Annotated in this window: 30 protein-coding genes (2 of these 30 only partly in view); 16 read left to right on the top strand and 14 right to left on the bottom strand. The window is 61.4% G+C overall.

The genetic code is table 11. From position 1 onward, the window contains the following. From cofH to TL5118_RS09605, 7 genes are all read left to right on the top strand, one after another. On the top strand, nucleotides 1-803 hold the 3' portion of the coding sequence (gene cofH / locus TL5118_RS09635) for a 5-amino-6-(D-ribitylamino)uracil--L-tyrosine 4-hydroxyphenyl transferase CofH (RefSeq protein ID WP_058242859.1). 490 nt of this gene lie to the left of the window's left edge; 803 of the gene's 1293 nt are visible here — the last part of the coding sequence; the start codon falls outside the window, past its left edge; its stop codon occupies nucleotides 801-803. Further along, nucleotides 800-1765, top strand: a complete 966-nt coding sequence (gene cofD, locus TL5118_RS09630) for a 2-phospho-L-lactate transferase (protein WP_058242858.1) — start codon at nucleotides 800-802, stop codon at nucleotides 1763-1765. The genes cofH and cofD overlap by 4 nt, the downstream gene beginning before the upstream one ends. Next, the gene (cofC, locus tag TL5118_RS09625) at nucleotides 1762-2436 is read left to right on the top strand and encodes a 2-phospho-L-lactate guanylyltransferase (protein WP_058242857.1); all 675 of its coding nucleotides are present in this window, start codon (nucleotides 1762-1764) and stop codon (nucleotides 2434-2436) included. Before cofD ends, cofC begins: the two co-directional genes overlap by 4 nt. Next, nucleotides 2433-3206, top strand: a complete 774-nt coding sequence (gene cofE, locus TL5118_RS09620; RefSeq protein WP_058242856.1) for a coenzyme F420-0:L-glutamate ligase — start codon at nucleotides 2433-2435, stop codon at nucleotides 3204-3206. Before cofC ends, cofE begins: the two co-directional genes overlap by 4 nt. Continuing rightward, nucleotides 3203-3871 carry an NADPH-dependent F420 reductase gene (gene npdG, locus TL5118_RS09615; RefSeq protein WP_058242855.1) on the top strand — a complete coding sequence of 223 codons (669 nt, stop codon included), beginning with the start codon at nucleotides 3203-3205 and terminating at the stop codon, nucleotides 3869-3871. The genes cofE and npdG overlap by 4 nt, the downstream gene beginning before the upstream one ends. 21 nt (nucleotides 3872-3892) lie before the next feature. Next, nucleotides 3893-4909: a TIGR03842 family LLM class F420-dependent oxidoreductase gene (locus tag TL5118_RS09610; protein ID WP_058242854.1), complete on the top strand. Its 1017-nt coding sequence runs from the start codon at nucleotides 3893-3895 to the stop codon at nucleotides 4907-4909. 180 nt (nucleotides 4910-5089) lie between these two features. Next, complete coding sequence (locus TL5118_RS09605; RefSeq protein ID WP_058242853.1) at nucleotides 5090-5713, top strand: TetR family transcriptional regulator C-terminal domain-containing protein; 624 nt, start codon at nucleotides 5090-5092, stop codon at nucleotides 5711-5713. Between the two features lie 52 nt (nucleotides 5714-5765). Here the strand turns inward: TL5118_RS09605 and TL5118_RS09600 are convergent, their stop codons facing one another. From TL5118_RS09600 to TL5118_RS09580, 5 genes are all read right to left on the bottom strand, one after another. Beyond that, nucleotides 5766-7577, bottom strand: coding sequence for an ABC transporter ATP-binding protein (locus TL5118_RS09600; protein WP_058242852.1), 1812 nt, complete (start codon nucleotides 7575-7577; stop codon nucleotides 5766-5768). Nucleotide 7578: 1 nt separating this feature from the next. Then, nucleotides 7579-8508: an ABC transporter permease subunit gene (locus tag TL5118_RS09595; protein WP_058242851.1), complete on the bottom strand. Its 930-nt coding sequence runs from the start codon at nucleotides 8506-8508 to the stop codon at nucleotides 7579-7581. 10 nt (nucleotides 8509-8518) lie between these two features. Continuing rightward, on the bottom strand, nucleotides 8519-9442 hold the full coding sequence (gene oppB / locus TL5118_RS09590) for an oligopeptide ABC transporter permease OppB (protein WP_058242850.1): 924 nt from the start codon (nucleotides 9440-9442) through the stop codon (nucleotides 8519-8521). A gap of 67 nt (nucleotides 9443-9509) precedes the next feature. Then, entirely contained in the window at nucleotides 9510-11051 is a 1542-nt protein-coding gene (locus TL5118_RS09585) for a peptide ABC transporter substrate-binding protein (protein WP_242601763.1), read from the bottom strand. Nucleotides 11052-11604: 553 nt separating this feature from the next. Next, nucleotides 11605-12516: a LysR substrate-binding domain-containing protein gene (locus TL5118_RS09580; RefSeq protein ID WP_058242849.1), complete on the bottom strand. Its 912-nt coding sequence runs from the start codon at nucleotides 12514-12516 to the stop codon at nucleotides 11605-11607. Nucleotides 12517-12638: 122 nt separating this feature from the next. Between TL5118_RS09580 and TL5118_RS09575 the strand changes: the two genes are divergently transcribed. Together TL5118_RS09575 and TL5118_RS09570 are read left to right on the top strand one after the other, a co-directional pair. Further along, nucleotides 12639-13787, top strand: a complete 1149-nt coding sequence (locus TL5118_RS09575; protein WP_058242848.1) for a TauD/TfdA family dioxygenase — start codon at nucleotides 12639-12641, stop codon at nucleotides 13785-13787. After that, nucleotides 13784-14539, top strand: coding sequence for a class II aldolase/adducin family protein (locus TL5118_RS09570; protein WP_058242847.1), 756 nt, complete (start codon nucleotides 13784-13786; stop codon nucleotides 14537-14539). Before TL5118_RS09575 ends, TL5118_RS09570 begins: the two co-directional genes overlap by 4 nt. Before the next feature lie 63 nt (nucleotides 14540-14602). Here TL5118_RS09570 and TL5118_RS09565 read toward each other — a convergent pair whose 3' ends face one another. Then, the gene (locus tag TL5118_RS09565; RefSeq protein ID WP_165590040.1) at nucleotides 14603-15772 is read right to left on the bottom strand and encodes a BamA/TamA family outer membrane protein; all 1170 of its coding nucleotides are present in this window, start codon (nucleotides 15770-15772) and stop codon (nucleotides 14603-14605) included. 237 nt (nucleotides 15773-16009) lie between these two features. Here TL5118_RS09565 and TL5118_RS09560 point away from each other — a divergent pair, with 237 nt between their 5' ends. Then, complete coding sequence (locus TL5118_RS09560) at nucleotides 16010-16771, top strand: hypothetical protein (RefSeq protein ID WP_058242845.1); 762 nt, start codon at nucleotides 16010-16012, stop codon at nucleotides 16769-16771. 8 nt (nucleotides 16772-16779) lie between these two features. Here the strand turns inward: TL5118_RS09560 and TL5118_RS09555 are convergent, their stop codons facing one another. The 8 genes from TL5118_RS09555 to TL5118_RS09520 form a co-directional block, all read right to left on the bottom strand. Beyond that, the gene (locus TL5118_RS09555; protein WP_165590039.1) at nucleotides 16780-17514 is read right to left on the bottom strand and encodes an efflux RND transporter periplasmic adaptor subunit; all 735 of its coding nucleotides are present in this window, start codon (nucleotides 17512-17514) and stop codon (nucleotides 16780-16782) included. Nucleotides 17515-17538: 24 nt separating this feature from the next. Next, the gene (locus TL5118_RS09550; RefSeq protein WP_058242843.1) at nucleotides 17539-19464 is read right to left on the bottom strand and encodes a preprotein translocase subunit SecA; all 1926 of its coding nucleotides are present in this window, start codon (nucleotides 19462-19464) and stop codon (nucleotides 17539-17541) included. Further along, nucleotides 19461-21578: a hypothetical protein gene (locus TL5118_RS09545; RefSeq protein WP_058242842.1), complete on the bottom strand. Its 2118-nt coding sequence runs from the start codon at nucleotides 21576-21578 to the stop codon at nucleotides 19461-19463. Before TL5118_RS09545 ends, TL5118_RS09550 begins: the two co-directional genes overlap by 4 nt. Then, nucleotides 21575-23407, bottom strand: coding sequence for an RND family efflux transporter (locus TL5118_RS09540; RefSeq protein WP_058242841.1), 1833 nt, complete (start codon nucleotides 23405-23407; stop codon nucleotides 21575-21577). The genes TL5118_RS09545 and TL5118_RS09540 overlap by 4 nt, the downstream gene beginning before the upstream one ends. A gap of 5 nt (nucleotides 23408-23412) precedes the next feature. Further along, the gene (locus TL5118_RS09535; RefSeq protein WP_165590038.1) at nucleotides 23413-49269 is read right to left on the bottom strand and encodes an LEPR-XLL domain-containing protein; all 25857 of its coding nucleotides are present in this window, start codon (nucleotides 49267-49269) and stop codon (nucleotides 23413-23415) included. A gap of 33 nt (nucleotides 49270-49302) precedes the next feature. Further along, nucleotides 49303-50103, bottom strand: coding sequence for a SapC family protein (locus TL5118_RS09530; protein WP_058242839.1), 801 nt, complete (start codon nucleotides 50101-50103; stop codon nucleotides 49303-49305). 59 nt (nucleotides 50104-50162) lie between these two features. Next, the gene (locus tag TL5118_RS09525) at nucleotides 50163-51545 is read right to left on the bottom strand and encodes a TolC family protein (RefSeq protein WP_082626213.1); all 1383 of its coding nucleotides are present in this window, start codon (nucleotides 51543-51545) and stop codon (nucleotides 50163-50165) included. Nucleotides 51546-51863: 318 nt separating this feature from the next. Then, complete coding sequence (locus tag TL5118_RS09520) at nucleotides 51864-52304, bottom strand: hypothetical protein (protein ID WP_242601762.1); 441 nt, start codon at nucleotides 52302-52304, stop codon at nucleotides 51864-51866. Between the two features lie 205 nt (nucleotides 52305-52509). On the opposite strand from TL5118_RS09520, the gene TL5118_RS09515 reads away from it, so the two are divergent. From TL5118_RS09515 to TL5118_RS09490, 6 genes are all read left to right on the top strand, one after another. Beyond that, complete coding sequence (locus tag TL5118_RS09515) at nucleotides 52510-52896, top strand: Fur family transcriptional regulator (protein ID WP_058242838.1); 387 nt, start codon at nucleotides 52510-52512, stop codon at nucleotides 52894-52896. Nucleotides 52897-52920: 24 nt separating this feature from the next. After that, nucleotides 52921-53562, top strand: coding sequence for a zinc uptake protein ZrgA (gene zrgA / locus TL5118_RS09510; protein ID WP_058242837.1), 642 nt, complete (start codon nucleotides 52921-52923; stop codon nucleotides 53560-53562). Then, on the top strand, nucleotides 53562-54263 hold the full coding sequence (locus tag TL5118_RS09505) for an ABC transporter ATP-binding protein (protein WP_058242836.1): 702 nt from the start codon (nucleotides 53562-53564) through the stop codon (nucleotides 54261-54263). The genes zrgA and TL5118_RS09505 overlap by 1 nt, the downstream gene beginning before the upstream one ends. Beyond that, nucleotides 54260-55510 carry an ABC transporter permease gene (locus TL5118_RS09500; protein WP_058242835.1) on the top strand — a complete coding sequence of 417 codons (1251 nt, stop codon included), beginning with the start codon at nucleotides 54260-54262 and terminating at the stop codon, nucleotides 55508-55510. Before TL5118_RS09505 ends, TL5118_RS09500 begins: the two co-directional genes overlap by 4 nt. Continuing rightward, nucleotides 55507-56025, top strand: a complete 519-nt coding sequence (locus TL5118_RS09495) for a DUF3299 domain-containing protein (RefSeq protein ID WP_058242834.1) — start codon at nucleotides 55507-55509, stop codon at nucleotides 56023-56025. Before TL5118_RS09500 ends, TL5118_RS09495 begins: the two co-directional genes overlap by 4 nt. 219 nt (nucleotides 56026-56244) lie before the next feature. After that, nucleotides 56245-57671 carry the 5' portion of a tyrosinase family protein gene (locus TL5118_RS09490; protein ID WP_058242833.1) on the top strand. 310 nt of this gene lie beyond the right edge of the window, so the window shows 1427 of its 1737 coding nt (coding positions 1-1427); it begins with the start codon at nucleotides 56245-56247; its stop codon lies beyond the right edge, outside the window.

Here is a 57671-nt window from a genome sequence, read left to right as displayed (position 1 = left end):
AGATCTGGTATGGCGCGGCCCGGACCAAGATGTCCTATCACGACTTCCTACGTGATCTGAAAGAGGCCGGTCTGGACAGCATGCCCGGCACTGCGGCCGAGATTTTGGACACCGAAGTGCGCCTGCAGCTGACCAAAAACAAACTCAGCGCCGAAAAATGGGTGGAGATCATCCGCGCTGCGCATGAGGTCGGCATCCCGACCACCGCCACTATTATGTACGGCCATATCGACGGGCCTGAACATTGGGCGGCCCATATCGGCCTGCTGCGGGAGATCCAGAAAGACACCGGCGGTTTCACCGAATTGGTGCCGCTGTCCTTCGTGCACACGGAATCACCGCTCTGGGCGCAGAACCCCGACAAGGTGCGCCCCGGCCCCACCGCGCTGGAGGTCGACCTGATGCATGCGGTCTCACGCATCATGCTGCACGGTTGGATCGACAATATTCAGGTCAGCTGGACCAAGCTGGGCGCCAAACGGGCGCAGGAGATGCTGAACCGCGGCGTCAACGATCTGGGCGGCACCCTGATGAACGAAAGCATTTCACGTTCTGCCGGGTCAGACCACGGGCAGGAAATCACCGCCAAAGAATTGGTTCAGATGATCCGCTCCGCCGGTCGTGTGCCCGCGCGGCGCAACACGGTCTATGGCATCCGCGATGTCTATATCGATCACGATCCCGAAGACATCGCACCCTTGGTGGAACGCAAGGCGGATCAGAACCCCCTCGCCTTCCTTGAAATGTTCCCGGAGCCCGCTGTCGACACCACCGTCACCCCCCATGTGGAGGCCGCAGAATGAACACCCCGATGAAAGTGACCCTGCTGGCTGGTGGTGTGGGCGGTGCCAAAATGGCCGAAGGTCTGGCCGCCCTGCCCGACGTGGATCTCAGCATCATTGGCAATGTCGCGGATGATGATGCCTTTCACGGCCTCTGGGTGTCGCCCGATATTGACACGCTGACCTATAGCCTTGCCGATGTGATCGACCGCACCCAGGGCTGGGGGGTCGCAGACGAAGGCCACCGGGCGCTGCAAACCCTGTCAAAACTGGGGGCGGAGACCTGGATGACCCTGGGCGACCGTGATTTCGGTCTGCATATCCACCGCACCATGCGCCGCGCCAAAGGCGATCGCCCCAGCGATATCGCCCGTGATGTGGCCAACGCCTTTGGCGTCAAACCACAAATCCTGCTGCCCACTGACGATGTGGTGCAGACACGGGTGCGCACCGATGACGGCTGGTTGAGCTTTCAGGAATATTTCGTCCGCGAACGCTGTGCCCCTGAGGTGCGCGAACTGGCCGTTCACGGCCTGAGCGACGCGCGCCCCACGCCCGAGGCCTTGGAGGCCATCGCCGGTGCAGACCTGATTGTTGTGGCGCCGTCCAACCCGCTGGTATCCATCGCGCCGATCCTTGACGTGCCCGGTATCCGCGCCGCGGTGAGTGATGCAGCGGCGCTGAAGGTGGCGGTCAGCCCCTTCATCGGGGGCAAAGTGGTCAAAGGCCCGGCTGATAAAATGATGAAGGCGCTTGGCGAACGCCCCGATGCCCTGGGTGTGGCGCGCCGCTATGCCAGCATTATTGACGCCCTGATGATTGATCGGGTGGATGCACCGCTGGGGGCGGAGATCCGCGCCGAAGGCTTGGACATCCTCAGCTCGGCCACCCTGATGAAAAGCCGCGATGACAAGGCCCGCCTCGCCAGTGAAATCGTCGACTACGCCCGCGCCCAACAGCTTGAGACACGCATCGCCTCATGACCCAAACAACATTTCAATCCCGCCGCTTGGTGGTGATCCCGATGAAGGATCCCGCGCAGGCCAAAACCCGGCTGGCCGACAGTCTGGCACCAGAGGAACGCGCCGCGCTGGCCCGGACCCTGTTCCGCGCAACCGTGGAACGGGTGCAAACCGCCATTGCTGAACTGGCTGGGGACCCGGTGGAGGTCGAAATCGCCACAGTGACCAGCAGCCCCGAGATTGCGCGCATCGCCTCGGAACTGCAGATCCACCTGATCAACGAGGGCCGCTGCAACAGCCTGAACGCGGCGCTGACCCATGCGGGGGGCTGGGCCACGGCAAAGGGCTATGATGCGCTCTGCGTTTTGCCCGGCGATCTGGCTGATCCGACCCCTGCGGATCTGGCCCGGCTGCTGTGCCACCCGTTGCAGGACACGCGTACCACCGCGCAGGCGGTGCTGTGCCCGGCCAGTGATCTGGGCACCAACGCGCTGCTGACCCCGCTGCCCTGTCCCTTTGACTTTGCCTATGGGGTGAAATCGGTGATCGCCCATTCAAACGCGATTGAGGCGGCTGGCCTCACCCCCGTTATCCTGCCCTTGGCCAGTCTGCGCATCGACGTCGATCGTCAGAGCGACCTCAGCCATCTGAAATCCCCCAATCTTTACTGGGCCGGAGGCCTGCCACAATGAGCCTATCCGTTTCCCTGACCGCTGTGCCAGGCATTCCCGACGTGCAAAACGGTGACGACCTGGCGCGGATCCTTGGGGATGCGCTGGTCGCCGCAGATCTGACGCCGCAGGCCGGTGACATTCTGGTCATCGCGCAGAAAGTCTTTTCCAAGGCCGAAGGCTGTATCATCCCGCTCTCCACCGTTCAGCCCTCACTTGAGGCGCTGAAATACGCCGAAAAGCTGAACAAAGACGCCCGCAAGGTTGAGGTTGTGCTACGGGAAAGCAGCCGCGTTGTCCGATCGTTCAAGCGCCCCGATCAGAACGAAGGCACAATGATCTGTGAACACCGGCTTGGCTTCATCTCAGCCAATGCGGCGGTGGATGAATCCAACTTCGGCGAAGAAGACGCCGCGATGGTTCTGCCAAAGGACCCCGATGCCAGCTGCACCGTGCTGCGCGCCGCGCTCTCTGCCCGGTTTGGCATCGAAATTGGCGTTGTGATGACCGACACCTTTGGCCGCCCCTGGCGGCTGGGTCAGGTCAACGTGGCGATAGGCCTGTCCAAAGTGCCCGCCACCATCCGCGAACAGGGCAATGTAGATGCCTGGGGCCGCCCGCTGGCGGTCACGGAACCTGCGCTTTGTGACGAAATTGCCGCCGCCTCGGGCCTTGTGGTTCGCAAGGACGGCAAAACACCTGCGGTGCTGCTGCGCGGCCTTGACTGGCAACCGGAAAACAGCAGCGGAGCCGACATTCTACGTAAAAAACAGGAGGATATGTTCCGATGACCATTGCCATTCTTGGCGGCACCGGCCCACAGGGCCAGGGGCTTGCATTGCGTTTTGCCCGTGCAGGCGTACCCGTAGTTCTGGGCGGCCGTGACGGCGGCCGCGCTGCTGCCATTGCAGAAGAGCTGATGCAGAAACTGCCCGCAGGCAGCGCCGCAATCACCGGTCTGGACAACGAAGGCGCCACCGATGCTGCCGAGGAGATGGTGGTGCTTGCGGTGCCGTTTTCGGCCCATAACGCCACTTTGGAAGCGCTGAAATCGCGTCTGGTCGGCAAGATCCTGGTCGACATCGTGGTGCCGCTGAAAGAGGGCGATCCAAAAAAGGTCGACATGCCGCCAGAAGGCTCCGCCACTGAGGCCGCGCAGGCGATCCTGGGCGATGAGATCCCGGTCGTGGGCGCGCTGCACAATGTCTCGGCGGTCACGCTGAACAACCTGGACTGGGACATCAACTGCGACATCCTGATCTGCGGCAACTCACTGCCGGCCCGTAAGACCGTGATGGATCTGGTGCGTAAACTGGATGTCACCCCCTACAACGCCGGTGACGCCGAAGCGGCGCGCTGCATTGAGGCCATCACCCCCATTCTGATCCGTCAGAACATTTCCAAACAAGTGCCCTTCAGCCATGCGGGGATCCGCATCTGGGCACCCGACCACTGATTCCAACGAGGGAGAATAACAATGGAATTTGGCATTTGCTTCAAAGGCTTCGTCGAACCCGAGCGCGCCCGCGCGCTGGTGCGTCAGGCCGAAAACGCCGGCTTTACATACTGCTGGTTCTACGACAGCCACATCCTGTGGCGTGAAAGCTTCGTGGCGATGGCCATGTGCATGGAACACACGAAAACCATGCGTTTTGGCCCACTGGTCACCAACCCCAACTCGCGCGAATGGTCGGTTGCGGCCTCGCTCTTCGGCTCGCTGGCCAAACAGTCGGGCGGTCGCTTTGACATCGGCCTTGGCCGGGGTGACAGCGCCGTGCGCGTGATGGGCAAGAAACCTTCGACCATCAAACGCATGGAAGAGTTCACCCATGTCGTCAAAGACCTGATCCGCGGTGAAGAAGTACAATACGGCGAGTGCCCCGAGCCGGTGAAATTCCCCTGGGCCGAAGGCTATGAGCTGCCGGTCTGGATCGGTGCCTATGGCCCGAAAGCGCTGGCCTCGGCTGGCCGCGTTGGCGACGGGGTTGTGCTGCAGATCGCAGAGCCCGCAATCATCAAATGGCTGGCAGATCAGGCCAAAGCCGGTGGCGAAGCCGAAGGCCGTGACATGTCCAACTACCGTGTGATGGCAGCCGCTCCGGCGCACACCGGTCCGATCGAAGAAGGCATCGAGAAAACCAAGTGGTTCCCGGCGATGGTAGGCAACCACGTTGCTGATATCGTTGAGAAATACGGTGCTGACACCGATGAGGTTCCCTCCAGCCTGACCAGCTATATCGAGAACCGCAAAGGCTATGACTACTCCAAGCACGGCCAGAGCGATAACCCCTACCTCGACTTCATCACCGAAGACATCGTCAAGAGCTTCTGTGTGCTGGGCACCCCTGAGGAGCACATCACCAAGATCCGCGAACTGGAAGCCGCCGGCACCACCCAGTTCAACATCTACCTCGACAGCGGCGACGAAGAGAAAATCATCGCCGACTACGCCGAGACCGTTATCCCCGCCTTCCGCGGCGGGGCCTCTTCCTGATCCTCATCCCCGTAGGATCAGCCACTGGGGGGCGGGCGCTGCTCGCCCCCTTTTTCGCCACAAGGCTGCGCCGAGCTTCAAAATTCCCCCACACATGTCAATTTTCCGCAGGCGGGCGCTAGCCATGTCCGCTCTGGTGTGCAATAGGGGCTGAAACAGTGCAACCAAGTGGCGGGTTTGATGGCACGCAGGGCAGCGACGAAACCGATGACGCGTATTCAGCGTCAGAAAACCGAACAGATCCTGACCGCAGCCCTTGAGGTTTTTGCAATCCACGGATCCTCCGGCGCCTCGATCAACATCATCGCCAAAACCGCCGGGCTGACCACGCCCAACATCTTGTATTACTTCGAAAGCAAAGACGCGATCCGACAGGAACTGCTGTCACGCACGTTGCAGCTGTGGATGGCCCCGCTGAGCCTGGTCAACCCCAACGGGGAACCGATCGAAGAGATCTGTACCTACATCAAGCGCAAGCTGGAAATTTCGCAGAACTTTCCAAAGGACAGCAAGTTTTTCGCCAATGAAATCCTGTCCGGCTTGCCACACTCCCGGGATGAGCTGTTTGGCCCGCTGAAAGACCTCTACACCTCAAAGATCCTGCTGCTGGAGGATTGGATGGCCGACGGCAAGATCGCCAAGGTTGATCCCCATCATCTGCTGTTTTCGATCTGGGCCACCACCCAGCATTACGCCGATTTCGATGCCCAGATCGAGGAACTGGCCCCCGCCGCACCTGCAGATCGCTTTGCCGAGGCGGAGGCGTTTTTGATGCAGATGTATCGGAAATTGCTGGCGGTCTAAGCGCGGGCCACACGACCCGCGCACATCTTTTTTTGGCGCGGTGCAACAGGCTTTAACCCTGCCCGCCTGCCAGGATCTGCTCCAGCGGATCATGTTCCGCAACCCAATGGCCCGGCCCCACGGCGTTCAATTCGGGCACATAGGTCAGATCCCCTTTGGCCAGACGGCTGGGCAGGAACCGCAGCGCCGCCTTGGGATCCAGCGGGGACGGCAGTTCGCCGGGGATGGTGATCCGCTGGCGGTTCCGCTCTACCTCAGGGTCCGGGATCGGCACGGCCGAGATCAGCGCCTGCGTGTAGGGATGCAGTGGCGCGGAACAGATGGTTTCGCCATCCGCCAGCTCCACAATGCGGCCCAGATACAGCACCATGATCCGGTTCGAGATCGAGCGCACCACCGACAGATCATGGCTGATGAACATCATCGACATGCCAAATTCGGCCTGCAACTCCTTGAGGAGCGTCAGGATCTGCGCCTGAATGGACACATCCAAAGCCGATACCGCCTCATCACAGATCACCAGCCGGGGCCGGTTGATCATGGCACGGGCGATCCCCACCCGCTGGTTCTGCCCACCTGACAGCTCATGCGGATAGCGGTTGATCATCCGATGGTCGAGGCCGACCCGCTCCATCATTTCCTCAACCTTTTTGACCCGCTCCGGCCCGGTCAGTTGCGGCTGGAAGGTGCGCAGCGGCTCCTGGATGGAGGCCGAGATGGTCATGCGCGGATCAAGGCTGGCCAGCGGATCCTGAAACACGATCTGCAGATCCTTGCGGTGTTTGGTCAGCGCCCGTTTGTTCAGCCCGTTCAACGGCGCACCCAGCCAGGACACGCCACCGCCCGTGGGCGGGATCAGTTGCAGAACCGCGCGGGCCAAGGTAGATTTACCGCAGCCGGATTCCCCAACGATGCCAAGGGTTTCACCCTCCGCCAGTGTGAAGCTTACGCCGTTCACCGCCTTCAACGGGGTTGGTTTGGCAAACAGGCCACGGCTGGTTTTGATGTCAAACTCCACCCGCAGGTCATCCACGTCCAACAGGGTGTTCACCCGATCGCCCATGCCCTCAGGCGCATCCACCGCATCGATGCGCGGCATCGCTGACAGCAGTTTCTGGGTGTATTCGTGTTTGGGGTTGGCAAAGATCTGATCCACCGGCCCGCTTTCCACAAACGCCCCAAGGCGCATCACCTCAATCCGGTCACACATCCGCGCCACCACGCCCATGTCATGGGTGATCAGGGCAATTGCGGTGCCGTGGTTCAGCTGCAGATCATGCATCAGGTCCAGGATTTCCGCCTGCACCGTCACATCCAGCGCCGTTGTCGGTTCATCCGCGATCAACAGTTTCGGATCACACAGCATCGCCATCGCGATCATCACCCGCTGACGCATCCCGCCTGACAGTTCGTGGGGGTATTGTTTCAGTCGGCGCGCGGCCTCGGGGATCCGCACCCGGTTCAGCCAATCAAGGCAATGCTGCCGCGCGGCGGCGCCGCTCATGCCTTTGTGGACCTTCAGCACCTCCACCATCTGATCCCCGACCGTCAGATGGGGGGTCAGCGCGGTCAGCGAATCCTGAAAGATCATGCCGATCCGGTCCCCCCGGATCTGGTTCAGCTTGGCCGTCGGCAAGTTCAGGATTTCCTGCCCGTCAAACTGCACTGAACCCGTGGCCTGTCCATTTGGCGGCAACAGGCCCATCGCGGCCATGAAGCTTTGGCTTTTGCCAGACCCACTTTCGCCGACGATGCCCAGACACTCGCCCGCCTTGATTTCAAAGCTGACGCCTTTGACCGCCTGCACCACCCCATCGGGGGTGTCGAAACCGACCTTCAGGTCTTTAACAGAAAGCACAGTCATCTTAGCGGTCCTTCGGATCAAGCGCATCGCGCAGACCATCACCGATGAAGAACATGGTGATGATAATCGTCACATAGAAAAAGAGCGGGAACAGCAATTGCCAGATGGTGCCATAGGCCATGGTGCCCGCGCCCTCAGCGATCAGCGCCCCGAGTGAGGTGTTGGGTTCCGAGATACCCAAGCCCAGGAAGCTGATGAAGCTTTCGGCCAGGATCATATCCGGCACCAGCAGCGAGGCGTAAACAATCACAACCCCGGCCAGGTTCGGCAGGATGTGACGGGTCACGATCCCCGCGTCTGACACACCGCCTGCACGCGCTGCCTCAATAAACTCCCGGCGTTTCAGCGCCAGCGTCTGGCCCCGCACGATGCGGCTCATCGTCAGCCAGCTGACCGCCCCCAGCGCCAGAAACAGCGTAGTGAAGCTTTTGCCAGCGACAACAAGGATCAGGATGATCACCAGCGTGGTCGGGATCGCCAGCAGGATGTCAACAAAGCGCATCATCAGCCCGTCCAGCCGACCACCGAAATAGCCCGCGATGATGCCGTAAAACGTGCCCACAACCAGCGCCATACCGGCCCCGATCAGCCCCACCAGAAGGGAGGTCTGGGTTGCCTGAATGGTCCGCGAATAAAGGTCACGTCCCAGATCATCGACGCCAAAATAATGGCCACTGGAAATCGACGGCGCGCCAAGGCCCACCACATCCCCCATCGCGGTCCAGTCGATGGTTTCATGATCCCATACAGCAAAGAACGGTCCGATGATCACAAAGGCCACGATCAGCCCAAGGATCACGCAGCTGCCCATCGCCGCCTTGTTCTGGCGGAACCGCAGCCGCGCATCCGCCAAGAGCGAGCGCCCCTGCATCACCGCATTATCTGCAACCGCCTCAGCACGGTCGGTTTCTTTTTTGGAAAATCCTAGCATGTGACTGCCCTTAGTAACGGATCTTCGGGTCAAGCCAGGCGTAGGCCAGATCCGTAATCAGGTTCACAACAACGGTCAGCGCGCCATAGAGGATCGTCACCCCCAGGAGCACCGCATAATCCCGCGACAGGGCCGAGCCGACATAGGCCTGCCCCAGCCCCCCGGTCGAGAAGTAGATGTCCACAAAGACCGAACCGGTCAGCACATAGACAAACACCGGGCCCAGATAGCTAACCACCGGCATCAGGGTGGGTTTCAGCGCGTGCCGCCAGATGATGGCGCGGTTGGACAGGCCCTTGGCCTTGGCGGTGCGGATAAAGTTTGAGTTCAGCACCTCCAGCATCGAGGAGCGGGTGATCCGCGAAATGGACCCCATGTAGGAGGTCGAAAGCGCAATCACCGGCATCACCAGATACTGCCATTGCCCACCGTTCCAGCCCCCACCCGGCAACCATTCCAGCCACAGGGTAAAGGTCAGGATCAGGATCGGGCCCATGATAAAGTTCGGCAAAGCCTGCGCCGCAATGCCCAGGGAGACGGCGAAATAGTCGATCCAGCTGTTGTGTTTGATCGCCGCCGTCACCCCCAGCGCCACACCAATGGCCGAGGCCACGATGAAGCTGAGGAAACCGTAGGTCAGCGAAATCGGGAAGCCTTGCGCGATGATGTCATTGACGTCGCGATCCTTGAACTTGAACGAGGGGCCGAAATCGAAATGCACAAAGATGTTCACCAGATAATCCCAGAGCTGTTTCCACAGCGGCTGGTCCAGCCCGTAGCGTGCCTCAATATTGGCCATGACGGCCGGCGGCAGCGGCCGTTCCGAGGTGAAGGGCCCACCGGGGGCAAAGTGCATCATGTAGAAGCAGGCAACGACCAATAAGAAGATCGTTGGTATGGCGACCAACAGGCGCCGGATCGTGTAGGAGAGCATTTATCTCACTCGCATTAGCAATCCCGCCGCCCGGGGTACGGACGGCGGGATCAAGGGACAGGTCAGGTTACTCGGCGATCTTGTAGAGGTTCTTCGAGTACCAGTTCTGTTCGACGTTGTTGACGGGCCAGTTGCCCACGTCGCTGTCCATCATGTAGACGCCCGCATAGTGGTAGATCGGGATCACCGGCATTTCGGCGGCAATGATCTGTTCCACTTCGGTGTAATTGGCCGAGGCATCCTTGGCGGTTTTCGCCGCCGCCAGCAGTTCATCCACACGGGGGCTTACGAACTTGCCGTCGTTATAGCCCGAGTTGGAGTCCAGCAGGTCAAGGAAGGTCGAGGCTTCGTTGTAGTCGCCACACCAGGCGCCACGGGCCAGTTCAAAGTCCTGATTGCCACGGGTTTCAAGGAACACTTTCCATTCCATGTTGCCCAACTCAACTTCGACGCCCAGCTTCTGTTTCCACATCTGGCTCATCGCCACGGCGATCTTCTTGTGACCTTCCGAGGTGTTGTAGATCATGTTGAACTTCAGCGGGTTGCCTTTGTCATACCCGGCCTCTGCCAGCAGTTCGATCGCCATCGCATCCCGTTCGGCCTGGGTCATGGTGGCCATTTCGGTGGTCGGCGGGGTGAAGCCCGCGGTGGCGGTCGGTGCAAAGCTATAGGCCTGTGTCTGACCACCCGCCATCACGTTTTCAACGATGATCTTGCGGTCCACGGCCAGCGCCAGCGCCTTGCGCACACGCACGTCCTTGAACACTTCCGGCCCTGAGTCACTGAGGTTGAAGGTGTAGTAGTAGTTACACAGACGCGGGAAGCTGATCGCCTCACCCGGATGCTCTTTCTTCAGGCGCGGGAACTGGCCTGCGGGCACTTCGGTCCGGTCCAGCTCACCAGCCAGATAGCGGGTCAGGGCGACGTTTTCGTCGTTGATCACCAGCGCCACAACCTTGTCGACGATGGTGTTGTCGTTGTCCCAATACATCGCGTTGCGCTCACGGGTGGAGCGTTCCTGCGGCAGATGCTCGGTCAGCACATAGGCCCCGTTGGACACGATGTTGCCCGGTTTGGTCCACTCCGCGCCATGCGCCTCAATCACTTTCTGAGGGGCCGGGAAGGTGGTGGAATGGGTGGTCATCTGTGGGAAGTAGGGCAGCGGCGCCGACAGGGTCACCTCAAAGGTGTGATCGTCCAGCGCCTTAACACCCAGCTGATCCGGGGCAGTTTCACCCGCAATGATCGCCGCAGCATTCTGGATCGACATCAGCTCAATGAACCACTGATAGGGCGAGGCCAGCGCCGGATCGGCAGCACGGCGCCAGGCAAAGACGAAATCATGCGCAGTCACAGTGTCGCCGTTGGACCACTTCGCCTCAGGGCGCAGGGTGAAGGTGTAGACGGTGTTGTCGTCGTTTGAGGTGTAGCCGGTGGCCACACCGGGCACCAGATTGCCGTCTTCGTCCTGGTTCATCAGACCTTCAAACAGGTCACGCACAATCTCTGCACCGGACACATCTTCAACAACCTGCGGATCAACCGAGCTGTGTTCGTCCAAAATACGGTAGGTAAAGGTCTGGTCATCGGCCAGCGCCTCGCCGGTCACCGGAGGGTGCCCGCAGCGAAAGCCGTGGTCGACAACATCGTGCCCGCCAGCAGCCCGGCCACCAGGGTGGATTTGGTCATTTTCATTTGAATTTCTCCCATTGATCGACCCCGTTTAACTCCTCAAAAGGCAGGGTCTTATTTTGTGTGGGTACAATTGAAAGCGTCTTCCAAAGGGTGAGTCAAAGAAGATTTCAACCACCTATGCGCGGTAATCCCCGTAGTTTCACGGCAGCGACATCGCCGCCCCGCCCCCGCCGCGCGACGGGGCGGACATGATGCAAAAAGCGCATGGGCTATTTGGGTTTTGAACAATCCCATAGCTTTCCGAGGTTTAGCCCCACTACAATTTCATAAATCGAACGGACTGAGGGGCTTACCCCTGCTGGCTTTGATCAAGAGGTCAAAGAAATTCGCCCTGATTTCGCGGAAAATCCTGTCGCAAATCGGCACAAAATTAATTTTGCTCTGCCCTCGCGTCAGGGCCGGATCAACGCCGAAATGCGGGCAAATCAGCCCCAGTTTCGCGCAGGACAGGGGCGAATCTGATTCTCTTAAGGCACTTCGCTCGCCTCGGCAGCGGCCTGTGCCAAGACCCAGGTTTGAAACGCCTCTACCGGCCCACGCCCCGCTGCTGCGGGGCGGATACACAGGTGATAGCCGGTGCCCAGATCCAACGCCCCACCCGGCCAGCGCGCCACGCTGCCATCACGTTCCAAATCCCCGGTGATCGACCGCCAGCCCCACATCAGCCCACGGCCATCCTGCATCGCCTGAACCGCCTGCACATAGTTGTCAAACACCTGCCCCCGGGCCTTGGGCGCGGCCAACCCCTGTTTCTGCAGATAGTCAGACCATGTGGCCCAGTGGCGGGCCTCGGGGCTGGCAACATGGATCAGCGCCACGTCAGACAGGCTGTGGGTTTCGGCCTGCAACCTCTCAACCAGATCCGGGTGCCCCACCGGGCAAACCTCTTCGTGAAACAGAGGCACCACCTGCCCGTCTGTCCAACCGCCACTGCCATAGCGCAACGCGATATCGATCCCCGGGCGCAGGGCCGGCAGATCGGATGAGGGCGCCTGCACATTCACCGTGACATCCGGGTGCAGCGCATAGAACTGCGGCAGCCGTGGCATCAACCAATAGGTCGCCATCCCCAATGTGCAGGACAGGGTCAGCTGCCCCTCCTCCACCTGCGCGGCCGCCTGCATATCGGCAATGGCCGTTGCGATCTGCCCCAACCCCGCCTCCACCGCCCAGGCCAATTGCTGCCCGGCATCGGTCAGGCGGGCCGGTTTGCGGCTGCGGTCCAGAAGGGTAAGGCCGATATGGGCCTCAAGGTTTTTCAGCGCCTGCGTCACGGCGGGCCGGGTCACATTCAGCCGCCCTGCCGCTTCCTGCATGGAGCCAAGGCGCGCAACTTCGGCAAATGTGGTCAGCAATCGAAGCGGGGGCAACTGTTGCATCGGCACCTCATGAGTTAAGTAATTGATTAACTTTCAGCCAATCCAATCGGCCTTTTTCGCCGCAATAAGTCAAGCAAAACTGACGCATATCGAAACCCAGCGAACAGAAGACACCCCACCAGATGAACATAGCGCACCCCTCCGCCACCGCCGCGCAACAGGTCACCCTGCATGAAAGCGGCCTCACCCTGCCCCTGCCCGACCAGCCTCAGGCCTATTTCAATTACCACTGGCTGCGTGACAATTGCCCCAGCTCCTTTGATCCGGGCACCCGCGAACGCAGCTTTGACATCTTCCATCTGTCGGAGGCGCCCACCGCCCGCGCGGCCCTAATCGAAGGGCAGCATCTGGTGATTGATTGGGCCGGTGAAAACCACCGCTCCGCCTTTCCGCTGGAGCTGCTGGCAGGCTACACCCAAGGCACCCCGCGCCCTGATCCGGCCGATCTGAAACGCCGCGCCTGGTTCAGCGATCACTACGCCGATGTGGCCCGGTTTTCGCAACCCGATCTGCTGAGCAACCACAGCGCCGTGACCCGCTGGATCGAAGCGCTACTGGTTGAAGGCGTGGCGATCATCACGGATATGCCCGACAGTGACGCCGGGCTGACCGATCTGGCGCAGGTGATCGGCACCATCCGCCCCACCTTCTTTGGCAGCTATTTTGACGTCAAAACCCATATCAACCCCACCAACACCGCCTATACCGCTGCCGCACTGGAGCTGCACACAGACACCCCCGCCGAAGAACACGCCCCCGGCATCCAGTTCCTTCATTGCCGCGCCAATTCGGTTGAGGGCGGGCGCAACCTATTTGGCGATGGTGTTGCCGTGGCCAATGACTTCCGCAGCCGCGACCCAGAGGGGTTCAGACTGCTGAGTGAAATCGACATTCCGTTTTACTGCGAACATGACAGCTACGACATGCGGTCCCGCCAGCGCGTGATTGAGCTGGACCAGCATGGCGAGGTTTCGGGTCTGACCATCAGCCAGCACATGCTGGATCTGATCGATCTGCCGCAACAGCTGCTGGATACCTATTACCCCGCCTTCTGCCGCTTTGGCCGGATGCTGCAGGAAGAGAAATACGTCATGCGCTTTACCCTGAACGCGGGCGAATGCATTGTCTTTGACAATCACCGCATCGTGCACGGTCGCGCGGCTTACACCGCCTCAAGCGGGGATCGCTATCTGCGCGGCTGTTATACAGATCGCGCCGAAATGCGCTCCACCTATCGCGCACTGGTCTCAGAAGGGAGGTTCAAATCATGAGCAAAGACATGCCCCTAGAAGAGGCGCAGAGTGAGGAAATCCTGCGCCAGGACCTCGCCGCTGCCTTCCGCCTGTGCCATCGGTTTGGCTGGTCGGAAAGCGTTTCGAACCATTTCAGTGCCGCGGTCAGCGCCGATGGGCGCCAGATCCTACTGAACCCGCGCTGGCAGCATTTTGCCACGCTCAAGGCCAGTGATCTGTTGCTGCTGGATGTCGACGACCCTGAGGTGATGACACGCCCCGATGCGCCCGATCCCTCGGCCTGGGCCGTGCACGGCACGCTGCACCGGGAATTGCCTGAGGCACGGGTGATCCTGCATTGCCATTCGCCTTATGCCACCGCCTTGGCCTGCCTCAAGGATCCAACGCTGCTGCCGCTTGATAACAACACGGCGCGGTTCTTTGGCAAAACCGGATATGATCTGGAATTTGGCGGCATTTCCGACAGCGCCGAGGAAGGCGCCCATTTGGCCCGCGCCATGAAAGGCAATATCGCATTGGTCATGGGCAACCACGGGGTCAGCATCGCCGGCAGCAGCGTCGCCCGCGCGTTTGAGGATCTCTATTTCTTTGAAAAGGCTGCGCAAACGCAGATCCTAGCGCTGTCAACAGGTCAGCCTCTGGCAGTTCTCTCCGATGAGGTGGCCCAGAAAACCGCCGATGGTTGGCTGCCCTACGCTGGCGCGGCGGACCGGCATTTCGACTATCTGAAAGCCACCCTGGACGCCGAAGATCCCAGCTGGCGGGAGTAACCCCGCCAGCGCAGCCCAGCATAAGCTACTGCCAGCGGAACAATAACTCTGGTTTCCAGTCGCTTAGAAGGTGGCATTCAACTCCAGACCAAAAGTCTGGGTCCGGTCGTAGCTTTCAGATGCAATCGGATGGGCGGCGTGAATTTTTAGTGGCCCAATGCCCGTCTTGATGCTCAGGCTCACCCCGATGGACGCCCGCATCCGTGCGCTGTCATCAACGGGATCTGCCCCCGCAATACCACCGGCCACATCATCCAAATTCCACAGGCTGCCGACATCAACAAACAGGCCCGGCGTCACACGACTCCCCGCCTCACCAAAGGCGCCGGGGAATTGCACGTCAATCTTGGCCACACCGTAGCTGTTGCCGCCAAGCGCCGGATCGCCATCCACTGCCAGGTCACGGGGACCGAAGCCGCCGAACTCAAACCCGCGGATGGAGGCCTGCCCCAGCATGTAGCGATCGCCAATGCTGCTGGTGCCGGATTGGCTTTGCAATGTGCCAAGGCGCAGCTGGCTGCGGAGCACCACACGGCCCTGTGCCAGCACATGGATCGACTGGGCCGAAGTGGTCAGTTTGATGTGATCATTGTCGGCATCTGACGTGGCATATTCCAACCCAAACCGCACCCGGGCGCGTTTCAGGCTGCTGCCCGGTTCTGGCCGGAACTGATGTTCGTATTTGCCGCCGATCCCGGTGGTTTTGACCCGCCCCTCATCCGCGCGGATCAGTGCGGAGGTGGTGGCGGGCACATTGCTGATTTCGGTGTCTGCAAGAATGCCATAGGCGGTGAACCGGCTCTGCGGTGACAGCCGCCAGGTCAGGCGCGGCTCCAACCGGGTCACGCGGGAATTGAAATCGTAGATGTCCCCTGCGTCTTTCTGGGCATGCAGCACGTTCAGACCAAACTGGGGTGAACTGCCGAACAGCGCATCGTTATTGTAGCGGAAACTGGCGGAGGTTCCGTCTTCCTCCGCGCGCAGATTAAACTCCAGCGTTTGATCCTGCCCCATCAAGCGGTTGGTGGAAAAACCAAGCGCTGCCACACCGCCGGTATCGGAATTGTAGGCCAGGCGGGCGCTCAGCCGACCAATGGGGCCGTTATCGGCCAAATCCGGGTCAATTTCAGCCTCAGAAGGGGTTTCCTGCGCGATGGCCGCAGCGCCTGTGGCGCAAAGGAGCACAATGCCCGAGGTCAAAAGCACGGCTTTGACGGACCTTTGAATAGTCATCTGCATAAAATCCCCACTGCGCGCTGTGCGCTTCAATTGCGATAAAAGCCCACCACAGCCCCCACACCCGGTCAAGCATCATGGGTTAACCAGCCTTCTATTTATAGCAGTTGCGACAATCCTGCCGCGCCTCAGGGGGGGCGCCTGGCGCGGCAAATGGGTTAAGCCCCTGACAGCTCAATAAGTTTGCCAAAAACGAGGGTTTTCTTAACCCGCACCAGCGGTCATCATACGCCTATGACAACGGATCTTGCACTGCACAAAGACCTCACCGCACTGGCGGAGGTAACCGATGCCTTCGAACGCTCCTGGTCGATCACCGATCAGGGGGTGGAGGCGCGGGTGCTGTTTTTCTGTGACACCTCGGTAGCGGCGGCCAAAGCGTTGGCGCAGGCTGCACAAGGCCTGCAAATCGATCCCGCCCTGCTGGCGGATTGGTCAAGCGCCATCGCCGGGTCTGATGCCATTGGTCTGGCGTTGCGCTGTGATCGCAAGTCGGTGCGGCTCTACACCCAATACTGGTTGGCCGTTGTCGCCCGGTTGGAGGCCGGGGATCGCAGCCCCTTCCCGCTCTATCGTGGGTTCAAGGCCCTGCCCGGGGGTGTCAGCCGCCGCGATGACTACCTGTGCCTGCCCGCCGCCCCGGCCGAAGTTTTTGGGCCCCCAATGGCCGCAGGATTTGCCGCCTTTGGGCTGGACGTGGATCAAGGGGCTGAGGTGTTTCGGTCGCTTACGGCAGAAAGCGCGATTTTCACGGTGACAGAGGATCCGGACAGGCAATCCTGGTTGATCACCACACGGCGGGCTGAGATCCCGAAGGCTGCCCTGGCCGAGTGGCTGGCCCCATTGGCAGAACGCCCCGACGGCGCGGCGATCATCGCCGCCGCCAGGTCAGAGCCGCTGGTGCATGTCGCCGGAGGGCGTGATCAGATCAAAGGCGATTTTCTAACCTTCTACTTTGAAACTGACAAGAAAACTGCACTTGCCAGCATCACCTGATACAACAGTCAGTTCACCACCTGACAGCTGGTGCCGGCGGGCAGGCTGAGGTCTGGATTGGCAATTTCGGCCATCACCGTGAAGGCGTTTGAAGTGGGCTCAATAAAGGGATCAATGGCAAAGACCGTCGCCTCCACCTGCGCGTCGGCGACCTGCACCGCAATCACGTCGCCCAGGGCAACCTGCCCGTAGGCCCCGGCCAGAAACACCAGCTCTGCATGTAGCGTTGTGACATCAATCAGCCGCAACAGCGGGTCCGGGCCGATCAACTCACCCACGGCAACATCCACCTCTGCCACATAGCCCGCAAAGGGGGCGCGGATGGTGGCGCGGTCAATTTCCATCTGGGCACGGGTGGCGCTTGCCTTGGCCAGCGCCAGATCAGCGCGCAGGGTGCCGATCTCATCCTGTGAAATCAGGCTACGCGCCAACAGGCCCTCGCTACGTTCCAGCCGTTCCTGCAGGGCCGCGATACTGATCTGGGCCACCTCCAGATCGGATTGCGCCACCTCAGCATCCACCAGCAGCAGCGCATCGCCTGCGGCCACATAATCCGCGCGCCGCACGGTCACATCCCGCACGATGCCAACCCGGTCACTGCCGATGTCACTGATCTGGGCGGGCACCAACAGGCAGGTCAGAGGCAGCGGCGCCTCAGCCATTGCAGGTGTTCCCATGGTGGTAATCAGTGCAGCCACCGTCATGACCCCAGCCGCAACTTTACGCAAATATGAGTGCTGCATCATCCCTCCCCCAGGTCAAACCAGCTATTTATAGCCCAGCCGACGCCGCATATCCTGTTCCCGCAGCAGGGTTTTCCGCCGCAGGCTTCGGGCACGACGATCACGGTCCGCGTGGATTTTGGCAAGACTAAATCGCGGCAAGATCCGGCGCCGCAGCAGCCATGTCACACTGTGGCGCAACAGCGAAAACGCCCCTTCGCTCAGGCCCCGGTCCTCAAGGCTGATCATCCGGTCATAGCTGCCGGGATCCCCCTGACGCGCGGCGCGGCCATGAAGTTGGCGTTCCAATCGGGCCGAAGCCATAACCGAGGCGATGATCACATGCAGCCCGCCCGCGGCGCGCACTTCCGCGTCCAGCGCGATATCGGTGCCGCGCCCTGCCAGATGGGTGGCGATGGTGATGCGCCCCGCCTGTCCCGCCTGGGCGACCAGCTCAGCCTCCTGCGCTTCGCTGAGCGCGTTCAGCACCGCCACCTCGCGCCCCATATCCTGAAACACCGCGACCAGCGCATTGGTTTCAGACACATCGTTGACGCCGATCAACACGGACCGGTCCTTGGCCATAGTGACCGCGCGCTCGGCCACGGCCCGCCATTTGGCATCGGCACGGCGAAACAGCCGCAACCCGTGGTTCACCATGCGCGATGGCGCATGTGGCGCCACCGGTTTCACCGCCAGTTTGAAGATCGCCCAGAACTCCGCCCGGCATTCATGCGCCGTGCCGGTCAGGCCGGACAGGATGCGGTATTGGCGGAAATAGGTCTGTTGGGTGATGTGGCCCACGGTGCGGGTCTCAGCCGTGACCTCAACGCCCGCCACGATCTCAATCATCTGCTGCAGACCGTAATCCCACTTGCGGTCTGGCATCAGCCGGCCGGTGGCCTGATCCACCATCACCACCTCACCCTCACGCAGGATATAGGCCACGCCTTCCAGAAACCCGAAGGTGGCGGTCAGGGCCAGTTCGGCCAGTTCAATCACATCCGCGGTGCGGGCCAGCGGGTGACGCCACTGCGGGGCCACCTCCTCCAGATGGGCGATGCCTGCTTTGGTTAGCCGCCAATTGCCATGGCTGTCCAGCACCCGTTCCTGCCCCGGCACCAGCGCACGGGCAAAGGCGATGAGGTTGCGAAACAGCACCACATCCACCTCGGGCGGCAACTCAGCGGGTTCTGACAGGATCATCGGCACCGTGGCATCATCAATCAGGACCGAGTCGACCTCATCCACAATCGCAAGGGCCTGCCCGGTCTGGCGCAAAAGCGCACGTTCACCCTGTTGATGCTGTTCCCGCTTGTCGCGCAGGTGATCAAACACAAAGGTCTTGTTGGTGCCGTAGACGATATCGCAGTCATAGGCGCTGCGTTTGTCCGCATCCGCATCGCTTTGCAACACCACGGCTGAGCTGAGGCCAATCCGCGCCGCCAAAGGGGCGATCAGGTCGTGATCCCGCTCGGCCAGATAGTCATTCACCGTCACCACATGGGTGGACACGCCGACACTGGCCGCCGCCAAAGCGGCCAAAGCAGCCGAGAGCGTTTTGCCCTCACCGGTGCGCAACTCCACGCAATCGCCATTGAGCAGCAGAACCGCACATTCGATCTGATTGGCCCTGAGCCGCAGCCCGGTTTCACGGCGGATCACCTCCAGCACGGCCGCGATCCGTTCCGCGCCAGCCCCGGGTTTCAGCAGGTCCTCCGCCCGCAGGGGCTGACGGCAAAGGCGCACCAGATCGGGATCGCCCAGCCCTTCCATCTGTTCGGTCTGCGCCGCAATCTCCTGCCGCAGCGGTTTCAGCCGCTCGCCCGTCGGTGCGAAATGCCAGAGCAGATACTCATCAACAAAAAGGCGAAACCGGTGAAAAGGCGCGATCTGACGGCGCACCGGACGCTGGCGCGAGCGGGCAAACGCCTTGAGCACCGGGCGCCGCAACACGCCAGCCCCACTCATAGGCGCGTCACCCTGAGGAACAGGCGTTCGACATGGAACAACAACTGACTGAAGGCGCTGGCCTGTCCCAGATCCACCCGCGCCTCAACCCGGGCGCCGGCCCAATTGCTCAGATCGCCCTCCGGGGCGGCCCATAGGATCAGCCGTGAATCCAAGGCCATGCCGGGGCGGTCAGCCTGTTCCGGCACCGGCCCACCGGTGGAGACCAGCAGTTCAGGCGGCACCTGTTGACCGATATCAACCACCCGCGCCCGATCCACCGGGCGGCGGATTTCCTGCCCATTGGGCAGCAACATCACCAGTTGTGCCTCAGCCGTGATCCGACCGGAAAAGGCGGCGGGAAAGGCGGCGGAAATCTGCAAGGCCTCGGGCGCAATCACATAGCCCAGCCGATCACCGCGGTAGACATAGCTGCCCGCTGGTGGCGGCTGGCCACCCTGCCAGCTGATCCTGCCATCCAGGGGCGCCGGGATCGACAGTGCCGCCTCTTGCTCACTGGCCTGCTGCAAAGCGGTGAGCGCAACCTCACGTTCGCGTTCCAGCCTTAGGCGCTGCGCCACATCTGCGCCACTGCGCGACAGCTCATCCTCCAGAGCAGTCAGGTTGATCTCCAACGCTTGGCGCCGGGCGGTCTGGGCCGGGTTCTGAAGGCGTGTCACCTCTTGCCCCGCCACGGCCGCGGCGCCGTCAACCAGCAGATCGCGCCCGATCACGCCTGAGGTTGCAGCGGTGATTTCAGCGCCCGGCAAGGGCACAATCCGCCCCTGCCCCTTGGCCGAAAACGGCAATGGCACCAGTGTCAGCGCGGCACCGATCCCGCCAAGGAAAAGCGCCTGACGGATCCAGCCACTGCGGGTGCGGTTTTGCGTTTTGGCCATGCGGTGCCCCTTGCGAAACAGTTTGGCCAGCGGCCAGATCATGCTCATCAGGGTGGCCCAGATCGCCAGAAGAACACCAAAAACAAAAAACCAGCCCGAGATCATATAGGCGATGGTCAGGGTCAGCAGCAGCCGGTAGCCCAGCGACAGGATCCCATAGGTGCCCAAGATACCCGCCTCCCCCGGGTGCAGGTTCAACTCGGGGCGCAGCCCGGCCACCCGGCTGAGGTAGAGATCCTGCAGATACTCCCCCGCGCGTTTGGCCAGATTGGGCATCTCCAGCCAGTCCGACAATACGAAATAGGCGTCAAACTTCAGCAGCGGATTGCCGTTGAACAACAGCGTGGATACCGATCCGATCAAGACGAAGTTAAACAGCACCGCCCGTTCCACCCCCGGCTCAACCTGCAGCCATAGGATCAGCGCGACCGATGAAATCAGCATCTCAGACAGAATGCCCGCCGCCCCCACCAGCATACGCGCGCGTTTGTCCGGCAGGGCGCTGGCATCTGAAGCCTCCACATAGGGCACGGGGAAAAACAGCAGCAGCATCACGCCAAATTCCCGCACCTGACCGCCGAAACGGTGCAGCGCGTAGCAATGGGACAATTCATGCAGCAGCTTCATCACCGGGTAAGCCAGCGCCAGCATCAATAGGCCACTTTGCGACAGCAGCGTCTGATCCGCCGCCACCGTGACCTCACCCCAATTGAGCAGGGCCAGCGTCAAAGCCAACAGAAAGGTCGCCAGAACCAAGACCCCGCCGAAGCGGCTGAACAGGGGGCGCACCAGCGGGTAACTCAAGCGCACCAACCAACGGGGATCGCCGAGTTTTATCTTGATCGCCAAAGGGCTTGCCAGACGTTGCTCAATCGACTGGGCGCGCCGTTTGTGGCCGCGTTCGCTCAGCAGCACCGGATCCAGCGCGTGATCTGACAGGATCAGCCCGGCGCCCACCAGCTGCATCACCCAATCCACCAGTTCCCCCTGCGAAGGCGCAATCGCCGGGCGGCGCATCAGCCGGTCCCAGATCTCATTCATCGTCAGGCGCCCGTCAAACAGCCGCCACAAATCCTGCGCCCTCTCACTCAGCCGCAGATGATGGCCGGTGATCCGATCTGACAGCACCACAAAGGCCTCCCCGCGAAACATCTGATGGCTGGTTTCAATGGCGGCGCGGCGGCGAAACCGCTGATCGCCCAAGAGGTGCCAATCCGGGTGGCGCAGGCTGCTCATAGCCCCCACCGCCACAGACTGCGGCGCAGCCAGCGCAGCGACCCACGCAGGTAGGCCTGCAGCATTGTGGTCTCACCGGCATCAACCCGCACAACGCCGCGCATCCCGTCCAGCAGCGTGACATCCGGCAGCTGATCCAGCCGCATCCAGGCAGCGAAGGTGTTGCGCCCATCGCGTAGTTGCGGATCGGTGGTGATGCTGTCGAGCGTCACCGCGATCGGCATGGCGGGATAGGCGGTCAGCAAAAGCGTGCCCTGATCGCCCGGGCTAAGGTCCGCAATCCAATCCTCATCAACAAAGACCAAGAGGCGGAACCGGTCGGTGGCGGCCAATTCCAGCAGCGCCTCGCCCAGTCGTACCCGCCCGCCCACACGCCGCCAGGCATCACCGCCGACCACGGCGCTGGTCGCCTCCGCCGTGAAGCGGGCCTGTTGCAGCTGCTGTTCAGCCAGATCCAGCTGCACCCGCACCTGCCGCGCCTGCGCCTCAAGGGATTGCACCCGCGCGGTATCACGCTGCGCCCGGGCGGTTTGAATTTCGGAGGAGATCTCTTCCAGTTGCGAGGTGACCTGTGCCACCTGCAAAACCAGATCGCTGTCTTCCATCGCCACGATCAAAGATCCCGGCGCAATCACATCGCCCAGCTGAAAAGGCGCTTCGGAGAGGAAGCCATCAAAGGGGGCGGAAATCACCCGCCGGTCCTGCGCCTCAATCCGGGCACTGAAATCCGGTTCATACCGGGTGGGCCATTGCGACAGAACGCCAACCGTCAGGGCGAGGAGAACAAAGAAAAGTTTGATCTTCCATGCCGTTAGGCCAAACACTTTACGCAGCAATGCGAAACACCAATTGCCCATACGCCGCAGGATCGATGGGTAGGCGCGCCCCTGAATGGCCAGTGTTTCGCCTAAGACACGCGCCAGCAGGTCCACTGCTTCGGGGTGCAGATCACCGGCTGTGCTGCCCTCGGCCCAAACGGCCACCACCACGGCTGCGGCCTCATCCCCTTCGTAGACCGGCATCGCCACGCCGCGCGCGCCGCCCAGGGCCGCAACCCGCGCCAGCGCCTCCTCAGCGGCGGATTGTGTGGCGGGATCGGGCAGATCCGCCTCCTCCGGGCGCAGCTGATCCGGGTCAGGTGTTTTTTCCGCGGCGATTAGCAGGGGCGTGCGCGCCTCAACCGCGTGATCGGCCAATGCCTCAACCTGGCTGCGGGCTTCGCTGTTGCGCTCCACCAGCCCACCACCGGACAGCGCCAACAACTTTGGCCGCCCTGCTTTCATCCAGGTGACCGCGATCAGATCGGGGCTGAGCGCACGTTCCAGACGGGCAATCCATTGATCGGCCAGTTGGCGACGGCTGCGGGCACTGGCGGCATCCAGCAGGACCTGCGCGCCAATTTCGGTTCCCAGCGCAATATCGTCAACCTGATCGGACCGGTCGCTAAGCGCGGCCAGCATCAGCCAGCCGACCTTGGCCTCCACCTGTGCCAGCTGCCCTTGCAGTTCAGCCGGTCCCAGCCCCTCAAGCCGCAACAGCACCACCAGATCAAGCCCCGGCGCGCCCAGCATATAGCTGGCCAGCCACGCCGCCCCTGCATCCCCGGTGCCCTCAGCCCCCTCAATGGCAGCAACAGAGCCGCCGCCGTCCGGCGCGAAGCGTTCCAGCACCGGCTCCGCCGCGTCGATGTCGCATTTGCCCAGCCGGGCGGCCTCCTGCCAGGGGCCGTCTTCACGCAGGAAAGCATGGATGCCTTTAAGGCCTGAGATGCCCGCCAAATGATGTGCTAACGCTTTCTGGAAAAGCGGAAACGTCTGTTCAGAGGGCATTCATTCTATCCGTTGGAAACCGTGTCGGATGACCCTAGCCGCCAGCCCGCCATTCGCCAACCACCCTGCGGCGCCGCCGCGGCGGTTTCTGTCGCCTCGGGGGTCACACCAAAGAGGTTCTGCGCCTCTTCCGGGTTTGGCAGACTGGGTTCAACGACATTGGGGGTGCCAGGCTGTTCGGCAGGCTCCGCCGGGGCGTCGCCCTCTTGTTCCAGCACCGCCGGGTCAACACCGAAGGTGGCCAGAATTTCAGGTGTCAGCATCCGGAAGCCCTGCAGCCCCGCAACCTCAGACGCGGCCTGTTCAGACAGCAGCCCCTCCATCATCGCGCCGGTCAGCATATCCTCCAGCAGGAAGATCAGATCCATCCGGTCGGTGATCGAAATGCGCACATCGCCGGGCAGGCCAAAGTCGATATTCACCCCTTCGGGCGGGCCAACAATGGCGCTGGCCTCAGAGGCGAAGTTCACCCCAAGGGTGATCTGTACCAGCAGGTCCAGATCCTTCACCGCCGGGGTCAGGAAGGAGGTGATGGTTTCCTCACCCGTCTGATCCTTTTCAAAGCGTACGCGCAGGAATTCACCCGCCACCACATCGGTGCCGATGCTCATCGAGAAGGTATCGTTGCCAATGCCGCCGATCATGAAGTCACGACCGATATCAGGATCCGCCAGCGTGTCCCCGATCAGCACGTCGTCACCGCCTTCGGTGATGTCCTTGCTTTCAAAGGTCCACTGTCCGGTGGCCAGCGACAACGCGCGTGTCAGCAGCCCGTGATCGCCCTGCATCAGGTCATCACCGGCATTGCCCGTCAGGCTGTCCGCACCCGCGCCGCCGAACTGTACATCCCGACCTGCGCCGCCGATGATGGTGTCATCACCGCCAAGGGTTGGCTGTGCTGTGTCAATCTGCACGGCCACACCGGTGCTGGCGCTGGCCTCAATCCGGCCGGCATCGCCCAGCACGATGTTCAGACCATCATCTGACACTGCGCTGTCGGCCCCTTCGCCCAGGATCACCCAGTCATCACCAATCCCGGTGGAGACCACATCGTCGCCACCATGGGCGGGATCCTCAATCTCAACCGTGAAGACCGCGCGCACCCCATCGCTGAAGGTCAGGCTGCCCTGATCGCCGGCAATCACATCATCGCCATCGGCCGATGTGATGGTATCGCCATCGCTGCCACCAAAGAGGTGGGCCGAGCCATTGCCAGCCGTTATCACATCGCCGCCGCCATGGGCGGTGTCCGTCGTGCGCATCTCACTCAGCGCTTGGGTGGTTGGATCGATCACGATCTCCCCATTGTCCCCCAGAACCGCGCCGCCACCGGTGCCGATCGACAGGGTGTCACCGCCCTGCCCGCCGATCACCAGATCAAAGCCATCGGTCAAGGTCACCGTGTCAGCACCGCCCTCATCCACGCGGGCCGAGGTGACGCGGGTCAGGCTGGCAGTGTCAAAGGCGCGGTTGGTGCCAGCAATCTGTTCGATGACGCCAAAGTCCGTCACGATCACATTGTTGCCGCTGCCGGTGATCTGATCCGCACCTGCCGCCGCCAGGGCATCGCCGGTTTGGGCATTGAACCCGGTCGCCGTTAGATCCTGCGACAGGACGATGGAAATCAGCTGTGGCTGCAACTCCTTGCGCACGGATTGATCGATGTTCAGGCCATTGTCGCCATAGACATGATCGTTTCCGGCCAGCGCATGGATCACGTCATTACCAGAGCCACCCAGCAGATGGTCATTGAAGTTGGTGCCGGTGATCACATCGTTGCCCACGCCGCCATAGACTATGACGAAGCCATTGGCGCCGCTGACATCGATCACATCATCACCACCAGCCGCAAACTGACGGCCGGTCCCATCCACCGCGTCTGAGCGGCTGTTGTAGCGCTGCCCGTCCTGCGTGGTGTCCCCAAAGACCGCCAGCGTCCGGCTATCGCCGCCGACATTGGCACTGCCATCGGCACCGGTCACGGTGATGGTGTCACCTCCGCCGCCACCGTGAACCACGGTCAGGGCGTTTTCAGCGGTGCTCTCAATCTCCAGCGTGTCGGCGTTTGAGCCCAGCAGCAGCTCCACCACTTCCATCTGATGATAGTTGATGCCGGCGCGGTAGGTCACCAGATCCGGCACCGCGGTGGTGCCGTTGTTCAACACTAGATCCGTCGCGCCCAGACCAAAGCCTGAGAGATTGTCTTCGCTCAAAGTGCCTGACTGAACCGCAGCGCTGCCATCGTTGAAGACAACCAGACGGTCGGTCTGCTCATCCTCATTCACCAGCTCCTCGACCTGCGGCAGATCGGCGTTGGTTTCCGTCGGCAATGTCTTGGCGATGGCGATGGTCCGGTCGGCGCCGTTGCCAACACCGCCAAAGACCGTCAGCGGCCCCTGCACACCGGCAATGATGTGATCCTGCACGCCGGGTTTGACCGTCGGCTGGGGTTCGCTCGGCGGCGTGGCCGATGCGGCCAGCCATATGGTGACCGGTGTGTTCCAATCGGCGGCAGTGAAGGTCACCGTTTTGGCCGTATCATCCCAGCGGCTGTCAGAAGAGCTGGCCACCGTGCTGCCATCGCTGAGGACCGAGACCACCACATCCGCCGTTGGCGCTTTGGAGAGTTGCAGCGTGTAGCTGTCGGGCGCGCTTTGGGTGACGATGGTATCGCCATTGGTTTCGCTGACGATCACCTCACCCTTGTCGTTGTCCAGAATGCGCACATCCACCTCAGCGCCGCCAGATTGGTCATCCCAGCTGGCCTGCGTGGTGTCCGCACTGTCCAGTGTCACCGAAAGGGTTTGGCGTTCCCGGTTTTCAACAATGGTGTCATCCACCGCCGTCACGGTGACCGAAATCCCCGCGGCGTAATTGACCTGGTTGAAGCGCAGATGCAGCATACCATCGGCCATATAGGCGTTGGCATCCGCACTGGTGACGGTGAAGTCATTGCCGGGGACGCTCACCTCATAAACGATATCTTCGCCGGGCTCAGGTGCGCGTGACAGGCGCAGCGTCAGATCCTGGCCCAGACCGCCTTCGGTCACATCGATGCTGGACGGATCGCCATCCACCAGCACGCCGTAAGCGTCATTGTCAAAGATCGTCACCTCGGTGTTGTTGACCTTAGCCTCATTGATCCGGGTCTGCTCGGTCGCGTCGCCGGCCGCAGCAGCGCTCGCCTGATGGCTGATCACCACGGTGCGCGACCCTTCGGCGGCGTCATCTTCAGGCGCCTGCACATAGACCCGCTGCCAGGCGGTGGAGTTGGTGAAGGTCAGAACGGTCGCTGACTGATACTCACCGCCCGAGGTGGTGGACACCAGGGCCGAGTTGGCCTTGACCGCGCCCGGCAGGCCACGATCCTGCCCTGAAGACCGCGCGGCCGATACCGTCAGATAGGCCGTGGTGCTGAGCGCCGTGGTCATCCGGATATCGTAATAGCCAAAGGCCCCGCCCTCATCGAGGCTGGCCAGACCGCTGCTGTCGATCTCAAACAGGCCCGAGTCTTCCGTGGCGACGTTCAGGCGCAGACCATCCACAAAGATCTCATTGAAGCTGGGATCCGCCGAGGCCACCGAGTGGTTCACAACCCCGCTGGTGCCTTCCACCTCCAGCGAAACGATGTCGGTGGTCACATCACCTGCAACGCTGATGTAATCCGATCCCAACCCGCCAATCACCGTCAGCGACATACCCGCCGCGGTGGATTGGACGTAGAAGGTATCATCACCTTCCAGGCCATCAACCTCAGCCTTTTCAACACCTTCGAAGCTGATGTTCAGCCCCGCGCCAAAGATGCCCTCATCCGTCAGCAGGAAGCTGTCATCCTGTTCGGTGCCCAACACAACGATCGAGTCGGTGCCCGCGCCGCCATCCAGTTTCAGCGGTGCGTTGAGGTTATAGAGGATCGTGTCATCCCCGACACCACCAAAGGCTTCGGTGTCCCCGCCGCCCGCCAGAGTGGCGCCATCCGCGGCCAGTACAAAGGCGCGCACCACAAAGGTGTCATTGCCATCTTCGCCAAAGAGTTTGGTCAGGCCTTTGTTGGAATAGACGTTGAACGTGTCATGCCCAAGCCCGCCAAAGACCGTCATCGGATGGCTGTTGCCAACCGACAGGAAGCCCTGGGTGGTTTCATTGGTTTCGATCTCATCGCCCACCGCCACATTCGGCGCCACCCGGTCGGATCCGTACATCTGGCCGATCTGGAACAGGTCATCACCCGCGCCGCCGTCCAGTGTTATCATCGTGCCGCTGTCATCGGAATAGAAGGCATCATTGCCGCCCAGGCTGTTCACCCGCACCCGGCCATTGACGTTGAAATCGCTGCCATTGCGGTTGCCCGCGTAGATGATGCGCTCCACCGGATCCAGCGTGTTGCCTGCGCTGTCCTCATTCAGCAGCGCAATGAATTCCTTGCGCACCAGAATGGCATCGGCAGCCCCATCGCGCCCGTTGATGGTCAGGATATCCGCACCATCATTGGGCGCGCCGCTGTCGGCCACGGTGATCACATTGTTGACTGCGGCGCTGTTGCGGTTGATCACCACCTCATCGGTGGCACCCTGCCCGTCGATCACAAATTCGTCCGCCGGATCCCGTTCCCCCAGCTCAGTGATCGTGATCGCATCCTGATTGGCACCGGTCTGGATCAGCACATCGCCGCTGATAACGCCCGGTTGCACCAGCACGCTGTCTTTGTCGAGGCCGGTGGTCACGGTGATTTGCTGCGCCGACAGTGCGCCAAAGATCTGCACCGCAGCCCCCGCGTCCACATCGCCGCTGGGCACATCGGCCTGCAGGTCAATCGCACCTGTTGCGGTGATCGTGCTGGCCGCGGTTTGCGTGAAATCATCGCCAACGGTCAGGGTCAGGTTACGATCCGGCTGACCGGCCTGCCCAACGAACACATTGCCAGCAATCACCAGATCCTCATCCAGATCAGTGCTCTCACGCAAGGAGATCGCAACATCGCCCGCCGACCGCGCGGCAAACCCGCTGTAGTGGTTTTCATCAATGCGCAGCCCGCCCTCGATATCCTCGACAACAACACCGTCGGTGCCAATGTCAAAGGCCAGCCGGGTCGCGTCAATTTCAACCGCATTGCCAACGGTGCCAAGACCCAGTGCGGCAACCCGCAGGTTTGTGGTTTCGATGTTCAACGCCGTATCTGCATTGCCATCGGTGACAGCACCCACCGCCTCAATATCGATCAACTGCTGCGAGGTCATGCGATTGACCGCAACCGCCCCGGCTGAGCTGATCACGATGTTGTTCACCGCCGTCGCCGTCAGCAAGCCGCCCGAGGTCAGCGCAATGTCAAAGCGCACCAGCGGGCTGATCGCGCCGATATCGCCCAGACGGGACTGCAGCGTAATGCCTGCAGCCGTCAGCGTCGCATTGGCACTGCCCAGCATCGAAGCTTCGCTGAGGATATCAGCGGCGCCGGTGATGGTCAGATCACCTCCGAGTGCGAAGATATTGAAATCATGCACAAAGATGGTTCCGCCGACGGTGCCGATCAGACCTGCACCTAGATCAATCTCAATCCGTGCGCCAGAGGTGCCGAAACTGCCGGTGACATCCAGTTCCATCGCCGCAGCGGTGATATCTGCGCTGGGGTCGCCATCGTCATTGGCAAAATCGCTGACATTGCCGCCAACGTTCAGTTTCACGGTGCCGCCCGCGTCAATGTCACCAACAATCAGGTTCTGCGGCACGGTCAGTTCCAGATCACCGCCGGTCAGGGCGCGCTGTACATTCAGATCCCCGCCCAGCTGTTCGATGCTGGCGTCACTGCCCGCCTGAAGCAGAAGAACTGCATCGTTCAAGGTATTGATTGTAAAGGCTTGATCGCCGGTGCCAATCGCCCCATCGGCAATCAGGCTGATGTAGTCACTTGCGGTCGCTGCAGCGGTGCCGCTGAGCGATGCGTCAATCAGTGAGCCAGTGGTCAGCAACCGCAGGAAGCCGCCGCTGTTGGCCTCACGAATGTGCAGCTCAACCCCGTCATGACCAATGCCCGCAACCGAGGAAGAGGTCATCGTCAGATAGGTCGCCGCATTCAGCGCCGTGGCCCGCAGGTTCACATCCGCAAACGGCCGCGCCGAGACCCGCTGCACATCCCAGAGATCCGCAAAAATATCGCCATTTGAAACAGTTACAGTGCCAACCTCAGGAACCTGTTTAATTGTTGTCAGTTCACTCCAACCGCTCGGCGGGTTGTCCCAGTCAATCGATTGCGGATCAATCGCCCCGGTGCCCGCACCGTTATATTGGAACAGACGATAGGTATGAGCAGTGGCATCCGCGCTGCCCGGCCAGGTGTTCCAGAGACCCAGAACCTGCCCAGTGCTGAGGGTGACCGTCGGGCGGTTGCCATCGGTCATATCCGAGAAGATCAGGTCCAGTTTGGTCCAGTTTGCAGTATCCGCCTCCAGCGCGCCGCGTTCGGGGGCATCGGCCAGAACCGTCTCACCGCCTGTGCGAACATAAATCTGATGCACCACATCCACGATGTCCTGCACCTGCAGTGCCCGGCGCAGGTTCTGCGCGTCCAGACGGGCCTGATTTTCGGCATCCGACAGTGAGGCATCCAGCTCAATCGGGGCGGTGAAATCAATGTCCTTGGGTTCCGTCAGGGTGCCGATCTGCCCTTCACCGGCGTCTGTGCCAGCCGCCACCAGGAAAACCTCGGGCGCAATGATATTGGCGTTTTCTGCCGCCGCCGTTGCCGCGCCTGAGATCGATCCGACCTCCAACAGCGGGTAGAGCGCCTTGGCCACAGCTGCGGGCAAGGTCTGGTTCAGGCTGGTCATGCTGGCCAGTTCTGCGTCAATTGCCGCCTCACGCGCGGCCCCTTCCAGATAGAGGCTTTCGACATAGCTGGCCTTGGGCCCGGTCGCATCGCGATTGGCCTCATGCAGCACACCGTAGGTGTAGGTCAGATCCGCCTCAATCGCGGTGCGGGCCGCCACGCCGTCAAAGCCGCTGACCAGCGTATCAAAATTGCCCAGCTCCATATCATCAGCGACCTGCGCCGTGGTGCCGCGGGTGAGGAATTGCGACCAGACGTCCAGATACTGGCCACCGCTGTCTTTGCCACCCTCGGCCTGCGCGCCAAGACGGACAACATCGATGTAATCCTGCAACCGGGCGTTTTCTGCCGCCCAGAGCGCATCATGCAGCACGGCCATTTCAGCCTCAGCAGCGGCGATTTCCTGCGCCGTTGCGCCACCGGTTGTCAGATCCGCGATATAGGTTTGATATGCCGCGCTGCTTGCCAGATCCGGTTGGCTGACCGCATCAGTGTGGATCGTCTCCACATAGATCCGCGCCGCGCTGCTGGCGCCCACGTCCCGCCCTGCCAGCACGGTGTGGATTCCGCTGTAAGTGTCAGCGAAATCACCGGCAAACTGGCTGAGCAGCTGATCATCCGCCAGCGCCTGGAAGGTGCTCATCTGATCCAGCGCCACGCTTTCGCTGGCGCTCCAGATCAGGGCGAAGTAGCGGTTGTAGCTGTCGCTGTTGCGGAAGCCCTGATCGTATTCCACCGCGTGCAGCGCATCAAAGCGCGCCAGCTGCTGCGCCCGCGCCTCAGCCTCCGTCATGCCGGGATTGGCGGCGGCGGTGTTGGTGACCAGCGTGTTGAACGCCGCCACATTGTTCAGATCCGGATCCACTGGGCCTGACCCCGCCGGGGTGCGGATCAAGTTCCAATATTCCACATACAGCTGATAATCCGCGACCACTTGGTTATCCAACTGGTTGCCCGCGATTGTCCGGTTGCCATCGGTCAGACCCAGACGCGCCTGATAGGCCGCAAGCCGCGCATTGGTCAGCGCGCCGTCGGTTTCAAAGTTATAATCCAGGATTGACCCATCCAGCGCCGTCAACCGCAGGATGCCAGCCAGTGTGCCCACTGAGATTGGTCCAGGATCATCCTCACGCAGGAAATCGGTGCGGATCTCTTCGGGTTGGACCAGATGCAGATCGCCAGCCACCTCAACCACGTTCATCCCCAGCGCCGCAGCACCGGCAAACCCGCCGTCCACCACCAGATGGTTGGTGTCGATCAGTACGGCCTGCGCTTCGGTGCCCACAACGGACTGGCTGGATTGCAGCTCAATCCGGTCGGCCGTGATATGGGCGCTGGTGTCCCCTGCGGCCTTGGCCTCAGCAAAAATACCCTGCGGTGCGTTGATCGCCACGGTGCCGCTGCCGGTGGACAGCTCCTTGATGATGACCGAGCCCTTGTCATTGGTGTTGGAACCCAGCCCGATCAGAATATCGCCCGAGCTGACCTGAATATCGAGCACCTGCACATCAGTGGGCACGGCAACCGAACTGGCTGCGAAGCTGCTGAAGGCTGCCGGGGCCGCGGTGTTGACCAGATTGATCAGCACAAAGTCGACGGTGCCATTGGTACGGATTGCCTGCAGCTTGCCGCTGATCGAGACATTCTTAGTCGCGCTGACGCCGCCGCCATTGGCGCCAAAGGCCTTGGTCGGGGTGGCGAAGTTGTTGTTGATCGACACTTCGGCATGGGCAGCGGTGCGGATGTCACCAGACAGGATCACATCGCCGACGCTTTCGATCAGCACCGTTGGGGTGGCGCTGCTTTCCAGGAAGCCGATTTCGATCGCGTGGTTGGCGCGCAGACCGATATCCCAATATTTCTTCAGGCCTTCGGTGGTTGTCGTCTCATTATAGACGGTCTTTTTCTTCATATACCCGCCACCTTCGGACCAGCGGCGGTGCGTTTGGTCGAAGTTTTTGAAGTCAGACAGGTATTCCCCGGTGTCGCGGTTGGTCTCGTCAAAATCCTCGCCGGTGACAGCGTTGAAATCACCGGTGTAGATCGACTTGAGGCTGCCATCGGCCTCAAACAGCTCACTCAGCTCAATTTCCAGCGTCGCAGCGGCATCCGACGGGTTGTAACGGTAATAATCCGTCATATCGGTACTGCCGGAGGTGTAATCGTGGCGGATCACATCGCCGTTGTTCAACGTCACCGCCACGTTCGAAACGTTCTGGAACCGGGCAATGATATCGGCATTGGCTGGTGGCGTGCCAGTGGTCCAGCCCCCCAAGGCCGCCACGCCATCCGCGCCGTAGTAATTCTGCGTGCCCTGGCTTTCCAGAAGCGGGCTGTCGCTCAGCGTTTCCAGGTTCTCAGACAGCAGCGTGCCGCCCCCGGCTGAGAAGTTGAAGAACAGGTTGAAGGTCCTCACATAGCGGGTTTCGATGGTCTGCAGGATGGTCGCCTGACCTTCGGTCCAGACGTAATAGGTGCCGTCCTTCGGCGCATAGGTTGTGGTCAGCCCGTTGATGGAGCTGCTGCCGAGTGAGGTAAATTGCACCCCTTCGAAATCGCCGTTGGCATCGTATTGCACGTCACCGCGGAAGGTTTCCACCGTCATGCCACCGGCGTTTTCGGTATAGACCGTGCGGCTGGCGGCGGCCCCGCTTTGCTTGTTCAGCGTGTCGGTGATCTGGATCACCCCTTCGCGGTCGCGGCTGGTGTTGATCCCGTTCAGGATCAGATCGTAGTTGGAGTAATTCCTGATCGCCACATCGGCATAGCCCGAGGCCACCAGCAGCTGACCGTTGCCGGTGGAGAAGACATCGCCGGTGATCTCAATCCGCCCGCCGGCAAAATCGATCTCATCCATTATGATGGCTTGTTCCTGCTCATCCCAACGCGATGACAGCGGCACCTGCGTGCCATTGATGGCGCCGAATTGCACCCCATAAAGCCCCTGATCACTGGCGCTGACCAGTGAGGTGGAAATCGACGGCGGGGTGAAGTTTTCCGGGATGGTGATCGAGGCGGATTTGACCCCCGATTGGATCAGCCCGTTGACGTTCACATTGGTCGCCACGATCGACACGATGCCATTGGCCACCACAGCCGATTGTGATGCGGCCAGCGCGGCGCCGGCCTGAATGGCTTCGGCCGTGCCAGAGCCATCGCCGACGGTGGCATAGGCGGTTGCGGTTGTGCCTTTGGCGCTGTTGCCATTGTTGGGTTCCAGACTACCAACAAAGGCGCTGATCCCGGCGTAAGTGCGCGGGTTGGCCCCGGCGTGATACCAATCGGTTGAGACAACGAAGTCACCGCCGGACTGGATATTCACCGTCTTGGCCAGCACAGTGCCCGTGAGGCGGATCGCCCCCACGGTGGTCGACACGGTCACATTGCCCAGATCATTCACGACCGAACCTAGCAGATACAGATCCGGCGGCAGGTTCGGCAGGGTTGCTGGCACCAGCGCGCCGGTATTGGGATCCGGCACCTGATTGTTGGCGGCATAAACCGTGGCAATCGCGTCCACATATTCATAGCGGTTCCGGTTCACCGCATTGATCTGGATGGTGATATTGGCGGTTGCTTCCCCAGTGCGCTGGGTGGAGCCCGGCACCAGCACATCATTGGCGTAGATGTTGCCCGGATAGAACTCGGTATAATCGCCGGTGGCGGCGCTGAAACGCGCCACTTTGGTATTGTCGATCACCACGTCATTGACGCGGTGCATCATGAAGACGTCTGACAGCACCTCAACCGTGACATCGCGATGCGCCATCAGGGTTGGGTCGGCGCCGGTGACCAGCCCGGTGAAGCTGGTGATCGCCTGTTCGCTCTCAATAAAAATCGAACCGGGCGCGGCGGTGATATTGGGGATCTCAAGGAAGATCGTCGGCAGGGTCTGTTCAATCACCGGCGGCACATCGCCACTGCCGGTGGGCGGCTGCAGGCCCAGGTTGGTCATCTGGGTGACGATCTGATCCAGCTGCGCCTGATAGCGCACCAGCGCCTCAGGGTTGGAGTTGTGATCGCGCATCCACTGGCGCACCTGCTGATACTGCGAGGCCAGAAGCGTCGCCAATTGGCCGACGCTGATCACCGGATTGTCCAGCGTGCCGGGGCGCACCACCACAATCTGGTTCAGGAAGGCATTGCGCATGTAGTCATTGGCGTTGGAACCAAAGGCGCGATCCTGCGCCAGTTGGTCCGGCGCTGCACCAAGGTTCCGCCAAAGGGCGGTGTTGGTGTAATCGGTGGCTTGGGTGATCACAGGCGTCGGCCCGGTGCCCAGATATTGGTAATAGTTGCCCGCCGTGCCCTGCGCATCGCCGCTGGTCACATTGACGGCCTCCAGCAGTACGATATCGCCATTGTACATATCGGTCGCCAGCGTCTGCGGATCCCAATACTGGATGACGTAATCCTGATTGCTGGCCACACCAATCTCGGCCTTTTCCGCATCGGTAAGCTGACGCGGCGTGGCTGAAACGGCGTTGTCCTGCCAGCGATTGGTCGATCCGGTGCCGACATAGGCAACCTCATAGACCGTCTGGTAGTTCACCCCGGCCCGCAGCTTGGCGGCCGGATCGATGTTCACATTGGCCGATCCGGTGTGGCTGCCCTGATTGGTGACGTTGTAGCCATAGGGCGGCACCGCAAGCACCAGCACCAGACCATCATAGCTTTCCTGGAACAGGCCACGCTCGGCGCTCAGCAACAGGTTCCCGGCCGATTTAATCTGCGAGGTGCTGTCAATGTCCACCGAAGCCACGCGATCGGTGCTGTTGGTTTGCAGCGCAACCCCCAGCGAGATCCCCAGCGACACCAGGGAACCGTTGGCCGCCGTGCGCGAAATGGTCGAGTTGACGGTGCCATTGGCCTTGCCCGCGCTCAGTTCCACACGCGCGCCTTCGATCAGCGCGTTGTTGACGCCGATGGTGGTGGCCGAATTGGTGCGGGCCTTCACATCAATGCCAAGGTTGGCGGAAACCGCGCCGGTCTGGAACACCGCGCCATCTGCGGTGTTGCGCACGTTGGCACGGGTTTCGACCTTCACGTCGCCGCCAAGGTTATCGATATAGGCGCCGTCCATCGTCACATCGGTTTCGGCGTTGATCTCTTGTTCGGTGTAAGACACCGCCAATCCAGCGACGCCCGAAAGCGCAAAGACCTCAACCGAATCCGCGGCGGAGTGATCGGTGATCGCACGCACCAGCACGCGGGATTTGTTTTCGAAGGTGCCTTTGCCTTCCAGCCAGACATCGCCCAGATCAATCGCCGAACGGGATTTATCGCTGCTGGAGCCGACATAGGACCGGGTACCGATGATGGTCAGCCCCGCCAGGTTGCCGGAGCCGGAGGACACGTTGTTGGTGTCAGAGGCCGTCGCGCCACCGATGCCGACGATATATTCCTTGTAAACCTTGTTGTAGGTGTCGATCTGGATCGCACCGCCGGTGATTTTGGTGCGGTCATTGGCACCGGTGCCGGAGGCAAAGATCACCCGGGCATCGCCCTCAGCCGTCAGGTTCAGCTGCGCGCCGGCCCCGCTGGCCGCTGCCAGTGAGTTGGCATCGGCATCACCGTCCATCGCCCGTTCCGCGCGCGCCGAAATGTTGACCCCATCCGCCCGCACCTGGGTGTTGGCGCCGACCATGACCTCAGCCGTGGTGTTGTCACGCACATGGCTGACCGCCCCAATGGCCGAGAAGCCACCGCCGCCGCCTGCGGTGGTGTCCACGAACATATCAACCTCAGCATCGGCCAGCACATTCAGCTGCTGGCTGACAACCTCGGCATTGTTCTGGAAGGTCACCAGCACGTCGGCCAGACCGTCATCCGTGCCACCATCATCGGCGCCCAGACCGGCCTCAGCAAAGGCGGTCATCGACCCGATAGCGCCCAGACCTGCCGAAACGCCCAGTGTAGAGGAGCGCAGGAACAGATCGGCCAGCGCCTTTACATCCACATAGTCCGAGCCCACCAGAACCGCGTTGTCCACGGTGGTGTTGACGGTGCCTGCTGCCTCGGCCCGGGCAACGTTCACCTCAATCGCCACCGCCCCAACGCTGACGCCTGTGGCGCCGACATCTGTGATGTCGACATCAGTTTCTGCCCTGGCTTCAACGGATTGCGCGGTGATCCTCGCGTCTTTGATAAGACTGGTCACGGTTGAAGAATGGCGGCTTTTCATCACCGCCGCGCCAACTGCCAGACCGATCGGCGCAATCGCTGCGTTCACATTGGCCACGTTTGAGCTGAACTCGGCCGTGTCCAGCGCCTTGACGGTCACTGCGCCAGATGTGGCCTGGATTTCGGAATCCTTGCCCGACAGATCCACCATCGCGCGCACGCTGTTGTTCACCGTCAGCGTGATGTTCAAACCACCCCCGGTGGCCGAGATGCCACCGCCCGAGATCGCCACACCCACACCGTTGAGGTCGGTGAGCCGTGAGATGGAGTCCGCCTCCACCATCACATTGCCGCCGGCGTTCAGCACCGCACCGCTATGGCCCGAGTGGGTCACATCCGCATGTGAGGTGTTCTGCACATCAACCTTCAGGATGTTCACATTGACCGCAATCGCGCCAAGGCCGACCGAAATCGCGACCCCCACCATGGTGGAGCCTGACCCGTTCGGCACATCGTCATTCACCAGCGTTTCGGCGTAGGACAGGATCTTGATGTCCCCGCCTGCGGTGATCAGGCTGTCGGCGGACAGCGCCTCCACAGTGGAGTAGTTCGACACCGAAACGCCAATCCCTGCCCCGGCGACCGCACCACCGATGCCCACTGCCAGCGCGACCGAAGCGCTTGCCGCTTCGACGTTATGGGTTTCTTTGGCGTCTGCCTTGACCTCAACCCCGCCGCTGGCGCTGAGCACGCTGTTGGTGACCACCGCGCGGGTGCGATGGGAACGATCCGCAGCCTCATCGCCGCCCACGCGGCTGGTCAGGATGGAAATCCCGATGGATCCGGCACCGGCCAGAATACCGGCACTGGCCGCAGCTGCGACGGTGACGATCCGCGCCTTCAGCGTGGTGTCATTGGTGGCGATCGCATTGATGTCACCATTGTAGGTGGTCAGCTGCGCATTGGTGATGAAAGCTTCAGCGTTGTTGTTGACGGCGTTATGCACCGCCGCACCTGCGCCAGACAGGGCCAGACCGCCAAACAGCCCTGCCCCTGCCGCGACCGAGGCCGCCACCGCGGTGCCATGCACCGTCGCGTCATTGTCTGCGGTGACGGTGATATTGCCACCGGTCGCCGCCGTATTGCCACTGGCCGCCGTGCCCGCAACGATCATCTGATCAGCCGCCAAAGCGCCATCTTTGATTTCTGCCAGTACCGAGGAGCCAACGGTGTTTTCGGCAATCGCCACCCCGATGGAAATGCCCGCCGCCATCGCGGTGCCGCCAATTGCGACCGAAACCGCAGCGCCTACTGCAACAGCCTCAATATCTGCGTTGTCTGTCGCCGTGACCTCAAGGCTGGCGACCTGCAGCATGGTGTTGAGACCACCCACCGGACCGTTGGTGCGCGAGACCGAGGCGGCTGTGTTCACATAGACGTTGTTGTAAACGCCCGCGCCTGCGCCTGCGCCACTGGCGGCCACATCGCTGGACAGGGCCACGGCTGCCGCCACCGCATCACCGTTGGCGAATATGGTTGAGGTGTTGGTTGCCGTCACCGCCATGGCGCCCGCCACGGTCATCCGCGCATCTGCCACGCTGGCGCGCACGTCAAAGGCATCACTGCTGCTGCCCACGGTGTTTGAGACATAAACGCCGCCAATAGCCGCCGCCCCTGCACCGCCCGAACCTGCCGCGCCAACACCTGCGGCCACAACCACCACATTGGCGTCAATATCGATCCGGTTGAGCGCGCTGACCGTCACCGTGCCCGCGGTGCCCGCACCGATGTTGCTCAGCTCCGCCTTGGTTTCGCCGGTCACTTTGTTGATCGAATTGGCGCCGCCACCCGCCAGCGCAATCCCCGTGGCCCCACCTGCCGCAATCGCGACCGAGGCCGCCACGGAGGTCGAAGAAATGTCCAACCGGTCGCCGCCCCGTTCGGTCTTGGCCAGAACCTCCAGCGCACCGCTGCCGGCATCCAAAGCGCCCGCCGCGCTGAAGCCGGTGATCCGCGCCACGGTTTTGGCGTCAATCTCATTGACAGAAACACCCACCGCGATCGAAAGCGCCACATTGGTGCCACCACCAAAGGCCACAGCCACGGCGGCAGAGCCGATCACGGCTGTAATGCGCGACAGGTTCAGCGCCTCAACATGGATGCCATTGGACACCACCTGATGGGCGCTGCTGCTACCGCTGACCTCAGCGAGGGCTGAGGTGGAGCCATAGTTGCCTGCCCCGGCACCTGCACCCGCCGCCGAAAGACCAAACCCACCGGAGGCCGCGACCGCGACCGATGCCGCCAACACCACGGCCCGGATCGCCTGATCGGCAACCGCGTCGACCGCCAAGGCGCCATCGAGTACAACCGAACTGTCTGCCACCCGCGCGGCCACCACGTAATCCGAGGTGTCGCTGAGCCCCGCAATAGTGCGGTTCAGCCCGGTGGTGACATTGTTTGCAGCTGCAATCCCCAGCGCAAAGGACAGGCTGCCCTTGTCACCCGCGGTGACCGAGACGGCGATGCCCACTACAACGGCGGTGATATCGGCCTCACCATCGGCGTTGACCTTCATGTCATCCGCGCCGCTGATCGTTGCCCCGCTGACCACCGCATAGGTGGCCCCGGCAATGGTATTGCCTGATCCGGCGCCGCCACCGGCGAAGCTGACCGCGCCATGGGTGCCGGCAATGGCCGCCGCCAGGGAAACCGAAACGATCCCGGCGGTGTTTTCCGCATCAACGTAGATGTTGTTGGTTTTTGCGCCACCGCTGGCCGTTACCGTGCCCGAGAGCCGCGCGCCAACCTCACCCGAGACCTTGTTCACCGCGGCGGAAAAGCCCACGGCCCCACCGCCCAATGCACCACCAATCGCAACTGAGGCGCCAAGCGCAACCGCGACGATATCCGCGTCATTACGAGCCAAAACGCCCAGATCCGCCTCATTCTGCAGGTTGATCGTGGCTGTGCCGACCTCAGCGATGACCGAACTGTCGATGTTGGAATAGGCCACGCTGCCCGCCACTGCGACCGCAATGGGGGAATCCGGCCCCACAGCACCCGCCGCACCAACGGAGACCACAACGATACCGCTGGCATCATCGGCTTTGACCAGCAGGCCCTTGGTCTGCCCAGTCTCCCCATTGGTGATGGTGGTGGTTTCGTCATTGGTCAGGGTCAGCGTTGCACCACCGGTGACCTTGGCGCTGATCTGCCGATCGACCTCGGTATAGGCCAGGTTAAAGCCGATCCCGACCATTTTGGAGCCACCGCCCGCCGCAGTGATATTGACCATCTGCGAGCGCAGATCGGTCTTATCCAGCGCATTGTCATCCTGGCTGAAGGCATCATCGCCCAGCCCATCAATGGCGGCATCCAGATAGGCGTTATCTGTACCCGCCCCAACGGGTTTCACCGATCCCGCGGTCACCTGCACCAGACCTGAGGCGGTGATCGACACCGGCCCGTTGATGGTTGAGGTGATGGACCGGTTGGAGGTGATGGTGCCAAAGGCCGCGCCAACGCCACCAAAGTTCAACCCGACCCCCAAAGCCCCCGCGATGGAGACGACCGAAGAACTGTCCTGCGCGGCGACGGTCAGGTCCCGCACACTCCAGGTTTTGGCAGTGGTCGGCGCCACCGAGGTGGTCACATCGCCGTTCACCGTGGTCACAGCGACAGAGCCGCCAAGCGCAAAGCCGCCGGATCCTGCGCCGCCAATGGCAACGGTGACATTGGTCTGATCTGCCCGCGCAATGATCGAAGCATCCTGCGTCATGGTGACGGTGCCATGCACCGCCGCGCTGACCGGTGTGTCGACAATGGTGACCGCGATCCCTGCGCCAGCTGCCCCGCCTTTGTCCGGGTCAAAGGCCACGCCAACGCCGCCCGCAATTGTGGTGTGGTCCGAGACATCCACCGCCTCAACCCGAAGGGAGCCATCGCCGGCAAGGGTGCTGGCCTCATCCACCAGAACCTTGGTGCCGATATCATTGCGGTTGACCGCTGCACTGCCGGCAAGTGCCAGGCTCTTTGAAACAGCAACCCCAACCGCGATGGAAACCATGGTCAGGTCGCTGGTTGCGATGGTCGACAACAGGCCCGAGCCGCTGCTGAGCGTGGAACCGGTGAGCAGAACCTCCGTGCCGCGGGTCTGGCTGGCATCATTTTCCGCCTCAGCCGCGATATTGACGGCAATCGCAACACCCACGGCGGTTGCGCCAGAAGACACTGCAACGCCGCCTGCCGTGGCCGACAGGGCGCTTTCGTCAAAGGCGGTCAACGCAATCGCACCGCTGCCCGACACATCGATGGTACTGCCGGTGGCCTCAACCACCGTGCTGGCGCGATAGACGTTGATCGCCACCATGCCCACACCCGCACCGGCCGCATTGGCACCGGTTGAGACAGCAACCCCAAAGCTGAGGTTCACCAGCGTGAGCGAGTTCACAGACAGCGCGTTCAGCGATGCGGCCTCAATCCCCGACCCCATGATCACATGGTCCAGATGGGTTTCCACCAGGCTGTCGATTACCGCAATGCCCAGCGAGACGCCAACGCCCGCCGTGGTGCCATAGGCCACCGCCCCTGAAATATGCAACCAAAGCGCGTCATTGCGCGCCGAGATATCGGCCGCCGTGGCGCTGCCCAGTGTGATCTGCGCGGTTGAGCTGCCGAATAGGCCCGCATCAACCTCTGTACGCGCCACCGTCACGGTGACGGACCCAGCGACGCCAACACCTTTGGCGCCTTTGGCGGCGGCCACACCTGCGGCCAGGCTGAAGTAGCCGGAATTGTCCCGCGCGCGCATCGTCAGCGTGCCGGCACTCAGCAGCATCGCGGTGCTGCCAGCGGTCGCAATGCGGCTGTCGATTTCTTTCTGACTGTCGATCACCACAAAGGCGCCCGCCACGCCAACACCGTTTTGCGTGGCGGTCATCGCCCCGGCGCCGGCCACCAGAATGCGGTTTGCGGTGTCTTCGGCCTTGGTGGTCAGGTTGGTGGCACTCAGCTGCGCCAGCCCTTCGATCTTGGTTTTGACGTAGATGTCTTCTTCATAGCCGATGGCAGAACCCGAGACCGCAAAGCCCGAATTGGACTGCGCCGCGCCCTGTGACACGCCCGCGGGCAAGGCCCCGGCAACGCCACCGGATCCGGCCGCGCTGCTGCTGGAGGGCGCACCGGCCCCACCGGAGGCATCCGGCGGCGCTGGTGTGGCTACCGCGGCCGCAATGGCGCCCGTGATAATCGCACCGGACACGGTTGCATCCATGCTCATGGTGCCCCCGACCGAGAAGGTGCCGCCGCCGCTGCCTTCGACCAGAACCTCAGCGTGACGATCGCTGAGGACGGTGACCCCCGACAGGCCGACCGAGGTGCCGTTGGACGCCGAAACCGCCCCGGCAAACTGAACGATTGTGGTGGTCTCTGTCGCGTCCAGATCCAGATTGCCCGCCAGGGTGATCATCGCGCCAGAGTCGATCTTGGTGATCGCCGAACTGTCAATCGTGGTGTGGTTCCACGACCCGTTGACCGACACGGAGGAGCCCTTGCCGCCCGCCGCCGCCAGGCCAAAGTTCAGATGTTTGGCGCTGCTGTCCGAGGTCAGGTTGTTGGCAATGATGACCGCATCGCCAATTGTTGCATTGGCATGGGTGCGTTCCAGCAGGACCGAAATCGCGGCGCCCACGGCATTTTCCGTATCCCCACTGCCCAGTGGGTTCTGTACCGGCTGCGAATTGCTGAGCGCAGATTTGTGTTTGCTGTAGAAGGATCCCATCCCCTGACGGAACCCCTTGTTGCGCGAAAAGGCACTGCTGTCGCCGGCGGTCGGGCCAAAGGGTGCAAAGTTACCATGCAGGGCGATCATGTCATTTTGCGCAGATGCACTGACGTTCACGTCATGGCCACTGCCCACGGTACCGGCGTCCTGCCCATCCGCGCTGACCACAACCTTGGCGCCATCTGCGATGGTGGCGTTGGCCTCATAATCCAGATCCAGAACCGACAGGGAAATGGCCACACCAACAACCGAGCCACGTGCAAAGCTTTGCCCCCAGACGTCAAACAGGTTGGCCGCCAGACCGAAGTTATCATCCACATAGTTGGCCGCGCCACCGATCACCGAAATCGCGGTGCCGGTGGGCGTGATTTCCGCCCAGAAACTGGGATCGTTATACTGTTCCTCGGCCAGGTTGATCTGGGTTTGGGCCACTTCGGCCTTATAGCGTTTGTCGCCAACCTCAACCACATCGCCCGCGCCTACATCCACAACGCCATCGGCAATGGTGGTATCGCCCTGCTGAACCGTGCCGTTGTCCACCTTGAAATCAGGCGCCGCCGCCGCATCCAGAACCGGCGCCACAAGGTTGGCACCCCAAAGGCCCAACGGATCGATCTTGTTTTCAGACTTGGCCGTCACGCTGACCGCCCCTTGCGCCCGCAGCGTGGTGGTGCCGGTGATGGTGGCGTCTGCATCAATGTCCATGATGCCGACGTTCACCGCCAGGCTGACCCCCGCCTTGGAGGAGCCTGCGCCTGCATCCCCCTCGTTTGAGCTGAGCGCAGTTGTGGTCATCTTGGGCCGCACCGCTGCGGTGCCGACAACACTGGTGGTGCCGCCGACCTTGATCAGGCTGGTGGCGCTGTCATCGCCCAGATAGGCATCGACATTGTCCTTATCGACCAAAACGCTGATCGCGCCCGAAACCTGCACCTTGGGCTGCACGGGGGCCGCTTCGTATTTGCTGTTCAGCCATTTGAACAACCCGCCGGGTTTCTGGCTGGCCGCCGCCCCTTTGGACACCGCAATGCTGATCGCCGGGGTGAAGGGCAGCGCGTTTGAGACCGCATCGTTCAGATAGTTGCCCGTGCCCAGCGTGCCGGTGGCCGCACTGGCCGAAACGCCCATCGTCATAAAGGGCAGGATGAAGCCGATTTTCTTTTCCAGGGAGGCCTTGGTGGTTGTGGCCTGCACCACCAGGTTGCCATCCACCGTCAGATCCGCACCGCTGACCCGGGCTGAGGTGTTGTTGATCCCCACCTCAACCGCCAGACCAAGGGTAAAGACCCCATCCACCGCCGAGGCCGCACCGCCTTCGGTCTGGATCCGCTCAATCGTATCGGAGGTGACGCGCAGATCTCCCCCCACGGTGGAGCCTGAGGCGGCGGCAACGGTGACGTTATTGTTGACCAGATTGACAGTCACACCGATGCCGATGCCGATGCCGGCCAGACCACCACTATCGGCCAGCGCCGCATTGGACATGTCCACGACCGAACGCACATCCATATCGCCTGAGATATCCAGCAGGCTGTCGATATTGATCGTGTGATAGGCCTCACTCAGACCAAACGCCAGACCGGCAAGAACCGCAATCGGTTTAGCTGAGCTGATCGTCTCGGTCGCGGCGCGCACATCAAAGTTGCCCTCAGCCCCGGTGCCGGTGGTGACAAATTGCGAATGTTCCGTGGCGGTCAGCGAGACGTTCGACAGCACCCGCGCATTGGCCGAAATCAGCGCCAGACTTTCCAACATATCCAGGAAGTCCTGGCCAAATTCGGCAAGGTAATCCAAGAATTTAGGATCCGAAGTTTCATCACCGGTGGAGACATCCTTGGGCGGCAGTTTGCCGGCGCGCATGTCGATCCGGATGTTGCGGCCTTCGACCACAGCCATGCCGGATCCGCTGCCAGCGGCGCCGAAGGTGTAATCAATATCAAAGGACTGGATCTGGTAGAATCCTGAGGTCCAGCGCCGATCCTCATTGCGGGCGACGAAGAACACATCGCCCGTGCTGGCAATCCGGGTGCCGCGGAACTGGCTGAAGTTGGTGGTTTCAAAGATCAGTCGGTTGGTCTCCGGCGTGCCGCCGGTCTGCACGATATCGGCAGAGACAACAATCGAGTCTGCTTCGAACTTGACCACACCGCCTGCGGTGAAGTTGGTGTTGGCGCCAAAAGTGATGTCATTGCTGACGCTGTCATCCACACGGGTGAGGCGCAGATCCTCTGCCAGCATCGGCACTGCACCAAAGGTGATCGGATCGGTGATCCCCGCCGCCGAGGTGGACAGATCGCCAGTGACCGTGCCGCTCAGTTCAACAATGACCTGATCGTCATCCGGGGTGGCTGCCCCTCCGCTGAGGCTGAGACCCACAGGGATCCCGTTGCCATCAACAACCACGGTGTTGGCGCCGGCGCTTTTGGTGATCGTGTCGGCACCGCCACCGGTGCGATAGAGGAAATCACCGGTCCAACTACCTGCGTTGACATTTTGCGCCGCCGCATCGCCGCGCGCCTCAATCAGTTCGATCCCGCTATAGCTGTCCGTGCCACTTGCCGAGCTGGCGCTGGAGGCCCCGATGGTGATCGCCCCGGTGATGGCGCTGCGCGACAGCAGCAGATGGTCATAGCCCGCACCGCCGGTGATACTATCCGTACCCGCGCCCGCGATGATCAAGTCATCACCAGCAGAGCCTGTCAGCGTGTCATCCCCCGCCCCACCATCGATCAGAACCGAGGTGCCGCTGGACAGCCCGGCCGTCACCGTCGCACCTGAGAAGGTCATCCCGGAAAGGCCCAAAGCCTCCAACATGGAAGTATCAACATAGATATTCTGTGGCGTGCCGGAGTTGCCCTGCGCGGTGCTATCGGTGACCTCAACCCCTTCGAACCGCAGCGCCCCCGCCCCTGTGAGCGAGGAGGTGATGACCAATGCGCCGCCGCTGATCGTGGCGGTCAGGCCGGTGACCGCGTTGAAGGCATCCAGCACATCCTGCATGGTTTCGGCCAGAACGGTCAGATCTACGTAGGCTTCGGTGCCGTCGGGGTGGATCACCTTCAGGTCATAGGCGCGTTCGCCGGTGTCAAAGCTGCTGGTGACCGGCGTACCGGAGGAGCTGTCGACCACCTCGATCGCGTCATTGTCCAAGGACCGGATCGGCAGGCCCGCACCGTTGTTGAGGGTCGACAAACGCGTTGCCGCTGTCAGCTCACCCGCCGCCAGTCCCGAGGCATCCAGCGTGTCCGCCCCGGCGGTGCCGATCAGAACATAGTCTTCGAACCCTTCATGGTTCACCGCACCGCTTGTCAGCGCCAGGGTCGTGTCGCTCAGCGTCTGGGTGGTGTGGCCTGTCGCGGTCAGCCGGTCAAACCCTTCACCGCCTTTTAGCACCACATCGGCACTCAGCGTGCCGGTGCCGGTGACCACAATGAAATCATTGCCTTCGCCCAGATCAGCGCTGTCATCCGCGCCCAGGGTCACATGGTCAATCCGGTCAGAGCCGGTGATCGACACCGCGCCACTCCAGCCATCCACAACGGCCCAGCCGGGCATATCGATCTGGAAGGTGAAATCCGCCTGCTCGATCCCCGTCACCGTTTCGCGCGCAACACCGCCGCGGGTGCCGACAACGACGGTGGCCGCGGTGTCAAACGGCGTCTCAGATCCACCGGAGGGCGTGTGCGATCCAGTGGCGCGCATCGCCAGCCCCAGATCCCGGCCACCCCAGCCGTGTTTGAACGCAATCTCAATCCCGGTCAGCAGCCCGGTGCCATCCCTAGTGGTGCTGACCTCATAGGCCTGGGTGTCAAACAGCTGCATCGCCTGCACCGCGGCCTGCACCTCAAAATCCGTTGCGGCAAAGCCAAGCGCGGTTGAGGTCAGCTGCACCCCATCCAGCCCGGTGATCTTCAGCCGGAAACTGTCATCCGTGCCGGTCGACGCGGGCAGCGCCACCGTCATCGTATAGTCAGTGTCCGTGTCCCGGTCATGGAACAGCCCGCCGCTGGTCAAGTCATAACCGCGGAAGCCATCTTCACGCAGGACATCGCCGGTGCCGGTGCCGCCATCAAAGCTGTCAAACCCATCGCCACCGCTCAGCGTGTCATCTTGCGAGCCGCCGGTCAGGATATCATCGCCGCCATTGCCGGAGAGAACCACGCTGGCCCGCGTCAGGGCACTGGCATTAAAGGTGTTGGCGTTTTCATCGCCAAACAGGCGCACCTCATCGAAGGCACCAATCAGCGTGTCGGTGAAATCACTGCCCCGCGCCACCGCGATATCGGCCGCACCGCTATCGCCCACGGTCCAGTTGCCGCTGGCCTCTTCGGCCAGATAATAGGCCCCGGCCGAGCCGTTGTTGGTCAGCGTGTCCGACCCATCTGAGGACAAGAAGCCGTTTTCAGCGCCCAAACCGCTACTCAGCACATCCGCGCCGCTGCCGCCCTGCAGCACGGTGCTGCCGGAAAATACGCTGGCGTTAATGGTAACACCGGCGGTGTCTCCCGTAGCCAGAATGACCGCCCGGCTGATATCTGAAATGGTGGCCACGCCATTTGCGGCACTGTTGCTCTGGCTGAGGTTTGTGTTGGTCAGGGTGACCGTGCCCGCCGCGCTGCGATAGCCCAGCGTGTTGGTGCCGGTGCCGCCGATTGCCACAGCGCCATCCAGCGCCTCAAGCCCCAGAAGGTCATCGCCCGCCAAGGCTTCGATCCGAGTGGTTGCCAGATTGCCGAGGAGTGAATCGTTTTTGCTGGTGCCCAGCAGCGTGTTCACATCGCCGGTAAAGCTTTCAAAACCAGAGGCATAGCCGGTCATCAGGTCGACGATCACGTCGCCATCATATTCGCTGAACGCGCCGCTGGCATCGGAATAGGCCAGGGTCAGGTGACGGCTGCCACTGTTCTGGCCACGCGCCACATTGGTATAGGCCAGCGCACCGCTGCCCATCAGCACAGCACCCTCATAGACACTGACCACCTGCCAGGTGATCGGATCCGCGCCTGCACCGATGTTCATCACCAGAATATCTTCGTCCCCGCCGGCGCCTTGGCCTTCGATGGTTTCGACATTGGCAAAGCTGGCCGTTGCGCCCTGCGCGGTGGTGCCATCCAGAACGGTGCTAAAGGTGCCGTCGGCGCCGTTGCTATCAAGGTTGGTGACCTCAAAACGGCTGTTCAACGGATCCGTGACCTGCCAGCTGCCGACCGGCAGATTGGTGACCGGATCCCGGGTGATCTCAACCCCATTGGCATCATAGATGGGTTCCGGCGTGGTGGGATCGTCATCATCCACATAGGTGTAACTGTCTGAACGCGCATCCAGATCGCCCTTCAGCACATCCACCCCAGCGCCGGCATCAACACTCACCGCGCCAGTGAAGCGGGTCAGCGTGATGGTATCCGCGCCCGCACCGGTTTCGATCAATGTGGTATCGGCGGCGGCAATGATGTCATCCTCGCCCGTGCCGGTTTTGACCCCGGTGAACCCTGCGATTCCAACAAAGGCGCTGGCAGATCCCTGCTGGAAATCGACCGAGACGTCATAGGCCAATGTGCTGTAATCAAGGATGGAACCCGCCACGGTGGCGGTCAGATACTCGATATCGTCGGCCACCAGAACCGAGGTGCCGCCGGACACGCGTGAGATATCCAGTGTTGCGTTTTCCTCATCGCCTTTGATCAGCACCGCCATGGCGTTGGTGTCTGACAAGATCAGCCGGTCATCGGCATCGCCGCCGCGGATCTCATCAACGCCGCTCAGCTGGGCAGTTTGGGTCAGATCCACCCAGGTGTTGGCATCGGCTGGCGTCGCCGGGTTGGTGGTATATTCAAAGAAATCTAGGGTGATCGCCGCCTCAGGATTGCCCGTCGCGCTGAAGCTGGTCACATCCCATTGCAGCAGATCATCGGTGCCATAGGCCACGTCATAGCCGCCCCGCAGGGTGAAATCGACGCCCTGTGCCGCCCGCGCCAGATCCATCCCATCGGTGCCGGTAAAGGCTGAGATGCCGCGCGTGTCCAGCATCAGCGGGCTTTGGCGGCTGCTGTCACCGGCCTCATAGAGGCGCAATTCACCGCTTTCGGCGTTGATGTCCGCGCCGGTCTGGCTGGCACTGCGGGCCTCGGAAGAGAGGTTCAGGTGCGTCTGGCCCTGCCCTTTCAGCCCTTCGGCACCCTGAAATGTAATCCCGCTGCGGGTCAGTGTGGTTTCTGAGGCGTCCCAGGTGAGCGCCCATTCATTGGCCCCGGTGGTCCGGTCGGCCAGAATATCGCGGCTGCTGTTGCCATCGATGCTGGTCACGCCTGAGAAGCTGAGGAACTGATCGCGGCTGCCGCCTTCATAGGTGACGCGGCTATCAAGGGTGCGGTCCCCGGCACTGGGGTTGGTCATGTCGCCAGTTGGCGCCAGCATGGCCAGTTCGCCGCTGAACCCGGTGCCATCGCTGCTGTCGAGCGACCACACCAGCCCTTCGCTGACCGATGGGCCGATGATCTGGTCACTGCCCCCCTGCATTGAGACATCGAACTGTACGCCCTCATGCAAGGACAGTACGGACTGGTCGATCACCAGCCGGTTGTTGCCGCTGCTGCCGGTGATGTTCAGCACGTCGATTAGGGTGCTGGTTTCATCCCAATCACCCGTCACAACACGTTTTTGGCCGTCAATCTCAACGATACGACGCTCGGCGATGACATTGCTGCCGGTGGCCGAAACGCCCTGGATCAGCTGCAGGCGGTGTTCTTTCTGGGTGTCCGGCGCATCGGCGGTGCCGCGGTTATATTCAACCTCCACCACCCGCAGGGTTGCGTCACTGTTGCCCGCGGCAAAGGACATGGCGGCGCTGATCGGATCGCCAGACAGCAGGACACGCGGTTCCAGCGCATCGATGCCGCTGCGTTTCTTGCGCAGCACATGTTTGGACCGGCGGGCAGGTTTAGCAAAGAGGCCACGCGTCCAGTTGTTCAGGAACTGCGACAGGCGACCGGACCCATCCTGTGTGGTGGGATCGGCGGATGGATCAAGGGTGGGATCAGGCTGTGGCAAGGCCAGACCGTGAGAGACAGAAGCGCCTTTGGCGACCACTTTCGTGGCCGCCTTGCGGTCTTTGTTTCTAAACGTCTTACTCACGATCAAGCCTCCCCAGCCGGCGTGATGAACTGCTTAGTGGACGCTGGCCTCGGCCGCGTCTGCCTTGTCTTCTAACGTTTCTTCTGTTGTGTCCTCGGCCGGGGCCTCAGCTGCTGCGCTGGCCGTCTTGGTCACCAGCGCCTCAATCTGCTGCATCGACAGCATGTGGATCTGGATCAGATCCAGATCGCCCGAGCGGAACAATTTGGTGATCTCTTCATCCGGCAGTGCCCGCAGCTTTTCATTGCTGACCCGCAGGAAGCCAGTGATGCCGCCCTTGGTGCCATCCGCGAGCGTAAAGTCGATGCGCGCCTCTTCCAAAAGCCCCGCCTCTTCCAGACGGTCGCAGAAACCTTGGGTGCGGTTGAAGGTCGCCTGATACTCCTCCACGAACTGCAGAACCGAGCGCAGATAAGTGGTTTCGGTCCCTTCGGAGTCAAACAGACGCTCGCCTTTGTCGTCGGTGTTCAGCCCCGCGTAGCCCTCATCCAGACACAGCGTCATCTGATCCGAGCCTTCCTGAGCGGCAAAAACAAAAGGATAGCGGCGGAAGAAGGCCGGCACATAACGCCCGGTCCAGCTGTCATTTGCATCAACAAAGGCGTTGCTGTCTTTCTGCGTGCTCAGCAGGGCCAGCGGCACAACACCGGTTTCGGTGCGGCTGAAGACGATCGGCGTTTCCACACAGGCGCGTGGGAATTCCACATCCACGATCGGAACCGCATTCACATCGCGGGCAAAGCCGAAAGAGCTGGTGCGGCTTACCGAGGTTTTCTGATGAACCTGACGGTTCACCGGCACCACATTGTCGTAGATCAGCAGTTGTTTGGTCATGTTATTTCCCGTTGGTGATCGTGTTTGATCGTCTTGTTTTATGTACGTGCAGCGCCCAATCAGGCGCCGCTGAAGTCCTGTGACAGAGTCGGCACGTCCAAGGCGCCAAAGAGCGCTAGAATCTGAGCCTGAATTTGCACCACCCGCAGCCGGGCGATCTGCCCCTGCAGCACCAGCGTATCGCGCCGCAACCGTGCCTCCAGCCCGGCCTCTGGTCCGATGCGGCCGGCCTCTTGCTGTTCCTGCGCGGCGGCCAGACGGCGTTCCGCTGCGGCACGTTCCTGCCCGATCGACTGGACCGAGGCCAGTGCGCGCTTCAACCCTTCGGTCAGCGCCTCATAGCGACGTTCGGACAATTCGGTGATCTGGCCCAGCCGCAGGTTGGCAATCTCCACCCGCGAGCGTGCTTCGCGCAGCTTGCTGCGGCGCACCCCGCCCTCATAGATCAGCCAGTCCGCCTGCAGGCCCAGTTCCGTCGACTGCACTGTGGAGCCACCGCCGAAAAGCGAACCTTCGGTTTCTTCATAGGTGTATTCCAGCGTCAGTTGTGCGGTGGGCAGGAAGGCGGCTTTGGCAATCTCTTCCTGACGGGTGGCGATATCAATCTCAGCCTTGGCCACCTGAATGGCTGGCGAGACCTCACGCAGGCGTTCCAGACTGAAGCTGTTGACCAGCGCGTTGTAATTCGGGATCCCGACCGAGGCCCCGGCGTAAGCCACACCGCTGACATCCGGCCCCACAAAACGCTGCAGTTCAAACAGCGCCGTGGTGCGGTCAAATTCCCGCTCCGTCTGCTGGGCGCGGGCCTCAAACACATCGCTTTGCGCGCGCAGGAAAGTGTCGGCCTCAATCGTGCCGGCATCCACCCGCAGCCGCAGATCTGACGCCAGTTGCGAGCGCGCGCGCACCATGACGCGCGACTGGTCATAGCTGATCTGGGCCCGGGCCACATCCAGGTAGCTGTCAATCAACAGGGTGGTCAGCTCATTGCGCGCCACCACAGCCTGCGCCGACACCAGCGCCTGTTCGGCCTGTGCCAGCGGCATCTTCTTCCAGCGCACCCGGTCATAGACCGGCTGACGGACTGAGAAGGTCACCGTGGTTGTCGGATAGTTCGACGTGCCTTCCTGAAAGGTGGTGTTGTCCTGATTGACGATTTCCTGCTGCGTTTCGATATATTCGATGTTCAGGCCAACCCGCGGCAGCCGTTCCCCACGGGCCTGCAACACCAGCTCTTCGGCGATCGACTGTTCGATATCCAGGATCTCATATTGGGCATCGCGCCCCAGCATCCGCTGATACGCCTCCGAGAGTGAGAGTGTCTGTGCCTGCGCACCTGCTGCAAAAAACAACAAAAACGCTGCAAGGCCCCGCCCCAGCGTCCGGTGTTTGCGTCGTTGTGCGTGGCCGTGATGCAAAATGGCCTGTCCTAACAATTTCATCCGTCCAATTTCCTTGCCTGCCTCATTTTTATAGGGGGCGACGTCGGACTTCGGTGACCAGAAAAAACGCTTAACATTTAGCAATTAAAAGATGCAGAGCATGTCTGCACAACTACCCCCAAGTCAAGCGTTACCGACTTTGGCCATATAAATCAACAAAATGAAAGCGCGAGGGACGTTCATTCCGCTCTCTCAGTGGATATGAAAACCCCGCCCAAATTGGCGCTCAGTGGATCACCAGTTTCATCACCGCCAGCGCCACGCCCAGCCCGCCGGCTACCACACCCCCCATCAGGGTTGAGATCACGGTACCCTCAATCACCCGGCCAACGCCCCCCCAAGCAACACCAAAAGGGCGACACACAGGCTTTGCGCCAGGTAAACGGCCAGATCGACGCTGATCCAGCCAAAGGCGGCGGCGACGAAAAACAAGCTGGGCAGGTTGGCCACCGCCAGCGTCGGATAGCTGTGCCGCCACGCTGCACGCCATTTCTGTCGGGTGATCGCTTCGCGCACCGCCAAGGCATGTGACATCACTTCGGCAAAGGCTTTGGCCAATGTGATCGCCAGCACAGATCCAAACAGCACCGCGGCCGTTTCCAGCGGTCTTTCTGAGGTATCACCGGCTGCCATCAGGATGCTCAGCACCATAATTGCCCCGTAGATGATGCCAAAGGCGGCGTTGTCCAAGCGTTGAAAGAAGCCTGATTTTTGTGTCGCCTCAGCCGCCGGCGAGGCCTGTTGATCTGTGTTGGTCATAAGATCCCTTTGGTTTTGGCAAACCTGAATGCCCCCATCTGGCGTTTTGGCGCGCGCTGCTTGAAAAACGGGCGTCGCACGTCTCGATCCGCCGCAACCCAAACCACCCCATTGAGTTTTGTTACTTTATAAAATAATCCTGTGATCAAGACGCGGTCCTACAGATGCTAGGCCGTGTGCGTGAGGGGACAAGCGGGGGGACCAGATGCGCAAACAAGCGGCAACACGCCAATCGGACATTCTGACCGTCTTGCGCGGGTCTGATGCTCCGATGACGGCCTACCAGATCCTTGAAACCCTGCAGAGTGAGGAACCCGATCTGGCCCCACCTACAGTGTATCGCGCACTCAGCGCGCTGACCACGCAGGGCCGCGCCCATAAGCTGGAATCGCTGAAAGCCTTTGTGCCCTGCCGCTGCGATCACGGCGCCAGCCTGCCGGTTCTGGCGGTCTGCGGCACCTGCGGCGTGGTTGAAGAACATGACGGCAGCGCCCTGATGCCCGGCCTCACCGATCTGATGCGCCCCAGCGGATTTCAAACCGACCGCACCATCGTCGAAGTTCACGGCAATTGCACTGACTGCGCTCATTGAGCGTTTTGGATTAAGGACATTTCCATGCGTATTTCTCTTTCCTTTCTTGCCACGCTGGCAGCCACCACGGCCCTGGCCGAAACCACCCGGCAGCTGGACGCCCATGAACATGGGGTTGGCGCGCTGAACATCGCCATTGCCGGCACCACCCTGGAGATGGAATTCCAAGCCCCCGGCGCAGATATCGTTGGCTTTGAACACGCCGCCAGCAGCGCTGAGGACCGCGCAGCGGTGGATCACGCAGTTGCGACGCTGGCCCGCCCGCTGGAACTGTTCGAACTGCCTGCCGCCGCCGAATGCTCCGTCACCGAAGCCCGCGCCGCACTGGAAGCGGAAGAGGCGCATGACGATCATGACGAAGACCACGGGCATGAAGAGCATGAGCATGAGCATGAGGAACATGCACACGGTGAGCATGATGACGATCACGCAGACTCAGAACATGCCCATGAAGACCACGCAGAAGGCGACAGCCATACCGAGTTCCATGCCCATTACGTGCTGACCTGCGCCACACCTGAGGCGCTGGACCAGATCACATTCGCCTATTTCGACCAGTTCGAAAACGCCCGCGAGTTGGAGGTGCAGTTGGTCTCGGCCAATGGTGCCAAAGCCTTTGCGGTACTGCGCGACCAGCCCATCCTTGATCTGCGCGGCATGTTCTAATTGTGAGCGTGGCCCCGATCATTTCGCTGCAGGATGTGCAGTTTCGCTGGCCGGGCCGCACAGGCTTTGGCCTCAGCGTGCCGCAGTTTGAGCTGGCCCGTGGCGAAGCGGTGCTGCTGCTCGGCGCCAGCGGATCGGGGAAATCCACGCTGCTGTCACTGATCGGTGGCACGGTGCTGGCCAGTCAGGGCACGGTCCGCGTTGCGGGTGAAGACATCGCCAGCCTGCCCGGTGGCCGGCGCGACCGGTTTCGCGCCGAACAGATCGGCATGATCTTTCAGCAGTTCAACCTGCTGCCCTTTGGCTCGGTCCTTGACAACATCACCCTGCCCCTGCGGTTTGCACCAGAGCGGCGCAAACGGGCGGGTGATGTGCAGCGCGCAGCAGCTGGTCTTTGCGCCGCACTTGCCCTGCCGGAGGGGCTGCTCACCGCCAAGGCGGCCACCCTCAGCGTCGGCCAGCAGCAGCGCGTTGCCGTGGCCCGCGCCCTGATCGGCACCCCGCCCCTGTTGATCGCGGATGAACCAACCTCCGCCCTTGATGAAACCGCGCAGGGGCAGTTTCTGGATCTGATGTTTCAGCAGATCCGCGCCCAGCGCTCAGGGCTCTTGATGGTCAGCCATGATCCGCGGATGGCGGATCGCTTTGACCGGGTGATTGAGATGGCTGACTTTTTACATGTTGAAAGGCCAGCGGCATGATCCTGCGCCTTGCATTTGGCTCGCTGCTGGCGCGGGCGCTGACGGTGACCATGACGGTTCTGGCCATCGCGCTGTCGGTTGCCCTGTTTCTGGGGGTCGAAAAGGTGCGCACTGGGGCGAAGGCCAGCTTTGCCGATACGATCTCTGGCACGGACTTGATTGTTGGCGCGCGCTCTGGCTCGGTGCAGCTGCTGCTCTATTCGGTGTTTCGCATTGGCAATGCCACCAACAACGTCACCTGGCAGAGCTATCTTGATATCTCCGCGCGTCCCGAGGTCGACTGGATCGTGCCGATTTCCCTTGGGGACAGCCATCGCCAGTTCCGGGTGATGGGCACGACGCTGGGCTTTTTCGAGCACTACAAATATCGCCGTGATCGCGGGCTGGAGGTCGCAGAGGGCAAGTTGATGGCCGATCTCTTTGACACAGTGATCGGCGCTGATGTTGCGCAGGCTCTGGGCTACCAGATTGGCGATCCGATTGTGGTGGCCCATGGCATCGCCTCTTTCACTGAACATAAGGATCAGCCGTTCCGTGTGGCGGGCATTCTGGAAAAGACCGGCACCCCGGTGGACCGGACCGTGATTGTCTCCCTTCAGGCGATTGAGGCGATCCATGTCGATTGGCAAAGTGGTGCGAAGATCCCCGGCAAAACCACACCCGCCGATAAGATCCGTCAGATGGATCTGACACCTAAAGCCGTGACCGCCGCCCTTGTCGGGGTGACGAGCCCGCTGAAGACCTTTGCGCTACAGCGTAAGATCAACACCTATCCTGAGGAGCCATTGCTGGCGATCCTGCCCGGTGTCGCCCTGCAGGAGCTGTGGGGCATTGTGGGCCTTGCAGAAACTGCACTGCTGGCGGTTTCGGTGATGGTGGTGATCACCGCGTTGATTGGCTTGATGGCCACGCTCTTTGCCAGCCTGAATGAGCGGCGCCGCGAAATGGCAATCTACCGCGCTATGGGGGCCAGCCCACGGGTTATCCTGGGCCTACTGGTGCTGGAGGCATTGATGACCACGCTTCTTGGGGCTCTGATAGGTCTGGCAATGCTGTACCTTGGTCTGTGGATTGCCCAGCCGCTGGTCGACAGTGCCTTTGGCCTTTACCTGCCTATTGAACCGCCGGGCCTGCGTGAGCTAGGGGTGTTGGCAGGCGTCATCGCTGCTGGCGCAATTGTGAGCATGCTGCCAGCCCTGCGCGCCTATCGCCTGTCGCTGGCCGATGGTATGATGGTGAAGACATGACCAAGATTTCCCGACGTGACCTGATCACCCGCGCCTTGCCGCTCTCCCTCGCTGGGATGAGCCTGCCGAACCTTAGCCTTGCCGCCGCAGCGCGTGAGATTACCTGGGATGATCTGATCCCCCCGGGCATCCCCTATGCTGAGATCATCGGCGAAGGCGAGATGGATGAGGCCAACGACATCTGGCGCCCGATTTATGACGCCAATGCCACCAAGCTGAACGCCGACCTGCATGGCGCCTATATCCGCATGCCGGGTTTCATCCTGCCCTTGGAGATGGACGCCGAAGGGGTCAGCGAATTTGTTCTGGTTCCCTATGTGGGGGCCTGTCTGCATACCCCACCGCCGCCGCCCAACCAGTTGGTGCTGGTGCGGTCTGTCGATCCCTGGCCGAGCGAGGACCTGTGGGATCCGGTCTGGGTCACTGGGCGGATGAGCACGCAGCTGATGACCACCGAAGTGGCAGAAACCGGCTATGCGCTGATCGCCGATGAGATGGAGCGGTATGAGTGGTGAGGGGGACCTAAACCCACCTTTCCGCTTTCTCTTCCCTTCCCATGCCCAGCGCAGGTGACTGGCCTTGTGACGGGCCACCCTACACGGCGAGGTGATCTCAGCTAGGCTGGAATTCCTCCCCTTCTGGAATATTCACATCTGTGGCATACTATCACTGCGGGAAATTTTCACCCGCAGCAGGAAAGTCATTTTCAAATTTTTACTTTGAGGACCTTCACCATGCCCGATATCTCCAGACGCCATCTGTTAAGCACCGCCGCAGCCTTGGGTGTTGCGGCCAGTCTGCCAAGCCCGATGCTGGCCAATACCCAAGCGAGGTTTGTCCGCAAAAACGCCTTTAGCCCCGATGCAATCCCAGATCTGGAAAGCTATCGCCGCGCGGTTGAGGCGATGTTGAACCTGCCGCCGGATCATCCGCACAACTGGTATCGTTATGCGATGATCCATATGTCGGACTGCCCGCATGGCAATTGGTGGTTCTTTGCTTGGCACCGCCCCTTTATCGGCTATTTCGAACAGATCATCCGCGAATACTCGGGCGACAGCAATTTTGCCCTGCCCTATTGGGATTGGTCTGCTGAGCCGAAGATCCCACCGCAGTTCTTTGTCACCCCCTCAGACCCTGACAACCCGCTGGATCCCACTTCCGGGCATTACTATGAAACCCAGGCCGATTTCGCCGCCGATTTTGAACAGATCGTAAAGGCGCTTTATGCCAGCTATACCCCCGCACAGAAGGCGCAGCTGACCCTACGGGGCTATCCTGATGCCGACAGCTATTGGGCCAGTTACAACAACGGCGCGCTGGAAGATGGCATTCTGGCAAATATCGCCACCAACCGGGCGCTCAATCGCTGGAATACCGCGGATTACAAGATCGATTATCAAAACCCGGATCTGGTGGACCTGACCGCACAACAGACGCCATGGGGCCGCCCAGTCCCCGCCAAGACCAATGTGGAACCCTCAAAGATCCGCACCGGCATCAAAGCGCCGGATTTCGCCATGCCCGCCAGTGGCGCATCGCAAAGCGTCTATTTCAACAGCCCCATCTCAGCCAACCACCATATGTTCACCGGCTCGGCTGAGATCGAAGGCTTCCCACATAACACCACCCACAACTTCCTGGGCAACGCGATGCAAAGCCTGATGTCCCCGGTCGATCCGATCTTCTTCCTGCATCACTGCAACGTGGATCGGCTATGGGATGTCTGGGAACAGCGGCAACGCAATCTTGGGCTCTCCACCCAACCGCTGACCGGTGATCAGCAGGCGTTCTACAGTGAGGAGTTCCTGTTCTACATCGATGTTGCAGGCCAACCCGTCACCGGGCACACTACGGCCCGGGACGCGATGGAGATTACGCCCTTTGACTACAGCTATACCCCCGGCACCGGATCTGAACTGATCGGTGCGCCGCTCAGCCGGGTTGTGGCCGCAAACTTCACCGCCGTTGAAGAAGCCGCGCCAATCGCCGCCGGTTCGGTGAGCCTTGCCAAAGGGGCGCTGAACCCAACCCTGACGGAGGAACTGGCCCTAACAGCCAATAGCCTGACCAACGAAGGGTTGCCCAATGCAGAGGCCGCACGTGACTATCTGGCGACCGTCACCTTTATCCCCCCCGCCTCCGCCGGCAGTCTGGTCTA

Origin of the sequence: Thalassovita autumnalis, assembly GCF_001458255.1 — a bacterium.
GTDB lineage: Bacteria > Pseudomonadota > Alphaproteobacteria > Rhodobacterales > Rhodobacteraceae > Thalassobius > Thalassobius autumnalis.
The sequence above is the reverse complement of the archived record's forward strand: the minus strand, read 5'-3'. Positions and strand labels throughout refer to the sequence as shown.

What these genes read in the sequence shown, in the direction of transcription:
- cofD (WP_058242858.1), top strand. Translation starts at nt 800, where the DNA reads ATGAACACCCCGATGAAAGTGACCCTGCTGGCTGGTGGTGTGGGCGGT.
- cofC (WP_058242857.1), top strand. Translation starts at nt 1,762, where the DNA reads ATGACCCAAACAACATTTCAATCCCGCCGCTTGGTGGTGATCCCGATG.
- cofE (WP_058242856.1), top strand. Translation starts at nt 2,433, where the DNA reads ATGAGCCTATCCGTTTCCCTGACCGCTGTGCCAGGCATTCCCGACGTG.
- npdG (WP_058242855.1), top strand. Translation starts at nt 3,203, where the DNA reads ATGACCATTGCCATTCTTGGCGGCACCGGCCCACAGGGCCAGGGGCTT.
- TL5118_RS09610 (WP_058242854.1), top strand. Translation starts at nt 3,893, where the DNA reads ATGGAATTTGGCATTTGCTTCAAAGGCTTCGTCGAACCCGAGCGCGCC.
- TL5118_RS09605 (WP_058242853.1), top strand. Translation starts at nt 5,090, where the DNA reads ATGGCACGCAGGGCAGCGACGAAACCGATGACGCGTATTCAGCGTCAG.
- TL5118_RS09600 (WP_058242852.1), bottom strand. Translation starts at nt 7,577, where the DNA reads ATGACTGTGCTTTCTGTTAAAGACCTGAAGGTCGGTTTCGACACCCCC.
- TL5118_RS09595 (WP_058242851.1), bottom strand. Translation starts at nt 8,508, where the DNA reads ATGCTAGGATTTTCCAAAAAAGAAACCGACCGTGCTGAGGCGGTTGCA.
- oppB (WP_058242850.1), bottom strand. Translation starts at nt 9,442, where the DNA reads ATGCTCTCCTACACGATCCGGCGCCTGTTGGTCGCCATACCAACGATC.
- TL5118_RS09580 (WP_058242849.1), bottom strand. Translation starts at nt 12,516, where the DNA reads ATGCAACAGTTGCCCCCGCTTCGATTGCTGACCACATTTGCCGAAGTT.
- TL5118_RS09575 (WP_058242848.1), top strand. Translation starts at nt 12,639, where the DNA reads ATGAACATAGCGCACCCCTCCGCCACCGCCGCGCAACAGGTCACCCTG.
- TL5118_RS09570 (WP_058242847.1), top strand. Translation starts at nt 13,784, where the DNA reads ATGAGCAAAGACATGCCCCTAGAAGAGGCGCAGAGTGAGGAAATCCTG.
- TL5118_RS09565 (WP_165590040.1), bottom strand. Translation starts at nt 15,772, where the DNA reads ATGACTATTCAAAGGTCCGTCAAAGCCGTGCTTTTGACCTCGGGCATT.
- TL5118_RS09560 (WP_058242845.1), top strand. Translation starts at nt 16,010, where the DNA reads ATGACAACGGATCTTGCACTGCACAAAGACCTCACCGCACTGGCGGAG.
- TL5118_RS09555 (WP_165590039.1), bottom strand. Translation starts at nt 17,514, where the DNA reads ATGCAGCACTCATATTTGCGTAAAGTTGCGGCTGGGGTCATGACGGTG.
- TL5118_RS09550 (WP_058242843.1), bottom strand. Translation starts at nt 19,464, where the DNA reads ATGAGTGGGGCTGGCGTGTTGCGGCGCCCGGTGCTCAAGGCGTTTGCC.
- TL5118_RS09545 (WP_058242842.1), bottom strand. Translation starts at nt 21,578, where the DNA reads ATGAGCAGCCTGCGCCACCCGGATTGGCACCTCTTGGGCGATCAGCGG.
- TL5118_RS09540 (WP_058242841.1), bottom strand. Translation starts at nt 23,407, where the DNA reads ATGCCCTCTGAACAGACGTTTCCGCTTTTCCAGAAAGCGTTAGCACAT.
- TL5118_RS09530 (WP_058242839.1), bottom strand. Translation starts at nt 50,103, where the DNA reads ATGACCAAACAACTGCTGATCTACGACAATGTGGTGCCGGTGAACCGT.
- TL5118_RS09525 (WP_082626213.1), bottom strand. Translation starts at nt 51,545, where the DNA reads ATGAAATTGTTAGGACAGGCCATTTTGCATCACGGCCACGCACAACGA.
- TL5118_RS09520 (WP_242601762.1), bottom strand. Translation starts at nt 52,304, where the DNA reads ATGACCAACACAGATCAACAGGCCTCGCCGGCGGCTGAGGCGACACAA.
- TL5118_RS09515 (WP_058242838.1), top strand. Translation starts at nt 52,510, where the DNA reads ATGCGCAAACAAGCGGCAACACGCCAATCGGACATTCTGACCGTCTTG.
- zrgA (WP_058242837.1), top strand. Translation starts at nt 52,921, where the DNA reads ATGCGTATTTCTCTTTCCTTTCTTGCCACGCTGGCAGCCACCACGGCC.
- TL5118_RS09500 (WP_058242835.1), top strand. Translation starts at nt 54,260, where the DNA reads ATGATCCTGCGCCTTGCATTTGGCTCGCTGCTGGCGCGGGCGCTGACG.
- TL5118_RS09495 (WP_058242834.1), top strand. Translation starts at nt 55,507, where the DNA reads ATGACCAAGATTTCCCGACGTGACCTGATCACCCGCGCCTTGCCGCTC.